Raw genomic sequence first — 57,506 nt, 5'->3', positions numbered from 1 at the left:
ATTTTAGCATATTTGTATTGTTCAACAAAATATTCATATATAGAATTAGCTGCAAAGTCATCGACATATAAATAATCGAATATGAATTCCATTATTTCTTCTTTGCTTCTTCTATATTCGAATCTGCTTTCCATGTGTGACCTGAAGCGTTGAATGTCCATTGCAAGGTCAAAGGATAATGGCAATTGTTGTGAAAACCATGAAGGTATTGTTGGAGGTCCGCTTGCAGGAGTTACGTTAATTGTCATTCCTTTTCCATAGTTGAATCTATAAGTTCGACCTCCCAAAACGAATGTATCTCCTTTTTTTAATTTTTCCATGAAGCTCTCTTCGATTTTTCCAACGGTATTTCCATCACATTTGACTAAAACACTAGAACTATCAGGGATTGTTCCTATATTTGTTGAATAAATCACTCTAGCCATTTTTCCGCGTTTTCCAAAGGTATTTTCTTTATAATCAATCCAAATTTTTGCATAGACATATCTTTCTTCAAGTTCCGGATATTCTCCGGCCATGTAGCTCAACACATCTTCGTAGTCATCTCTTGTTAGGTTTTTATAACAATAACTTTTTTTTATTACTTCATAGGCATAATCGATATCCCAGGGATTTTCGATTGCCATTCCATATATGTGTTGGGCTAAAACATCCAAACAGTTAGTTGGAATGTTAATTTTATCTATTTTTCCTTCCTTTGCATTTTTAAGTAAAACAGAACACTCAACTAGGTCGTCACGATCAGTTACAATGATTCTACCTTTGGATTTTTCATGTAACTTATGTCCACTTCTTCCAATTCTTTGAAGAGCTCTTGCAACGGATTTTGGAGAATTTATTAAAACAACGAGGTCAATGTATCCAATATCTATTCCAAGTTCAAGTGATGTCGAGGATATTACAGCTTTGAGTTTCCCTTCTTTTAATTTATTCTCTGTATCTAGGCGAACTTCTTTTGAAAGTGATGAGTGGTGTGCCATTATGTTTGAATCATTATAATTCATTGGATACATTTTTTTTAAATTGTAGACATAACGTTCTGCTCCACTACGTGTGTTTGTAAAGATTAATGTTGTTTTATTTTCCTGAATTAAATCGTCTAATAAATCATACATTCCAAGACGGGTGTCTTCTTCGTCGGCAAGCACAATATCACTTACAGGACACATCACTTCCATATCCAGTTCTTTTAAATAATCTATATTGACTATTTTACAGTTTCTTTCAACACCATATTCATACCCTACAAGAAATTTCGCAACTTCTTCAATTGGACTTACAGTTGCTGAAAGACCAATTCTTGTATATTGACCAACTAAATGTTGTAATCTTTCCAGAGATAAACTTAAATGGACTCCACGTTTATTTTCAGCAAGGGAATGTATTTCATCAATGATAACATATTTAATGTTACTTAATTTTTCTCTAAACTTAGGGGCGACAAGTAAGATGGATAATGTTTCAGGTGTTGTAATTAAGATATGGGGAGGTTTTTTAAGCATCTTTTGCCTTTGGTATTGTGAAGTGTCTCCTGTTCGCACTGCTTTTCTAATTCCCAAATCTTTTCCAGCTATTTCTTCAATTCCTTTCAACGGATCTTCCAAATTCTTTTCAACATCATTGTCTAGTGCCTTTAATGGTGAGATGTAAATGCAATATACTTTGTCTTCTAGTTGATCCTTTTCAGCAAGTGTTGTTAATTCACTGATTATGGATAAAAATGCAGTTAATGTTTTTCCAGACCCTGTTGGTGATGAAATTAAAATGTTGTTTTGTTTGTGAATATCTATGATTGATTTTTTCTGTGCAGGAGTAAAATCCTCGAATTGTGAGTCAAACCATTTTTGAACCCAAGGATGTAGGATTTTAAAAATTTCTTTTTTAGGGTAACTTTTAGTTTGCTCTTCAATCATTGTTATTATTCCTCATTTTTTATTTTAATATTAATTTTTTTAATTGTATTTTTAAATATTTTTTGTTCAGTTTAATAATAATTCATGAAGTTTTTTATTATACTGAAAACTAATCATGGTGTGTATACTTTATTTTTTTAAAAGATTATATATTCTTAAAAACTAACTTACTATCATGACTAATTTAAGTTTTGATGATGCCATTTCTAACTTATCTAGTGATGATGTTAAAGTTAGAAAAGAGGCTATAGAATCATTAATTGGAATTACTGATGAATCAGCTATTGAACCATTAATTAAAGCTACTACTGATGATAATGCTCAAGTCAGATTTAAGGCAGCTGAAATTTTAGGTAATATGGGTGAATTAGCTGTTGATAAATTAATTGATGAATTTAATAATGCTGAAGGTAAAAATAAAAGATTTTTAGCTTTTGCACTTAAGGAAACTGAGAATGATAAAGTTGTTCCTTATTTTGTAAATGCAATAGATGATGTTGATTTTGGAGTTAGAAAAGTTGCAGTACGTGCTTTAGGTGAACTTCAGGCGGTTAATGAACTTGACAATATTGGAAAATGTCTTGAAGATGAAGATTGGGGTGTTAGATTAGCAGCTATTCAAGCATTAGGGGACATTGCAACAGATGAAGCAGTTAAATTAATTAAAGATGCAAGAAAAGCTGAAAAAGACAAAGATTTCAAAAAATCCTGTAATAAGGCTATTAAAAAAGCAGAAAAAAGACAAAAAGCAAAAACATCTGGTGAAGCAATTGTTAAAGTCATTCCATTAAGTACAATTAAAGAAATGGAAAAAACTAATGTTCAAAAAGCTATTAAAGAATATGAAAGATATGTTGAAGCAAAACAAGCTAAAGATGCTCCATACAAACGCTTGTGTGTTTTATACAGAAAAGCTAATGATTATGATAATGAAGTTAGGGTAATTGAAACTGCAATTGATGTGTTTAAAGACAACGAGAAAAAATTATCTTATTTCGAAAAAAGATTAGCTAAATTAAAATAGCTATTTTTGAATAATTTTGTAGAGATCATCTCTTTTATTTTTTAATAGAGGTAACTCTTCTCTTACTTTTTTTATTTCACTCAAATCGAGTTCTGATAGTATTAAACTTTCTTTTTCACTAGCTTGGGCTATTATTTCTCCCCAAGGATTTGTAATAATTGAATGGCCGTAACTATGATAGTTAGCATTCTTATTTAATGCAGGTGCAACACCAATGCAAAATGCCTGATTATCCATAGCTCTTGAGCGAAATAGTAATTCCCAATGTGCAGGACCTGTTGTCATGTTGAATGCGCCTGGATAAATTAATATTAATGCTCCATTTTCAACCATAATTCGAGCAAGTTCTGGAAATCGAATATCATAGCATATACCAATGCCGATTTTTCCAAATTCAGTATTAACTATTGTAAATTTATTACCTGCAGTTAACACATCGGATTCTTTGAATGATATTTTTCCTTTAACATCAATATCAAAAAGATGTATTTTCCTGTGTTTTGCAATTATATTTCCCTGTTTATCAAATAAATAGCTAGTATTATATAATTTATCATCTTCTATCTCAGGAATTGATCCGGCAAGAATGTATACTTTGTTTATTTTAGCTAATGTTGAAATTTCGGTAAGTGTAGGGCTATTATGTTCTTCTTCACCATATTCAATAAATTTATCATTTGAGTATGGGCAGTTAAACATTTCAGGTAATATTATAAAATCAGCATTTTTAGATACACTTTCTTCAATCATAAAACGAGCTTTTTTGAGATTTTCTTTTTTACTGTCAACAACATTCATTTGACATAAAGCAAATTTGATTTTTGTCATTTTAAACACTTAAAAAAAATAGAAAAAGAGTATGATTTAAATCATACTTAAGCTATATCTGCAGAATTTAACATGCCAGTAATCTCATCAGATGTAATGGAATTGACGGAATCTCCAGAAATTCTAAAGACATATAGTTCGCCATCACTAAACATTGAAACATATCTTGTGTAGTTTCCATCTGCATTTTCTAAAATAATATTTGATGCATTTCTTCCATCTAATGTTATTGTTTCAAGAAGTGTAACGGATGCACCTACACTTTGAGCATGAGATATTCTATTTTGATTTATCTCTTTTAAAGATGATGCACTACTGCTGACATTATAATATTCAACAAGTGTATTATTTGTTGTCTTGTAGAATATAGCTCCAGGATGGTCTGTATCAGTTTCGTTTATTTCCTGCCAATTGCCAGGATATTTAAATGAAAATGATCCTTCGTTATATTCTGCATTACCGTTTTGTATTGGTGAAGAAGTATTAGTTGATCCACCAGTTAAAAAGATTCCACAAATTAAAATTAAAGTTATGATTAATATTATTCCAATAACAAGTTTTTTTTCTTTTAAGATATCAAGGGTACTTTTATCACTGGAAGGTTTTACTTTTTCGTGTTTTTCTTTTTTAAATATGTCTTCTCCTTTTGGTACTGAATTCTTGGGTTTAGGGAATTTGTATCCACAATTTCCACAAATTGGGGCTCCATCATAACTAGGATTTCCACATTCAGGACATTTTTTCACAGTTTAACCTCCATTAAAATTTACATTTATCATTAACAATATTTAATAATAATGTTTTTATTATTATAAAAAGATATTTATATTCGTGATAGAATGGTAAATGAAGAAATGATTAATGTTAATGATATAAATTATGCAATTTATAAAATTGGGCAATGGAAAAATGATTATGAAATTAATCAAATAGGATTATCTAGTGAAATTCCTGTTACTAAAAATACTTTACATCATGTAAAACTTTCTATGGCCGAGATTAGGACTGCTAGGTTCGAATTATCTGATAAAATGGTTAATGGTTTTGTAGCTATTGCAACTCATTTAAATCCTAAATCTCAAGATATGGAATTGGATGCGCTAATCGAGCTTGAAGAAAAAGAATATCAAAATATATTAAAAGAACTTGATAATTTGGAGTTATTAGATGAGGATGAGTCTATTCCTTTAAATGGTGAAGATTATCTTATTTATAAATTGGAAAAGGATTGTCATGTAACTAAATCCATTCCTGCTAATTTATATACTATAAATTATTATAATGATGAATTAAAAAAAATCGAAGATGCATTAAATTAGAATGCATCTAATGTTACTTTTTTATCTCGTTTTAGTTCACGTGGAGGTTTGATAGATACGAATTCAATACCTTCCTCTTTGAGTAATTCTAAGGCATCATCCATAATTGAAGGTGCAACAAGCAGACCTCTAATTTTTTTCTTTTGAGCTTTACAGTCTTTTAAATAATCATTGTCGGTATTTTCTAAATCTTGGAGATATCTTCTAAGTTGTTTTACTGCTGTAATTCCAGCTTTACGTGCCTTTAGTTCGAGAACCATTAAATTATTATCATTATCTTTTCCTAAAATGTCAATGAATCCATGTTCCACACTATATTCACGAGCAGTTGGTGTAAAACCTTCCTCAATCATGTGGGGTTTTTCCATTATCATGTCGCCCATATCTTTTTCATATCCTGCTTGTTCAAGTTCCTCATAGTCCTCAATATTAGCATAATTGATGAATTGGATTTTTTTAATTTCCACGGTTAATAGTTCTTTTGGTGTTCTTCTGTGACTTTCTAAGAACAAATTATCATTTTTGATGTAACTTCTGGTTCTTGATTTTGGTGGTTGCCAATTTACAGGTTCCACTTTTTTATCTTGGTGGATTAAAAAAGCACCATCTGGTTTAATCATAATTATACGTTCTCCCCAGTTGAGTTCACTTAATGCCCGTCCTTCATAGCTGACTCTACAGTAAGCAAAAATTAATATTGTTGATTTTTTACGTAGGGCCTCTTGAACCAATTCATATCCTTCTTCACAAGAAGGGGTTTCTAAAATTTTATATTTCATCATGATAACATTGTTTAGTTTAATTTAAATAATTTGTTTTTTAAAGAATTATTTAATTTAATTTGAAGTGGGGGATTATAATTTACGATGAGGATTATTTTATATCAAAGAATGAATATTTTACATTGGATTCATTTGAATTTGAGAATGGGGATGTCTTAAATGATGTGAGAGTAGAGTATATGTCATTTGGAACTCCTATTTATGATGAAAAAGGAATTATAAAAAATGCTATTGTTTATTGCCATGGATCATTGGGCAGTTATTCTTCAATAAAAAAACTTGCACCTTTACTTGATAAGGGTAATGTTTTTGATGAAAGCAAATATTTTTTCATTTGTATTTCCGCATTAGGTTCTCCAGGTTCTTGCTCACCATCAACTACAAATTTAAAAAATAAATTCCCTAAATATTCCATCAATGATGTTGTAAACTTTCAAAAAAAGTTTTTAGTTGAAAAATTTAATATTTCTCATGTTTTAGGAATGATTGGTAATTCCATGGGAGGTTTTGTTTGCCTAACTTCTGCAATAAATTTTCCAGATTATGCGGATTTTATTATATGTGGTGTTAGTAGTTACAAAGTTGCGGGGCATGATTTTATGTTATCAAAATTTGTAAATGAAATCATTGAATCTGATCCAGATTACAATAGGGGTGATTTGACTTACTCTTTAAATAGAACCTTAAGAATAGCTTGTTTAGCTGAATTTAATTTTGGATTATCAAAAAGAGCATTAAGGGATATGTCTAATATTGAATTAAGTTCCGAATTTGAAAATTTTGGTAACGAAAGTATTGAAACAGATATTTATGACTTAAAATATTGTAATGAATCATGTATGTACTTTGATGTTGAGGATAAATTAGGCAAAATCAAATCAAAAACATTAATAATTGCATGTAATCAAGACCCTCATTTTCCGCCTGAATTAGATGCTATTCCAATGTCTAAAATGATTAAAGGTTCTGAATTAGTAATTATAGATTCAAATTTAGGGCATTTATGTTTCAATGAACTGAGTACAATTTCAAATGAACTAAAAGAATTTATGGGGGATTTTAATGATTGTTAAAATTTTAAATTATGGAGATGAAGATAATCGTAAATTTATTGAATATGGGGTATCTGAATTATCATCTTTGCAAAGGAATTATCTTATTGAAAATTTAGAGGAAGAAACTTCAATTAATGATAATTTACTTGTGATTAAAATGTATTTTGAAGGTAAACTTTATCCCTTTCAAAGTGATGTTGCAAAAGTTAGGTTAGAGGATTATATTGTTCGTGAAGAACTAGAAATGGCAATGTTTTTATCAAGTTTTTTAGAAGATATGGTATAAAATTATTATTGTTAGTAAATGGAGAATGTTGGACGGTTATTTTTAATATTCTTTTTTTTTTAAAGTTATTTTTATTTTTAAATGAATGTGGTGGGATAAAAAGCTAATTAAATTAGCTTTTTTTTTATTTTGATACGTCAAGCATGTGTTGAACAGCTTTTCTGGATTTATCTGCAACATCTTTAGGTAATGTGACTTCTGGAGCTTCATTTATAAGTGCATCTCTGATTTTTTCAAGGGTATGGAATTTCATTGTTTCACAAATTGCTCCTTCAAGTAATGGGTATAATTTTTTACCCGGAACTTCTGCATTAATTCTACTAATCATGTCAATTTCAGTTCCAATTACAAATTCTTCCTTATCACTTGCTGCAATGTGTTTTAGCATTCCACCAGTAGACATTACTTTATCACATGCTTTTTGAACTTTAATATCACATTCTGGGTGACAAATTATTTCTGCATTAGGATATTGTTCTCTTTTAAGTTCAACGTTTTCGACATTGAATAATCTGTGAACATAGCAGTGTCCATCTTGAGGTACTGGAATTATTTCTTTGTCAATTTTATCTGCTACATGGGATCCTAAGTTTTTATCAGGTCCAAATAATATTTTATCATGAGGTAAACTTTGTGCAACTTTCACTGCATTAGCTGAAGTACATAATGTATCTGCATGTTGTTTAGCTTCAGCAATACTGTTTACATAGAGAATAACTCCCGCATCAGGATGTTCTTCTTTTGCTTTTAAGAGAATGTCTTCAGGTAACATGTGTGCCATTGGACATTCAGCTTCTAATGTTGGAATGACAATTTTTTTATCAGGATTTAATATAAATGCGGTTTCAGCCATGAAATCTACACCACAGAATATTACTAAATCTTTATCATCAATTTCAGAAGCTTTAATACATAATTCCAATGAGTCTCCGAGGAAATCTGCAATTTCTTGGACTTCTTTTGGTTGGTAATTATGTGCAAGTATTATTGCATTTTTTTCTTTTTTTAGTTTCAAAATTTCTTCTTGAAGTGAGTTATTCATTTTTTTCACCCATTGTTGTAAATTTTCTTATTTCGTTTGTGATTATTAATTTATATTTACTTTTATTATTAAATTCTTTTACCCAAAATGATACTTTCAGTTGACTTTCCTCATGAGTTATCCCCTTTGAATAGACGTCAGGTTTTGGATTTTGGGATATTCCATCATATTTGGACATCCTTTCTATGATGTATTTCTTAAATTTTTCAATATCCTGATTCAATGGTAATCCTACGGGAATATCTACCCTATATTTTTCAGGAGCTTTAAAATGTAGGTAGGGAAAGTTCGTTAATGTAGAATTTGGGATAATGTCTTTAACACCATTATCGTCAGAAATGATTGTTGATCTGAGAGTAATTCTTTCGACAATTCCTTTTTTGTCTTTTATTTCAATTGTGTCTCCAACTTGGATACTGTTTTCAATGATTAATGATATTCCGGAGAATAAATTTGATATGATGTCTTTAGCTGCAAAACTCACGGCAATACCTGCAATTCCTAAACTCAATAGTGTTCCGGCTAGATTTATTCCAAAGAATTGTAAAATAACCATTAGTGCAATAAAATAAATTATGTAATTTATTATGTCTCTTGTAAGATAAATTGCTGCTTTATTTCCATGAAAACGATTCATTCTCTTCATTAAAAAAGCTATTGTTCTGGTAACAATTGATGTAGCAATAATGACGAGCAGTGTGCAGATTAGAGTTTTTGTTGGATTGTCTATAAGTATTGGAATATCCATAATATCATCTAAATTTCTATTTTCATGAGATCTTTTGCCAGTTGAGTGTTTTCAAATATTTCTTTTGCTTCATTAAGTAAATCATCAAATGTTGTGTATCGTGTACTGAAATGTGTTAAAATCAATTGATTGGAGTTACTTTGCTTGGCTATTCTTGCCGCATCTGAAGATGTTGAATGGAAGTTATCTTCTGCTTTATCTGCATCTTCGTTTTTATATGTTGATTCATGGATTAAAACGGTTGAATCTTTTGCAAATTCAATCATCTCTTCGCATGGAGTGGTATCGCCGGAATAGGTTATCTTATTTCCTTTTCTTGCAGGGCCCAATACTTGTTTTGGTTTGATAATTTTGCCATCAATCTCCACTTCTTCACCATTGTGCAACTTTTTAAAGGCAGGTCCAACGGGAACACCTAGTTCAATTGCTTTTTCACGGAGAAATCTTGGTTTTTTAAGTTCTTCTATGGAATATGCTAAGCACGGGACTTGGTGATTGACATTTTGTGATTTAATAGTGTATTCTTCACAGCTTTCAATAGTTTCTGTTCCAATTTCAATAAATTCGATTGGAAAATCAATTTTACAGTATCCTAAATTAAATATTGTATCTTTTAATGCATTCAGTCCTTTTGGTCCGTATATTGTTAGTTTGGTTTCTCTTCCTCTAAAATTCATTGACTGTAATAGTCCTGGAAGACCTAAAATGTGGTCTCCATGATAATGGCTAATAAAAATCTTAGATATTTTCATGGGACTTACTTTAGCATAAATTAGTTGTTTCTGTGTTCCTTCACCACAATCAAATAACATGACCTCGCCAAATGCTTTTAAAATGATTGCCGGATGATTTCTAGTATATGAATGTACTGCTGAAGATGTTCCTAAAAATATAATTTCCATATAATCACTTATTTTATATTAATAAAAATAGTATATATTAATTATAATAATTAAATTTTGGTGATTTTTTGGATAGAATAATTGAATATATGCTTGAGGAAGATAAGGGATTTGGAGATATCACTTCTGAAGCAGTTGTGGAGAATGATTTGGAAGTTAATGCATATATTATTTCAAAAGATGAAGGTATTTTAGCAGGAATGAGTATTGTCAAAGAATTATTTGAAGAATTTGGTGTTGAAGTTACATATTGCTTAGAAGAGGGAAGTGAAATTTCAAAAAAAGATTTGTTGTTATCTGTTAAAGGTAATGCAAAGACAATTCTACTTCTTGAAAGGACTGTACTCAATTTATCAATGAGAATGAGTGGAGTAGCTAGTGCTGCCAGTCATTATGCTTCTTTAGTCAGAGATTATGATGTAAGAATTGCAGGAACTCGTAAAACTTCACCAGCATTAGCTAAATTTGATAAATACGCACTAAAAGTAGGTGGTGCTGACACTCATCGTTTCAGTCTGGATGATATGGTATTAATTAAAGATAATCACATTGCAGTATGCAAATCTCCTTTAGATGCTCTTTTAAAAGCGAAGGATAATACTAGTTTTTCTAAAAAAATTGAAATTGAAGTTGAAACACTATCTGATGCTGTTGAATGTGTAAAAAACAAGGCAGATATTGTAATGCTTGATAATATGGATGGTAATGAAGTTAAAGAGGTCATTGATGAACTTGAAAAATTGAATATTCGTCAAAATTCTTTAATTGAGGTTTCAGGAGGCATTACTGAAGATAATATCTTAGATTATGTTGAATATGGGGTAGATATTATTTCAATAGGTGCTTTAACACATTCATCTAGAAGTCTGAATTTTAGTTTAAAAATGGAGCAATTATAGTCTTAAGGATAATTTTTCCTTAAGTTCTTCATTGCTCATTTCGGTGATGAATGTTTCATCATTGCTAATGGCTTTTTCAGCTAAATTTAACTTATTTTTACTTATTTCATCAATTACTTCTTCTAATGTTCCTTTTGTTATAAATCTATATACCATGACATCTTTTTCTTGGCCAATACGGTGTACACGATCTGTTGCTTGATTTTCTATTGCTGGATTCCACCATAAGTCATAATGGATAACATTTTGTGCTGCAGTTAAGTTTAATCCAATTCCTCCTGTTTTAAGGGTTGCAACTAGAATTTTATGATTTTCGTCTTCTTGGAATGTTGAAATCACGTTTATTCGTTTTTCTTGTGTAAGTGATCCATGTAAGAATAAAACGTCTGTTTTTAACTTCTTAGAAACTAGTTTTTGTATGATTTGGCCCATTTTAGCATATTGAGTAAATATTATTACTTTTTCATTAACATCTAGAATATTTTCTAAAATTGTAATTAATAACTCCATTTTTCCAGATTCATTAATTTTAGGATTATCTGAATGTAAATACTGTGCAGGGTGATTACAGGCTTGTTTTAATCCAGTTATAATATTTAAAATAATTCCTCTTCTTTCAATACCTGTTTTTCCTTCTAAATCCTCAAAAATTCCTTCCATTATTGCATTATATAGTAATATTTGTTTTTTGGTTAAACTGCAATATATGTCATTAACAATTTTGTCGGGAAGTTCATCCTTGATATTGTCATCAGTTTTAAGGCGCCTTAGCACAAATGGTTTGGTTATTGTTTTGAAGTTTTCTAATGTGGAAGATTCTTCTAATCTTTCAATTCTAAAAACATATTTTGCTTTAAAATTATCTAATGTTGATAGGTATCCTTTATTCACAAAATCGAATATTGACCAATAGTCAGTTAGTTTGTTTTCAATTGGTGTTCCAGTTAAAGCAATTTTATTAAATGCTGGAACACTTTTTATTGCTTTTGTTTGCTGTGTATTTGGGTTTTTAATATTTTGAGCTTCATCAATAACACATATGAACCATTTTTTATCCAAAAACATATCTAAATCAAGTCTAATTACTCCATATGATGTTAATATAATGTCATAGTCATCTAGGGGAAATACTCTATTGGAACCATGATAAATATAATAGGAAAGTGTTGGTGTGAACTTATTAATCTCATTTTCCCAATTGGATAATAATGTAGGGGGCACTATGATTAATGATGGATTATTGTCATGGGGGTTTTGCTCTTTAAAATGGAGAATCGTAGTCAGAACTTGTATTGTTTTCCCAAGCCCCATGTCATCAGCTAATATGCAGCCAAAGTTATGTTTTATGTTTTGAACTAACCAGGAGTAACCTATTTTCTGATAGGGTCTTAAATTACCGGTTAATTCTTTTGGAATGTCATAGACTTTTGTATCATTGACTAATTTTTTGAATTTGGCGTATTCATTACCATTTAAATGTTTTTTAAATAGTTCTTCAGAGTTTTTATCCATATTTTTTCTCTTTAATTTTAATAATCGATATTTCTTTAATAATCGGTTTAATCTTTGAAGTTATTTGATAATTAAATATTCTTTTTTTATCTGATTTATTTTTTAAAAAATCTCATTTTTACCTAAAAAACAAACTTTAATAATATAGTAAAATAATATATATTAAAGATAGAAAATAATTTTATTTTTTTATGATGGTGATTTGATGGTAAAAATAGCTAAATTAGCTTTAGAAGATGGTACTATTTTAAAAGGTGAAGCATTCGGTTATGAAACCACTAAATTGGGAGAACTTGTTTTTTCTACTGGTATGGGTGGTTATACTGAATCTTTAACTGATCCGTCTTTTAAAGGAGAAATTTTAATGTCTACTTACCCATTGGAAGGAAATCATGGTGTAAGTGAGAAGTGGTATCAATCTGATAAAATCCAAGTTGAAGGTTTTGTTTGTCGTGAAGTTTGTCGTGAAGTTTCAAATTTCGGACCTCAAAAAACATTGGATGATTTCTTAAACGAATTTAAAACCCCGGGAATTAGTGGAATTGATACTCGTGATTTAACACTTAAAATACGTGAGAGAGGTTCTCTTAAAGCAGCAATAACAACTGAAGATATTTCTGATGATAAATTGCTTGAGATGGCTCGTTCACAACCAAGTATTGAAGATAAGGATGTTGTTCCATTAGTATCCACAAAAGAAATTAAAGTTTTCAATGAAGATGCGGATAAAAAAGTTGCATTGATTGATTGCGGTGTTAAAAAGAATATTATTAATTCATTTTTAGAAAGGGATATTGGTGTTATTTTATTCCCTTATGATACTGATTATAAAACTGTTTTAGATTATTCTCCTAGTGGTTTAATGATTACTTCTGGACCAGGAAATCCTGATAGAGTATCTGAAACTATTGAAACCATGAAAAAATTATCAAATAGATTACCAATTTTTGGTATCTGTATGGGCCAACAATTAATTGCTAAATCTTTTGGAGCAAAATCATATAAAATGAAATTTGGGCACAGGGGAGAAAACCAACCTGTTAAAGATCTAAATACTGGAAAAGTATTCATTACTTCACAAAACCATGGATTTACCATTGATAAAGAATCATTAAAAGAAACTGATTTAGTTTTAACCCAAATTAACTTAAATGATGGAACTCCAGAAGGTATTTCACATAAGGAATTACCATTACATTGTATACAGTACCATCCAGAAGCAGGACCAGGTCCAAACGATACAAGAAACATTTTCGACGAATTTAATCAGATGATGGAAGATTACTAAAAAAATTTATTGAGGATTATAATATGCCAGTTGATAAAGATATTAAAAAAGTATTAATTATTGGTTCTGGACCTATTCAAATTGGACAAGCAGCTGAATTTGATTATTCAGGATCACAAGCATGTAAATCATTAAGAGAAGAGGGAATAGAAACAGTTCTTGTTAACAGTAATCCAGCTACAATTCAAACAGACATTGACATGGCAGATACTGTTTACACAGAACCATTAACTCCAGAAGTTGTTGCTAAAATTATCAAGGATGAAAACGTAGATTCCATATTACCTACTATGGGTGGACAAACTGGATTAAATATTGCAACAGGTCTCGGAGATTTAGGATTACTTGATGGAATTAAAGTTTTAGGGTCTGATGTTCAAACAATCAAAGATGTAGAAGACCGTGATTTATTCGCAAATCTTATGGATGAAATTGGTGAAGAGATTCCTAAATGTCATGCAGTTGAAAGCGTAGAAGCAGCACTTGAAGCAGTAGAGGATATTGGTTATCCTGTTATTGTAAGACCAGCATTTACCTTGGGAGGTACTGGTGGTGGAATTGCTCACAATGAAGAAGAATTGATTGAAATTGCAACTCATGGATTGGATATGAGTTTCATTAATCAAGTTCTCATCGATGAATCTGTTCTTGGATGGAAAGAAATAGAATTTGAAGTAATGAGGGATAAAGAAGACACTTGTATCATTGTATGTACCATGGAAAATATAGATCCTATGGGTATCCACACAGGAGACAGTGTTGTTGTTGCCCCTATTCAAAACTTATGTGATGAAACTATCCAAAAAATGAGAGATGCATCTATTAAAATCATCAGAGCATTAGGAATTAGAGGTGGATGTAACATTCAATTTGCACTTAATCCTGAAACTGATGAATATAAAGTTATTGAAGTTAATCCTCGTGTATCTAGAAGTAGTGCTCTTGCATCTAAAGCAACAGGTTATCCAATCGCTAAAATTTCATCTAAAATCGCTTTAGGATTAACATTGGATGAAATCAAAAATGATATTACTAAAGAAACACCAGCTTCTTTTGAACCTACTATTGATTATGTTGTTATTAAAATCCCAAGATGGCCATTTGACAAATTTAAAGGTGTAAGTAACGAAGTTGGAGTTCAAATGAAAGCAACTGGTGAAGTAATGGCTATTGGAAGAACTTTCGAAGAAGCATTCCAAAAAGCACTTAGATCACTTGATATGGGATTCGATGGGTTTGAATACATCGATTACACTGAAGAAGATTTAGCTCATCCTACTGATAAAATATATTTCCAAATCTATTCAGCTATTAAAGATGGAATGGATATTGATAAAATTAGAGAACTCACCAGTATCGATAATTTCTTCTTATACAAAATCAGAAACATTGTTAACTTTGAAAATAGTGTAACTGCTGAAAAATTAAAAGATGAAGAGTTCTTAAGAAAAGCTAAACAAATTGGTTGTTCTAATAAAAGATTAGCAGATTTATCTGGTCAAACAGAAGAATATGTTAAAAATTTACTTTCAAGATACAATATTAAACCATCATATAAAATGGTAGATACTTGTGCAGCTGAATTTGAAGCAAAAACTCCATATTACTACAGTAGTTATGATAAAGGAAATGAACTTGTCTCCACTAACAAGAAAAAAGTTGTGATTCTTGGAGCTGGACCAATTAGAATAGGTCAAGGTATTGAATTTGATTACTGTTGTGTACATTCTTCACTAGCTTTAAAAGAAAAAGGAATTGAAACAATTTTAATCAACAACAACCCAGAAACAGTAAGTACTGATTATGATATTTCTGATAAGTTATTCTTCGAACCACTTACATTTGAGGATGTAATGGGAGTTATTGAACAAGAAAAACCGGATGGAGTAATTGTTCAATTTGGTGGTCAAACATCTATTAACTTGTCAGTTCCACTTGCAAATGCAGGTGTTAAAATATTAGGTACTCCTTATGAGAGTATTGATAGGGTTGAAGACAGAGAATTATTTGCTGAGCTTTTAGAAAAATTACACATTCATCAAGCACCATATGGAACAGCAAATTCATTTGAAGAAGCAAAAGAAATTGCAGAAAAAATTACTTTCCCAGTTCTTGTTCGTCCATCATATGTAATTGGTGGAAGAGCTATGGAGATTGTCTATGATAACAATCAACTTGAAGAATATATGGAAGAAGCTGTAAAAGTCTCTCCAGAACACCCAATTTTAGTTGATAAATTCTTAGAAGATGCTATTGAACTTGATGTGGACATCTTATGTGATGGTGAAGATGTATTTATTGCAGGAATCATGGAACATATTGAAGAAGCAGGTGTTCACTCTGGAGATTCAGCATGTGTAATACCTCCTCAAACCATTCCTGAGTATATATTAGATACTATTCGTGAGAATTCAACTAAATTAGCTCTTGAATTGAATGTTAAAGGTTTAATGAATATCCAATATGCAGTAAAACTTGATGAGGAAATGGTTTATATTATTGAAGCTAACCCTCGTGCAAGTAGGACTGTTCCATTTGTAAGTAAAGCAATCGGTGTACCATTAGCAAAAGTAGCAACATGGATTATGCAAGGAGCTAAATTAAAAGACTTTAATTTGACTAAAGAAATTAAATTGGATCATGTTGCAGTAAAAGAATCTGTATTCCCATTCTTAAAACTTCCGGAATCTGATACTGTTCTTGGACCTGAAATGAAATCTACAGGTGAAAGTATTGGTATTGATGAAACTTATGGAATGGCATTCTATAAATCACAGCTTTCAGCAGGTATGGAATTACCTAAAGAAGGTAAAATATTTATAAGTGTTAAAGAAGTAGATAAGAAAAAAATTAGACCTATCGCTGAGACTGCAGCTAATTTAGGTTTTGATTTAATTGCAACTGATGGAACTGCTGATGCTACAGGTATTGATTCTATTGAAAAAATCTTAAAAGTATCTCAAGGTTCTCCGAATATTAGGGATGCTATCTTAAACAAAGAAATTGATTTGATTATTAACACTTCTGAAGGTAAACAATCTGCAAAAGATGGTTATATCATTAGACGTCTTGCTATTGAGCTTGGTATTCCATATGTTACTACATTAGCAGGAGCAAGAGCAGTTTTAAATGCAATCAAAGCTGTTCAAAATAATGAAATCAATGTAAAATCTCTAAATAAATATGTTGATGGAGAATAATTTTTCTCTATCCTTTTTTTAATTATTAAACAAATAGTCCTTGATATTGATACCACATGAAGGACATTCTATTTCATCTATTTTCAATCTATTTTTACATTTAGGACAGAAGTTTAATTGCACTTCATATTCAACTGTTGGATCAATAATAGTATTAACTTCAATTTTTACGGTAATGTTTGTTTTTAAAATAGTTTCATCCCAATCATTGGCCATTAATTGTTTTTTGTAGTAAAAAGCTTCTGTCATTGTATCATATTGGCCGATTGTTTTGTCACCTTTTTTAATGTAAAATTTTTTAAGTTTATGGTTGAAGAGAATTTCTCCTTCTCTTTCTTTTTTATTGACTTTAGTTCCTTTAATTCTTCCTTTTGGTCTTCTTTTTGGAAATGGTGGTAGAATCATATTTTCATACTTGTTTTCAAGGTCACACTCAACAAGCAAATCATAGTCAAAATTACAAAAAAATAGTGCATCTCTTTCGTATAATGCATCAGATAATTTTTTAAACTCGCCATAGTCCTTATTATTGTATTTAATTCGATATACATTACCTGTCTTTATGATATTTCTATAAAAGTATCTTATTTCTTGTGAGTTAATAGTATCACCTGATGCTTTAAAAAACATGTAAACATTTAATTAAATACAACTTCAAAGTGTCATCTGATTATATGTTAATTTTGTTTTTCCGGTTTAATAAAGATAATTATATTAATAAAAAAAGTTAGATTTTCTTTTAATGTTTACTATAGCAAATGGAATCATATTAAAAGGTAGTGATTTAATTCCAACTCGTGAAAATATTGTTGTTGATGATGGAAAAATCCTTGAAATTGGAAAAGAATCATTAGAAGGTAAAATTATTGATGTTGATGGTGCAGTAGTTTGTCCTTCTTTTATAAATGGTCATATGCACATCGGTGATTCTATTATTAAAGATGAAGGTTATGGATTATCCTTAAGTGAGATGGTTAAGCCACCTAATGGTGTTAAACATGTTGCATTAGCTAATGCTAGTGATGATGAATTAATAGAAGCAATGAAATCATCAATGTGGGACATGGTTTATAGTGGAACAACTTATTTCATTGACTATCGTGAAGGTGGATTGAAAGGGGTTAAGCTTTTAAGAAAGGCATCTAAGGGAATTCCGATAAAGCCAATTATCTTAGGTCGTGATGATAGTTTTTATGGTGATGATCCAGATTTAAGTAAGGTAAAAGTAGCTATTCGTAAACTTCTTAAATTTAGTGATGGTATTGCTCCAAGTGGATTTGGGGAAATTACAATGGATGTTGCAGAAATTATTTCAAAGGAATGTGAGAAAGCTGGAAAGATTTCATCCATTCATGTTGCCGAATCGGAGTCTAATCAAATAGATTCTTTGAATAATTATGGATTAAGTGAAATTGAAAAAGGTGTTATTAATGAATTTTCACAATTGGTTCATCTTACTAATCCCAAAAATGATGATTTAACTTCAGTTTTCAATTCAAATCAAAATGTTGTTGTTTGCCCAAGAGCTAATGCAACATTAAACGTTGGTGTGGTTCCCTTGCCTAAAATGCTTGAATTAGGTATAAGACCAATAATTGGAACAGATAATGTGATGCTTAATTCACCAAATATGCTTCGTGAATTAGAATTTACTTTAAAGATCATGTCTGTTTATTATAAGAAGTATATTGATTCATGTGAACTTTTAAAAATGGCAACAACAAATATTTGTGGATTTAATATTAATAATTTAATTCAAAAATCAATAATTATGGAAGGTAATTTTGCTGAATTCAATGTTTTCAATTCTTTTTCTAAAAATCCGTATATGAATATAATAAATCGATGTGAAACGAAAAATATATTATATAGAATTAATAAAAAAATATTTATATAATAAATGAATATGAATCTATTTATTATGGGGGTGTTAATAATGTATAAAAAAATATTAGTCCCAACTGATGGGTCAGAATTTGCAAAAAAAGCTCAAAAACATGCTCTATTTTTAGCAGAGGTGTCTGGAGCTGAAATTTTTGCTATAAGTGTTACTGAAAATAATTTTGTTAACGGACTTCCATTAGATGATGAAGTATACCAGTTAAATCAAATTTTAAAAGAAAGATCTGAAGAAAATCTTGAAGAATTTGATAAATTAAATGAAAATAATTTGAAAGTTACTCATGTAGTTAGAGAAGGGTCACCTGCTAAAGTTATTCTTGAGGTGGCAAAAGAAGAGGATATAGATTTAATAGTAATGGGTAGTTCTGGTAAATCTGGATTTGATAGATTTATTATGGGTAGTGTAGCAGATAAAGTTGTTAATTCAGCTAAATGTGCAGTACTTGTAGTTCATTAAATTTGATTTACCTTTTTATTACATTCTTAATAGGTGTTTTTATGTTAGTTAAGAGAACAATGTCTAAAAATGTAGTTAGTGTTTCTGTTCCAGGTAACAGGGACAAAGTTTTAGACTTGATGAGAAAAGAAAAAAAAGCAGTATTGCCAGTAGTCAAAGGAGACACTGATATTTTAGTAGGAATAGTTACTCGTTCTGATTTAATTAATAATCCTGATGAAGAACAAATTGCAATGTTAATGAGTAGAGAGTTAATTACTGTAAATCCTAATGATGAGGTAATTGTTGCTGCTCGTAAAATGATTGATAATAATGTTAGGAGAGTTCCTGTAGTTGATGATGATGGAAAATTAGTTGGAATTATCACCTCTTTTGATTTAGTATCTAATGCTTTAACTAAAACTGAAATTACTGATGCTGTTGAAAAGTATATGATTACATCAGTTCCAACAACTTGGGAGAAAACTCCATTAAATATCGCATTTGAAACTATGAATCAATTTGGTTTAAAATCTGTTTTAGCACTTGATGATGATGCTAAGTTATCTGGAATTTTAACTGAAACAGATTTCATTTCTGAAATTGAAATTATCTCTGAAAGAAGTGAACATAGTTCTACTGTAGGTACTGAAGGAGATAAATGGTCTTGGGATAGTACTTCTGTATTATATATTGAGAAAAATCATTTAAAATTCACTGACAAGGCTGTTTGTGATGTTGCTGTAGGTAATGTTGAAGTAGCTAATTCTAAAACTAAAGTTTCAGATTGTGCTAAAAAGATGAAAACCTTAAATATTGAACAAATTCCAGTTATTGGTGTTGAAGGTAATTTAGTAGGCCTTGTAAGGGCTAGTGATTTAATCAGAGCATTAGTTCCTCAAGAATAGTGGTATAATGGCTGTTAATCCAGTATTGGTAGTTAAAGTAGTTGATAATACTAGTGTTGGTGTTCGTGCAAGATTATATGATGATTTTTCCGAACATAACATTCTTTTAAATTCTGTTCTTACTTATTGGTGGGCTAATAATATGCCCCCAGCTGTTAAATTTTTAGAGCTTTTTGATTCTGTTATCAAAAGAACTATCAATGAGATTATGCCTCATAAAACATTGAACTTGAAATATGGGGTCAAAGCAGATAATATTCTAGAGAATGCTTCTCAAATAGAAATAAATTTGATTTCTATATCTGCCGATGGAATAGGGTTTAAAATTGATGGTGATTCTGTTTTTCTAAAAGATTTAAGAAAAGTAGAAGATGATTTTGAACCTAAAGAATTTTCAACAACTTTTGATCAATGTATTGAAACTCCAGATATTGTTTTGAAAAAATATAGGGAAATGAAAGGAGATTAAATATTTCTTCTTAATTTAGTTAGAGTTTGCATAAATCTGTTTAATGCATCTTCATAATTTTTAAAATTATTTCCTTTTATTAGTCCTGTATTAAAAATATCAATATTTTCAATTTCTATTTTTTCTTTTGTTTTAGAAATGATTTCATTTTCTAATTGTTTTTCTGTATTTTCCATGTCAATTGTAAATGGGAGATTATATGAAAATGAACCCTTTGAGTAGTTAAGAATAATTTCATTATTATTTTTGATTTCAGATAAATTTAATGATACTTTTTCATAACCTTGTCTTTTTAATTCAGCATCAATGTGTTTAAATTTATTCTTATTAATAATTTCATTAATTTTGTCAACTTCACATATACTAAGATTTTCAAAATCTCTAACTTTAACAATTTTACATTTTGTATTTGATAAAATATAATCTTCACAATAATCAATCCTATCAATTTTTTCTTTGGTTATAGGAGTGTTTGTTTTAATTCTAGTTGCAAGACAAGTAGTGGATTTTGAATAAGGAATATTATTTGCGTTTAAATATTCATGAATTTCTTTTGAAGTCAATCTTGCTTCGATTAATGGTGTTTCAAATTTATTAGAATATGTAATTAAAATTCCTGGTCGATCATCAACTAAATCGCTGATGTTATTGCCATCACAGATATAATCAAAGCCATTTTCATTTGCAACTTTTTTAATTTCATTATACATTAAGTTACGACAAGTATGGCATCGTTTGGTGGTGTTTTTTAAAAAATCAGGGTCACTATAAAAATCAAGGTCAATAATTTCATGCTTAATGCCAAGATGGGAGGTAACCTTTTTAGTATGTTCGATAAAACCAGTTGGCATCAAATGATTATTAATTGTCACGGCCAGTGTATCTTTTGCAAACAGGGATGCTAAATAAATAATTAATGTAGAATCGCTTCCTCCTGAAAAACCAATAGCAACATTCTTATCTTTTAAAATATTCTTAACAGTGTTGATTTTATCTTCTAATTTCATCCAATCACAGATTTAATGTGGTTTAATAATGTTTTAGCATCTTCTTTTTTGATGTCTTTTGAGTTTTGAATAAAATTAATTAGTTTTCCTTTTTTATTTTCATCTAAGCTAGACTGGGATAAAGTTTGAGCATAATTTCTTCGAGGATAATAAGTTTCTTTAGTAATTTTTACTAATTCCTCTTTTTCTTTTTGTGTTATGATGTTTTCTTTTACTGCATTAGTAAAAACATAATCCATACTAATTAATGGAATTGAAAGTGGTTCTAGAGTATCTGAATCAAGCATTACTGCAACATCATCATCTGATGTAATGTTTCCACTCGCATATTCGTTATAACAATATCCAATACCTTCCATTCCTAGTACATCAAGTTCTGATGCTCTAAGAGCCCCCATACTTGAAGAACCATAAACTTTAACTCCTTTTTTTATTACATTAATGATTTCTCTATGTCCTACTGCAGAACTTTGGTGGAATACTCCATCAATTATAGCTATTATATCAGGGTTTTCTTTCATATCCTGGTTCAAATCCCCTCTTTTTATGGGTTTTTTATAGATTACTTCAATATCGTCATGTGAATCTAAAATTTGCATTGCTTCATCAAAAGGAATGGAGAGTCCAGTATAAATTATGATTTTTACCATATTATCATACTCTTAAAAATCTGTATCCTGCACGGGACGGATCAAGGGAATATACTTCCATTTCTGGAATTATCACTCTTACAACACTGACATCAAGTTCAGGTCTTGTTAAGTCAGTGTATAAAATTTGTTTAATATCATTAGCTACCAATTCATCTTTTACAATATCTAAATCTTCACTAATGGATGTTGTGGATTTATTTTCAATATCTTGGAGATTAATTTGTTCGTTTTCTTCTCTAAAATAGTACTTATTAATCCTTTTCATTCTTTCATAGCCTGCTTCACGTGCAAAATCCGCTCTTACGGTATCTTCACGAGCACCATTAATCTGGGTTGCCCTGCTTTGTGCAACTTCTGTTAGGGCTCTCAAAATTGCAATTTCTGGATCTAAGTGTGTTCCCATACCTAATGTTAATAATCCTGCATCTTTTGTAATAGTATCATCTGCTGAGGCAGCTATTGTTGGAATTTTAATGTCTGCTGTAAAATCCATTAGCTTAATCTTAATTCCATTAGATTCAAATTTTTCAAGTATTTTATTGATAAGTTCACTTTTAATGCTATCTAAATTAATTTGTGAATAATTTTTATGTGTTAATTCGAAAATACTCCATGCATCACGTTCAATAACTTCAAATATTCCATGTAAAATCGCTTCATCTAAAATATTTCCTGAAGCAAGGCCGTTAGTATTTGATTTAAATAAGCTGTTTAGATTATTTTCCTGATTATATGGATGGAAAACTGCATTTGAAGGAACATAATATTTGTTTCCAGTTACTAAATCATTAGCTAAACTCCATTCTAGGGGTATTGAACTAATATCTTCTTTTTCATATTTTTGAGGTAAATTTAAAAGTTTAGGGTCAATATATGCTTCTTTTTGACTTATTTCATTGAGTGTTGCTATAATTGTTTCATCGTTTTCCTGTTTTTCTGCGGAATATCTTTCAAAACCTTCCATCATTGCTGAGGCTTTTGCATGATCTTTTGAAATTCCTTTTCCACCGTAAATACTAATTGCACCATCTTCTGCAGTAGGTCTAATAGCTGTAAAGACAGGCATTCCGATTCTATCTAGGTCAGTAATGTCTGCAATACGTGTAATTCCTGCAGTTATTAACTTGTCTTCGTTATTTTCAATTGTTTTTTTCGGAGCAATAATTCTGTGTGTTCCTTCGAAGTATGTGAGTCTATTGGTCATACTAATATCCTAAAATAATTCTTACAATATTTTCAACACCTATTGTCATGGACATTAATGTCATTATACCTGCAATTGCAATTGTAACTATCCAAATTCCAAAATTCCAGGTTAATACTTTTGATCCATCCAAGTTTCCAATTGGTAGTAAGTTAAATGCTGCTAGGAAACTGTTGATTGAATATCCAATAGAACAGACAATAAATATCAATAATGAAGTTTCAGAGTAAAATGCAGATGGGTATATTGCTACAGATATTGCTAAAAATATCACTGCTAAGAGGATATTGACAATAGGTCCTGCAATTGATATTTTACCGTTAACTTCGTCAGTCATGTAATTTGCGTAAGTGTAAACTGCACCTGGAGCTGCAAATACGAATCCAAAAAATGATGTGATGAGTGCAAATATCAATCCTTGTGGCCATAACTTAAATTCTGCCCAATATCCATATTTCATTGAGACAAGTTTATGTCCGAGTTCGTGTAGGATAAAACCTGCTCCAACGCCAACCATAACAATTGGTAGTATGTTAAGTATTGCATTGGTGTCTCTACCACCATTCACTATTGCAAAACTGAGAGAAATAAAGACAAATGCAATAAACAAATCTCTTATTTCGCTAGCTGTAAATTTAAACATAATCTTAAAATATCTAATTTAAGTTTAATAAAATTATCCATTTTTAAATTAATTTCCGTGCTTTTTTTATAATACATTTTCTAAATGATTAAACATGGAGCAACATATAGACAATATTTTAAGAGACTTAGAAAAAGATGATATTCAAGGTTATTTGCTCACACAATTTACAAATGTTGAGTATATTTCAGGATATAAACCAACTAGTTTTGCTTTTTGCATTATTAAAGAAAATCCTGTTATTTATGCTTCAGGTATGGATATGGAATTAGCAAATCGTGATTCAACAATTGAAGTTAAGAAATATGAATCTTATGAGATTATGATACAGGAATTAAAAAAAGAAGACATTAAAAACCTTGCAATTGAACCAACATTGCCTTACAGCACTTATGTTAAATTTAGGGATGATTTTGAGATATCTTCACGAACATACATTGATAAGCAGCGTATGATTAAAAGTGATTTAGAAATTGAAAAAATCGCAAAGGCAACAGAGATTGCTCAAAAATCCTTTTTGCAACTGGATATTTTAAACAATAAAAGTACTGAAAAGGAAGTAGCTTTTGATCTTGCAAGGTACATGATTGAAAATGGGGCTTCAGGAGAGTCTTTTGATACAATTGTGACAAGTGGTTCTAATTCTAGTCTTCCACATGCAATTCCTGAGGGTAAAATATTGGAACAACCAATTTTAATTGATTGGGGAGCTGTTTATAATGGGTATTGTTCGGATAATACTCGTACAATGGTTTACTCAGAAACTCAACAGGAAATTTGGGATATTGTAGCTGAAGCTCATGATAAAGCAATAAAAATGATTAAACCAGGTATTAAATGTTGTGAAGTTGATAAAGTAGCTCGTGATATTATTGCTGAATATGGTTATGAAAGCAATTTTATTCATTCTACTGGACATAGTCTTGGTTTGGATATTCATGAAACTCCGGGATTTTCTACTCGTGATGATACAATAATTGAAGAGGGAATGGTCATAACAGTTGAGCCAGGAATATATCTAGAAGGGCAATTCGGGGTTCGTCTAGAGGATACTGTTTCAATTTCAAAAAGAGCTAATGTAATTGGTGATTTGCCATTGAGAATTGATTAATTCTAGGTGCATTCACTAAATTTTACTTTTTTTATATTAAGTGTGTTATAAATAATTATTTATCATCTACTCTTTTTTTTTTAAAATTGTAAAATTGATTTTAAAAACAACCAATATTTTATATTGTCTTAGAGTCAAGTAATGTTCATGAAATTTAAAATAATTAATGATTTGACAATATTTTTAGACAATAATGTTCCTGAAAGATATTTATCCCAATTTCAGGAATTTTTATTAAGTGGATCTATTTTTACGGATGCTTCAACAATATTAGCAGTTTTGATTATGTTTATGATAATCTCGGAAATTGTGTTATTGGTGATATTGACATTTTTTAGTTTACCAGTTTCGATATTAATTTTACCGTTTTTCATTATTCCTGTCTTTTTTTCGTATGTTGTTGTTTGTCAAGAGAAAAGGGCACAAAAAATTGAGAGTTCATCTCCTGATTTTTTAAGACAGCTTTCTAACATGTTACAGGTTGGATTAAGTTTTGAAAATTCAATGGAAGATATGTCACAGTATAGTGAAGGGCCATTATATGATGAAGTGAGAAGGTCAATTGTTGAAATTAGGATGGGTCGCAATTTTGATGAAGCTTGGAGAGCAATGAGCAAACGTTTAAAATCAAAAGAATTAGAGAGAATATTCGGAATCATTCTTGATGGGAGGAAAGGAGGATCTAGTATCTCTGCTGTATTGTTTGATGTTTCTAATGATTTAAGGGATTTAATGGCTCTTAAACGTGAGAGAAAGTCTTCAGTTATGATGTCAGTCATGTTTTTGTTAATTTCAGCTATTGTAGCAACACCATTTGCAATGGGTATGGTTAGTATTTATTCTGGTTTCATGCAAAGCTATGGGATGGAATCTGAAATTATCTTATCAGCTCCTATTGCAGGTGAGATATATTTGATAATTCACTCCATTTTGGTAGGTTTTATTATTAGCATTATAATGTATGGTGAGGTTAAAAAGGGAATCAAATTTGCCGTACCTCTTGTAGGAGTATCTTTTGGAATATTTTATTTAATGTCTACATTTGGGGCAACATTATTAGTTGGGGGATTTTAATGGATAATCGTGCTCAAACATCTGCAGAATTTATTTTATTATTCGGAGGAATATTTGTTGTAGTTTTATTAGTTATTTATATGTATAATAATTATTTGAATGATTTAGGAGGTCAAGTCCAATCAAAAGAAGTCACAGAATTTAATAATCAATTAAAAACACTTAATAAATATTTTAGATAGTGGGATAAATTTATTTAATTTAAACAGGAATATATTATAAATATTATGAAAAGGATTTTTAAATTTATAGAAAAATATTATTGCATTATCATTTTACTTTTTGTTTTCATTGCTTTAAGTTATCCAAGCTCATTTAATTGGGTTGTGAGTGATTATGCTGATATCAATATTTTAAATTTACTTTTAAGTATTGTTCTTTTCACTATGGGAACTACTCTTAAAGTAGATAACTTTATACGCATATTTAAAAATCCTAAAGAAATAACTATCGGAATTTTAGCACAGTATTTTATAATGCCTATTTTAGCATTTATTCTTGCAAGTATATTCTCATTAGATGCAGCATTGACTGTGGGTGTTATTTTGGTTGGTACTGTTCCTGGAGGTACTGCATCTGATGTAATGACATTTCTTGCAAAGGGAGATGTGGCATTATCAGTATCTTTAACTGCGGTTTCCACTTTACTTTCACCAATTTTAACTCCAATATTGACTTTAATTTTGGTTGGAAATCAAATTTCTTTTAGTCCGATTGATATGTTTTTATCAATTGTCCAAATAGTAATTATCCCAATATTGCTAGGTTTAATGCTTAATTATAAGTTCCCTGAATTTTGCATGAGATTAAGGGAGTATCTACCAGCTATTTCTGCAATTGTTATTTGTGTGATTGTTGCAGGAGTAATGGGTGCAAATAAACAAGCTATTTTAACTTCATCTATCGTGATAATGGTAGTTATAATTATTCAATATTTCTTAGCAATGGCTTTAGGATTTATTATTGGTTATTTGTCTGGTATGGATCGTAAAAGTATTATTACTATAGCTATTGAACTTTCTTTTCAAAATTCAGGTTTGTCAACTGGACTTGCTAAAACCCACTTTCCAAATTTAACTGCTGCAACAGTTCCTGGAGCATTATATTCTATATGGCAAAACTTCGCTGGTTCAATCATGGCTTATGTATTGAATAGACATTTCGATGATTCTGATTAGATTTGATATTCTAAAGTATTTTTAAGAAAGATTACTTTTTAAGAGGGCAGTAGTAAGTTTATTTTTAATTTCTAAGCAGTTTTACATTTTTTCTAGAATAAATTTTTTTTCTAATAATAACTGTTTTTTCTATTATTTTCGTTAATTGTATTTGGTTGGGTTTTATTTTCAAATTTTATTTGATTCTTTGCATAGAACTTGAATTTGAAGTCATCTTTATCATTTATTGTAAAAAATGTAGTGGATAGTAACTCAGGATTTTTACCGGATTTTTACATTTGAAGATGTTATTCAATTATTTTTGTAGTATAATGGATATTAGTTTAAAATATACTAAATAAAAACATGCTTGCAGTATATTTTGAATATGTCATTTTTATTTTAACGGGATTGAATTTTTGGCATAATCCAAACTCCAAAAATTGAAATAAAACAACAGGCTATAATGGCTGGGGGATAAATAAAGTATCCAATAATCATTCCAATTAAAACTAGGACTATAGTTACATATAATGAGTAATGTTTGTCTAATACAACATTTAGTGTAATATTTGCAGGATCTGTTTCTTTTAAGAGTTTACTATTTATAGCTAACATAATTGCAATTGTAAGGAAGTACAATCCATACATGAATTGTGGGAAGAATAAGAAGAAATGCTCACCGGCAAATAATGTAATGTATGGAAGGAATGAAAACACAAATAAGGTTATTCCCATGCTCCAAACTACTTTTGAATCTATTTTATTGACTATACTGAATAAGTTGTTGTTGTAGTTCCAAAAATTAAAGCAAACAATGAAACTCATAGCATAAAACAAAAAGTCATATCTTAATTCATAAAGTGCACCCCAGGTTCCAGTACTTGCGAGTGGTATTTCTAAAACAAGAATTGTAATAATGATGGCTAAAATAGCATCAATTAATGCTTCAAATCTATCAGTTTCCATTATAATTCCACCTTTATTAATCGTTCAATGATAATCCATAAAATAACTGTTATCAAACAACAGAAATAAATTCCCGGAGTATATATTGTGTAAGTCAATATGAATCCAATAATTAAAAAGATTACCGGAAAATGTTCATATTTTGATCTAAGATTCAATTCACGCAATTTCGGGTTATTAGGATTGGATTTATAAATATTTCTTGTAGCCAATGAAATTAAGATATGTGTGATTATGAATATTAATCCAAACATTGTCTCAGCAGGTATTGAATAAATGTTAGATGCAATCCATTTTGTAAAGTAGGGTAATAATGTAATAACAAAAGTCATAGTCCCATAAATCCAAAGTGTAGTATTGTCAATTATATCTATTTCATGTAATAACTTATGATTATAATGCCAAATGTTGAATAATGTTAAGAAACTAATCAGATAAGCAATATAATTAGTATGTAATGAAAATATTGCTTCTGGAGTAGGTGATGATGGTTGTGGAATTTTTAAAACTAAAATTGTTAGAATAATTGCTAAAATTGCATCAAAAAATGTTTCAAATCTGGTAGTGTCCATAGGAGAATATTTAATATTTCTTATATAAAATATTAATCAAGGTGATATGATGGATATGTTAATTGGTGGTAAACACATTTCAAGTGACGATGTAGAAGATGTAATCAATCCATATAATGGTGAGGTAATTGATACTATTCCAATAGCTCATAGGCAAACTGCAGAACTGGCAATTGTTGAAGCAAACAATGCTAAAAAGGAATTATGTGAAATGTCAGCATTTAAAATTTCAAATAAATTATTTAATGTTGTTGATAAATTAAAAGAAAAACGTGATGAGTTTGCAAAATCATTAACTTTAGAGGTTGGAAAACCAATTAATGAATCTTTAGTTGAAGTTGATAGATCTATTGAAACATTAAAACTAGCGGCTGAAGAGGCGAAAAGAATTTATGGTGAAAGTGTACCTCTTGATGCAGGTCTTAACGGTAAAGGATTTTTTGCTTTCACACAACGCTTACCGTTAGGTGTTGTTGCAGCAATTACTCCTTTTAATTATCCGCTTAATCTAACAATCCATAAAATAGCACCAGCTATTGCTTGTAAAAACACAACAATAATAAAGCCACCGACTGAAGCTCCATTAACCGTAATGAAATTTGCTGAATTATTAAATGAGGAATTTCCAGATGGTGTTGTAAATACAGTAACAGGATATGGTTCTGAGGTTGGAGATTACTTAGTTACCTCCCCTGATGTTGATAAAATTTCATTCACTGGAAGTGTGACAACGGGATTAATGATTTCTCAAAAAGCAGGAATGAAAAAAGTTACTTTGGAACTCGGTGGAAATGATCCTATGATTGTTTTAAATGATGCAGATATTGATAAAGCTGTAAAAGGTGTTATTAATGGAGCATTTTTAAATGCTGGTCAAGTTTGTATGGGTGTAAAAAGAATAATAATCGAGGATAGTATTGCTTGTGAATTTTGTGAAAAATTAGTTAGTGAAACTGAAAAATTAATAATGGGAAATCCACTAGATTCTAAAACAACACTAGGAACTTTGATATCCAAAAAAGCAGCAATACAAGTGGAAGAAGTAGTTAATAATGCTGTTAGTATGGGAGCAAATGTATTAACCGGAGGGACTAGGGATGGTTCATTTTACGAAGCTACTGTAATTGATAATGTTACACCTGACATGGATTTAGTTTTAAATGAAACATTTGGTCCAGTAGCACCTATTATTCGTGTTAAAAATTTAGATGAAGCTATTGAGGTTGCTAATGATACGGATTATGGTCTTCAAGCAGGTGTGTTTACTAGGGATTATGTATCTGCAATGAGATGTGTAAATGAAATAGAAGCTGGAACTGTTTTTGTTAATAAACAATCAACATTCAGAACAGATAACATGCCATTTGGTGGATTTAAAAATAGTGGTATTGGAAAAGAAGGCATTAAATATGCTGTTGAAGAAATGACAAAAATAAAATTAATTGGATTAAATTTAAGATAAAAAAATAAGTAATTAAACTTATTTTAAATAGTTTTCAACAAGGTTACGTGTTTCATTAAGGGATTCCATTGGAATTCCTTTTGGCATTTGACCAAGTTCTCCTTCAACATCTTTAAGGATATTTCCGTTCATTCCAAGAAACATTCCTTCACTTACAATATTGCTAAAGGATTGTGGTGGAAGTAATGATACACCAACTTTGTTATTATCTTTAACATTTAAATCGTTAGTAAGGACAGTAATTGCACGTTTACCAAGATTTACATTACAAATCAATAATTTTTCATTTTTATGATGTTTTGTAACACTCATTACTTCTCCAACTTTAATATCAACTCCAATAATCGGATCGTTAATTGGGCCAAGGGCAAGTCTGTCTTTTAGGCCAATGACGGTGTCTAAGAAAAATCTTACCTTTGCAATGTTTTCTTGGGTTTTTTCTCTGTCTTCTTTAGGGGCATTATTTAAGAATTTTTTATTCCATTCTTGCCCTCCTAAATATTCGATAATTTTCTCTCCTTTTTCTTTTAATGATGCAACATCTGGGGAGTTTATTAATTCATCTCCTTCCAAGTAAGAATAAATCAATGATTGGAAATCACTATTCATTTCTTTTCCAACGTCAATAGCTTGTTTTTTATTCCAACTTCCTCTAAAAGATGCTGTTGGAATGAGATTTAGATAATTCTCTCTTGCTTTACTTGCTACTAAAATTCTATAATCTTTTGTTGTATCCCACATTTCAAGTCTCCTTTTAATCTGAATTATACTTTAAATTTATAATTTAATAAATTTTTTTGTAAAATAGGTTTATTTAAGTAAATAAAAAACTATTTATATTAACAATAAAATAAACTTATACATATTTAATTCAAAATTATTGTGGTGTAAAAATGGTAGAAGTTTCAAAATTACGCAGTTTAGATATTTATACTAACACAGGACATTATGTTGGTCGTGTTGAAGATGTTATTCTCAATATTAGATTAGGAACTATTTCAAAATTACAAGTTAGAGCTATTGAACATGAGAGAAAACCTGCTGGAGTCCTCAATTCCTTTTTAGGAACTATTCGTGGAGAAATTCCAGAGGAAAATGGCATGAAATCTTTTCAAGATGATTTATTAACCGTTGATTTTGATAAAGTCCAAGCTATTGGAGATATTATGTTAATTAACCCAAGGGACATTAAAAAAGTAAATACTAATCCACAAGTTCCTGATGCTGTAGTTCCTAAACAAGCTGAAACTCAACCACAAGAAACACAAATTCAATTTGACAATGAAAGAGCATAAATGTCTTTCATCTATTTTTTTAATTTTTTTTAAATGGTGTTGTTCATGAAAGTTGGCATTATAGGCTGTGGGGCTATTGCTAATATTATTACTAACAGTATTGCTCCTGAAGATAATGGAATCGAAATTGCATACTTTTTTGATAAAGATATTGAAAGAGCAGAGAATTTAGCAAGTTTAGCTGGTGGTGTAGCAGTACTTGATTTCAATGATATGTTAAACAATGTGGATTTAGTTTTAGAATGTGCTTCACCTGATTCAGTTAAAGAATATGCACCGATTGTTCTTAAAAAAGGAGTTGACATGATTATCATGAGTATTGGTGCATTTATGGATTTAGATTTTCATAATACTGTTTCAAAAATTGCCAAAGAAAACAATGCTAAAGTACATTTGCCTTCCGGAGCAGTTGTTGGTTTAGATGGAATTAAAGCAGTAGCTAAATTCGGTCTTAAAGAAATTAGTCTTGTAACTCGCAAGTCCCCAAGATCACTTGGAAAAGATATTGATACTGAAGAAGTGTTATTTGAAGGGAAAGCTTCTGAAGCAGTTAAACAATTCCCATTAAACATTAATGTTGCAGCAACAATCAGTATGGCATGTAATAGGGACATTGATGTAAAAATCATTGTTGATCCTAAAGTGGATAGGAATGTTCATGAAATCACTGCTAAAGGAGACTTTGGTGAATTTAAAACAACTACTATGAACTTCCCTTGTGAAGCTAATCCTAAAACAAGTATGCTTGCAGCGCTTTCAGCAATTAGATTACTTAAAAGTTTCAATGAAACAATTAGTGTGGGTATGTAATGAAGGAATATGAAGTTTATTCTTCACTAAAAGTTCCAAAAAACTCTAAAATTATTGTTCGTTTGGATGGTAGGAATTTTCATCAATTAGCTCGTGATTTAGATTTAATTAAACCATATGATGATAATTTCTATAATATTTTCTCTTGTGTTTGCGAAGACTTATTTAAAGAGTTTTCACCTATTTTTGTTTATGCTTTCTCAGATGAAATAAGCATGCTTTTTGATAATGTTCCATTTAATGGTAGAATTGAAAAAATTGATTCTGTAATGGCTAGTTTTGCATCTAGTTCCTTTGCTATTAACTATAACACAAAATTTAAAAAACCTCCAGCTTTTGACTCACGTGTTATTCCAATTTCAGATGATGATATTTTAGAATATTTCAAATGGAGACAAGATGAATCCTGGAGAAATTGTGTCAATTCTCATGGTATATGTTACTTAAAGTCTAAGTATTCAAATAATGTATCAAATGATAAAATAAATGGGATGAATTTGAGTGATATACATGAATTATTGTTTAAAAATGGAATTAATTTAAACGATATTGATACTTATAAAAAAAGAGGAATAGCAGTATATAGGAAAAATAAAAAAGTAGTAGGGTTTAATAAAAAAGAGAATAAAGAACAAATATCTTATAGAAGTTATGTATTTACTGATTGGAACCTTGAAAAGTTTAGCAAAGATTTCTTTAGGAGAATAGGTGTTTTAAAATGAGTTTTATTTCAAAATTATTTGGAAATAATGATGAGGAGTTCCATGAAATTAGGGTTGATAAGGAAGTCTTAAACTCTGCAATCTATTATTCAAAGCAGGCTTATCCAAATGAATTTCTAGCATTTTTTGATGGTAAAATAAATAATAAAATATTATACATTACTGGTTTAATATTTGTTCCAGGTGAAACCTGCGAAACTGGAGCAGTAGTTCACACTGAAATGGTTCCGATTAATACCAAATACTTTGGATCAGTTCACTCACATCCAGGACCAAGTGCAAGTCCATCCGGTGATGATTTAATGACCTTTTCTAAAAATGGATATTTTCACATGATTGTATGCTTACCGTATTCCTATGAAACATTCAGAGCATATGATAGACATGGGAATCCTGTTGAATACACTGTTGGAGATTATAGTTATTTGATTGATGATGATTTAGATGAATTTTTTGATGAGGATGATGTATTAACTGATGACGATGAGTTTAATCCAGGATTTTTTGATGAAGAGGATGATAAATTTTTCAAAGAGCTTGATGAAGAGAAAGTTAATCATTATGATGAATTTGAAAAAGGAAATGATAACCTGCAAAAGAATATAATAAGAATAGAATTAAATGTTGATGGTAGTGTCAAAAAAATTTCAAGAGATTCTAAAGACTAATTTTTTAAAAAATAGCAGGTTTTTTATATTTATAGAAATTTTAATTATAAAAAATTAAAAAACAAGAATAAGTCTATAAAATTCTATAGACTCAAAAAAATAAAAAACAATTATGGTGAAAATTGTTTTTTATAATTCAATTCCAGTAGCTTCGTAGATATTTTCTAAAGCTTGGAGTTCACTAATTACTTCTTTTGGAACTTCTTTGTCTAAAGTTAGAACCATGATAGCTTTTCCACCTTGTTCATCCCTTCCAACTTGCATGATTCCAATGTTTATATCATGTTCCCCTAATTTGGTGCCAATTTTACCAATGCTTCCAGGAATATCTTCATATTTAGCAATGAACATGTGTCCTTTAGGAATAACGTCAACCCAATAATCATTTACTTTTAAAATTCTGGATTCGTGTAATTGAGTTCCTTCAGCAGTGAAAGTTTCATTTTCACTTTTAGCAATGACTTTGATTAAGGATTCGTAGCCTTTGGAGTTATTTTTCTTACCTTCAGTAATGGTAATTCCTCTGTCTTTAGCAACTAATGCAGCATTAACTGCATTTACTGGGGAGCTTAAGAATGGATTTACAACACCTTGAATAACAGTTCTGGATAATATTTCGAGGTTATCAATTTCAGAAAGTTCTCCGCTGTAAATAATTTCGATTTCTTTAACTTTTCCGTTAATTCCTTGAGATACGAAACTACCTAATTTTTCACATAATTCCATGTATGGAGCTAATTCATTGTAGGTATTTTTATCGATACGAGGAAGGTTTAATACATTTTTAGGAGTGTTTCCTTTTATTAAATCAATAATTTCATCAGCTACAATAATAGCTGCATCTCTTTGAGCTTCTTTAGTTGAAGCTGCAATGTGTGGAGTTAATACAATGTTGTCGAGTTCAAATAATTTTGAATCTTCAGCAGGTGGTTCTTCTTCGTATACATCAAGAGCTGCTCCACCGATTTTATTATTAACTAATGCATCGTATAAAGCTTCTTCATCAATGATTCCACCACGAGCACAATTTACGATAAATGCACCATCTTTCATTATTTCAAATTGTTCTTTGGAAATTGAGTGTTTGGTTTCAGGTGTAAGTGGCACGTGAATTGTAATGAAGTCTGCATTTTTGAGAACGGTTTCTAAATCAGTTAAGTTTACACCCATTTGTTTTGCAACTTCTTCTGGTAAATAGGGATCGTATGCCATTGCATCCATTCCAAATGCTTTACATCTGTTTACTACTTGAGATCCAATTCTTCCCATTCCTATTACACCGAGGGTTTTGTTTCTAAGTTCAACACCCATAAATTTTTTCTTCTCCCATTTTCCTTCTTTAACAGATTTATCTGCGATGGAGATTTTACGTGCCATACTTAAAATTAATCCCATAGTATGTTCAGCTACAGTAACTGAGGTTGATTCTGGGGAATTCACAACCATAATACCTTTTTCAGTTGCAGCATTAAGGTCTATGTTGTCTACTCCAACACCTGCTCTTGCGATAATTTGTAAATTGTCTGCTTTTTCGATAATATCAGCAGTTAATTTTGTCCGACTTCTTACTACAATTCCATTGTATTCATGAATGGTATTTGCTAATTCTTCAGGAGTAATACTGGTGTCAACGACAACATCAGCAACTTCTTTCAAATTTTCAATACCCTTTTCGTTAATAGCATCAGCGATAAGTACTTTCATTTTTTCACCATAATTTAATGAATATTCAGTATATAAATATATATTTTATATTATTTAAAAGGTTTCAATTTTTCAACAGATAATCTATTATTTTTTCAAAAATAAATCTTTTTTAATTAAAAAATTATATATGTATTTGCTGAGTAACATTATTAATGTGATATTATGGTAAAAATAGAAGATTTCCCAATGTCAAGTGCAAATTTCATTTCAGGTTATAAAATTGTTGAATCTAAAGGATTTGTGTATGGATTAACAGTACGTGCAAGAGGTCTCGGTGGAGATATAGGTGCTGGTATCAAAGGACTTCTTGGTGGAGAAGTTACACAATATGTTAAAATGATGGAAGAGTCAAGAGAAGAATCAATCAATAGATGCATTGAACATGCAAAAGAATTAGGAGCAAATGCTATTATTTCTGTTAGAATGAATTCAGATAGTGTTTCTCAAAACATGCAAGAAGTTTTAACATATGGGACTGCTGTTGTAATTGAAAAAGAATAGGATTTTCAATGTTTTTCGATGAATTAGATTATAAAGAAAAAATAATCCCAAAAACAATTCTTGGTTACTCACCATTTGTAGCCGAACCATTTTTGGGACATAGATCAATGTTATATCAAAGGGATTTATATGATAATCCTCAAGCTATTGCTGATGTTATTGTGGAATCATATAATCAGGGAGTTAGAGCTATTAATCTTTTCAATGATGCTCAATTGCTAAAAGCTTATGATATTGCATGTGATCAAGGTTGCGAGATGAAAGTAATAGCTACTATAGGTAAAAGTGATATTGATTATTTAAATCCAAATTATGAAATTGCAAAAGAAGCAGATTGGGAAGAAGATATCGAGTTATTCAGTGGTTATGATTGTCCATTAATGTTAGTTGATGAATTTATCGTTGATGCATATGATTGGAGATTGACTTCAAAGATTTTGGCAGCTATTAATGACACATATTCTCTTTCAGGATTAATAACTTCTTTTCCACTTAGAACAACAGAGTTAATTTCTGAGAATTTAGATATGGATTTATTTGATTTTTATATGGTTCCTTTTAATGCTATTTCTTATATGATGGATATAACTGCATTTAATGGAGTTCAAAGAGAGGAATTTAAACAGAAATTAACTAGCTTAAATAAAAAAGTAATTGCTTCTAGGATTTTAGCGTGTGGTGTTTTAAAACCTAAAGAAGCATTTGAATTCTATAAAAAAATAGATTATATTGATTTAATTTCAATTGGTGTGGCTAAGGTTGAAGAAGCTCGTGAAGATTTCAAGCTTCTAAAAGAATACTAGAATTTAACAATTTCGTATTCCTCAAAAGGAACGAGGCCTTCTTCTTCAAGTGATTTATTTAAATCAGCCAAACCGTTGATTAATTCTTTTATATTTTTATTAGATGGTTTTTTGCCTGTGATTTGTAAGTATTGTCTTGGTGAAATTTCACAGAGTTCACATTCAAAATTACAGCACCTTTCTTTTTCTTCACAACCATATCCTTCTTGTGTTTCATCAGTTCCAATTACAATATCGTCTAGTATTTTTGAAACCCTATCATCTGATGCAAACATAGCTATTTTTTGAGTTTTACCACAAATTCCAATAGCTGTTTGTCCTTTAAAGTTACATACCCATTTTATTGGATGATTTTCCATATCAGTAATTTGTAAATTTTCCATATAATCACGCTAATCTTCTTTTCTTTCTCTAATCATTTTTAATAAATCTTTTGGATTTTCAAATTCTTTTAATTCCCATGATTTGATAACAGGGATTGTACCGATAGATTCTTTAATTTTATCGTTATTTATATGAGAACAGGTTCTGATGTTGTAACCATCGATAAATCTTTTAGAGGAATTGCCATTCTTTTCAATGTTTTTTCAGTTCTATTTTTTTCAACATTTGCCATTAACGGTGAATGCTTATCTGAGGTTTTCATTTTTGCAACAGCATCAAATGGACTTTTATTAGTTGATAAAACACCATAGCCTAATTTTGATAAGTCATTAACATCATCACTATATTCAACATTGTCTTTTTGTGGTTGTTTTAACAAATCAATATCTAGAGTGACTTTTGTATTTAATATCTCTTCTAGAATCATCGCAGTTTCAGTATTTGCACGAACAATACCATTTTCATATTTGTACATTGTTGCTCGAGATACATGTGCAAGACTTGCTAAATCTTTAAGGGACATAGAATATTCTTCACGATATTGTTTTATAACATTCCCATCAATTTTAACAAAATAACCACCACGGTCTGCTAGAATTTCAGGATATTCATTGTATAAAATCATATTTTTAAAAGTATCAAATCCTATTGTTGGAATATCATATCTTTCATAGATTACTCCTTCTTCAAGAATACCATTTCTTGATTTTTCTCCAATAATTATTGGAGAAGCAAGGAATATATTTGCTAATTGTTTCATCTCATGAGCGTTCTGTTCGTTAATACTATCAATATTTAAGAATGTTTTTAAAAGCAAAATTAACAAGTTTTTTCTTGCTACAAGATCAAATGATCCCTGTTCATAGATATCTGAAGTTTTAAAACCCTGTGATTTTAATAATTTTTCAGTTTGTTGTAACAAGTTGCCCCTAGTTAACATATTCATTCCTCTGTTTAAACTATATATTGTTTTAACTCTAATATATTTGTATATTTAAGGTGATTATAATTAATATTTTACATATTGGAATAGATGATACGGACTCTCCTGATGGGATGTGTACTACATACTTAGCAAGTCAAATTATTAATAAATTTGAAGAAAATGGAATTGAACTGGTTGATTATCCACGTTTAATAAGGTTAAATCCTTTTGCTCGTTTTAAAACTCGTGGAAATGGTGGAGTTAGTTTAAGGATTCCAAATGATAATAATGTTGATTTAGCTAAAAAAATTGTGTTAGATGAAGTTGAAAAATTGTCCATGTTTGATTGTGATAATACAAATCCAGGGGTAATTTTCTATGATGGGGAAATTACAAAGGAAATGGAGGATTATGCATTTAAGGCAATTTATGAATTCATTACAATTGAAGAAGCTGAGGAGTTTGGTCGTTCTATTGGATGTGAAATTCATAAATTCAAAAAAGGAAGGGGAATTATTGGATCCATTGCAGCTATTAGTTTGCCTCTGGAAGATTATACTTTTGAATTATTGGCTTATCGTGCATCTGAGAATTATGGAACCAAAAGACAAATTGATTATGAATCTGTTTATGAAATGGATAATGAAACATTTCCAGATACTTTTGAAAATATTGACTATTCAGAGAACTATATTGCAATTGAACCTAAAACACCTTGTCCGGTATTGTATGGTATTAGATCAAATACTGTTGAATCACTTATGAAGGCAAAAAAGATAGTTAAGGTTTCAGAACATATTGTGGATTGGTGTATTTTCAAAACAAATCAACATACTGATATGCATATTCAAAAAGTCAATGATATTTCATCTATGAAACAATTTGGATGTTATGAATTCATTGGGGAAGTTAAAAACAAACCAACAATAATTGATGGGGGACATATGTTCTTTTATCTCTTCGATGAGACGGGTGAGATTGAATGTGGTGCTTATGAACCTACTAAAAATTTTAGAAAGGTAGTTTCTGATTTACGCCCTGGTGATGTTATAAAAGTTTATGGTGGAATTGGAAAACAGAATACATTTAATATTGAGAAGTTTCAAGTTATCAAATTAAATGATATTGAATATAGAAATCCAATTTGTGAATGTGGTAAAAGAATGACTTCTGCTGGTAAAAATAAGGGATTTAAATGTAAAAAATGTGGTAATAAAATCCAGTCAAATGAAAAAGTTCCTATTAGTGTAACTCGTTTTTTAAAAAATTCTCAATTTTATGAAACACCAGTTTCAGCAAGGAGACATCTTTCAAAACCACTTTGTAGGATGAATTATAACTAAATAAGAGATATGGTTTGTTGTAATCTTTATTAAAGGATTATACTATTTTTTACTAAGTTCACTTTTAGTGAAATAATTAAGTATTTTTCATTATTTTTATTCTATTTTTTAGAACTTTTAAAAAATATTTCCTATTAATTTATATATGATAATTTTAAGAGTATAATTTAGTTTGGAATTATACTTTTTTAGGGGTTGACGATAATATCAAAGGAAAATAGTGACACGGAAGATATTAAACATATTTATCGTGATAAAACTGATAGACGTATTTTAAAGAAGAATCCATGGAAGGATTATGGATTGCACATCAGTGTGTTATTTTTAGTTGTTATTGCTGAATTTATTGGACCAATGAAGATTCATATAACTGAGGGTGTCTCAGTTTCAATAATGCCTTTGTTATATACAATGATTTTAGGTTTGATCTTTTATTTAGCAAAGCCTATTTTTTGGATTAAAAGGAAACAATCTAGAGTTGCTGAAGGGGCAATGATGCTATTCATTGGAGTTTTAATTGCAAAATTAGCGGTTTCCAGTGGTCAATCTATCCATTTGATTTTTGAAATGGGGCCTGCTTTAATGTTACAAGAATTAGGGCATTTAGCTACAATTTTAGTTGCACTTCCTATTGCATTATTACTTGGATTTAAAAGGGAATCTATTGGTATGACTTCATCTATTGGTCGTGAACCGGAAGTTGCAGTTATTGTTGATAAATATGGATTTAATTCACCGGAATCAAGAGGTATTTTTGCACTCTTTATTGTTGGAACAATTATTGGAACAGTATTCATTAGTTTCTTAACTAGTATCTGTGTTTCAATTCTACCGTTACATCCATATGCATTTGCGATGGCTTGTGGTGTAGGTAGTGCAAGTATGAATGCTGCTTCATTAGCTCCGACTATTGCAGCATTCCCACAATTAGCAACACAAATTGAAGCATTTGCAGGATTTAGTAATTTGCTTTCCTTCTCTGTAGGTATTTATATTGTAATGTTTGTTGCTATTCCGTTAACAGAAAAATTATATGATATTTTAGAACCTAAGATTGGAAGAAACCGTAATGTAGAAGAGGGAGATGACTAGATGGTTGACATTATTGATGAATCAGAGAATGTGTCCGTTCATGGTATTTTGAACTGGATTTTACTTTTGACTATATTTTCAATTATCACTGTTATTGGGAATTATATTGGATATCATCATCCTATTGGTGATTCATTAATTGGTATGTTTATATTATCAGTAATTACTCTCATTGGTGTTTGGATGGAGAGATATTTGCCGTTAGATATTTCCTCAATTATTTATATTAGTATAATAGGTATTGTTCTCGCATTCCCAGGAATGCCTACATCTGAAATTCTACTTTATTATGTTTCTAAAGTTGAATTAATATCAATCGTTACTGTATTTTTAGCATATGTGGGTATTGGTATGGGTAAAAGCTGGGATGAATTTAAAGCATTGGGTCCAAGAGCGGTTATTATTACAATTCTTGTTATTGCATCTACCTATTTAGGTTCAGCATTTGTAGCACAGATTATATTAATGTTAACAGGTGTCCAGATTTAAACTCTTTTTTTTATTTTAATTATATTACTTGCTTTTTGCAAATCTCCCATTTGGTTTAAGATAATACTCCATTATTTAAAGATATTTTGCTGTCATGGAAGTTATATGTGTAAGTTATTTTTTCATGTTAAAATCATAACTCATCTATTTTAATACTACTTTTTACATATATTTATGATAGGTGTTTTATGTTTTTACGAAATATTTCTAAATTTATATCAAATTATCGCTATGAACAAGCAACTGTGGAGTCATTAACTACAGTAAAAGCTGCTTTTTTAGATTTTTTTGGAGTAACCTATAGAGGAATGGGTGAAGAAGCACCAATCATTGCTTTAAATACTATTGAAGAGATATTTCAAGCAAAATTTGATTCAAATTTAACTGCATCTATCATTGGTAAAGAATTTAAAACAGATGTTTTAAGTGCTGCTTTTGTAAATGGTGTTGCTGCACATGTATTGGAGCTGGATGATGGTCATAGGGGTGCTCAAATTCATTTAGGTGCAGTAATATTTCCAACGGCTCTTGCAATTTCGGAAGCTTATGATTTGACTGGTAAGGAATTTTTGGAAGCAGTTATTGTAGGTTATGAAGTTGGAATTTTACTTGGTCAGCTTGTAAATCCTAAACATAGAAATAATGGATTTCACACAACAGGAACAATCGGAACATTTATTTCTGGAGTGGTTGCTTCTAAACTGTTAAAACTGGATGAAGATCAAATTCTAAATGCATTAGGCCTATGTGGAACTCAAGCAGCAGGTCTTTTAGAATCTGATCATGGTGGATCTATGGGTAAGGTTCTTCATGTTGGTAAAGCAGCATATAATGGTATTTTATCAGCATATCTTGCAAGGAATGGTTTTACTGGTAGTGGAACTATTTTTGAAGGGGATGAAGGTTTTTTAAAAACAATGGTTTTAAATGGTGATGATTTGGATATGGATGAATTTTCATTTGAAGATGCATTAAAAGACATTGGGAAAGTAAGGGTTAGGGATATTTACTTTAAAAAATATCCATTCTGTAGGCATTTACATTCATCAATAGATACTGCGTTGAAGCTTAAGGCAAGTATTGGGGATGAATATAATCATATTCAGAATGTTGCAGTCAAGACATATGAAATTGCAGCTGAACACAATAATTACTGCCCTAAAAATATTGAGGAGTTAAAACAAAGTCTCCCATATGCAATTGCGATTTCTCTTGTTGTCGGTGAGGTTAGTGTTGATAAGATTAATCAATTAATAGAATTTGGACTTTTAGAAAATTATTCTACTGTTGATGATGTAAATGCTATTAAGAACATAGTAAACGGAATGATTATTTTATCTGACGATAAATTAAATGAGTTATATCCTGCTAAACGACCTTCAAATGTTATTATTAAGTTAGATGATGTTTTCAGAAATGGAATTTTTCAAAATATCACATTCCTTCCAAAAGGGGATTTTGAAAATCCTTTACAGTTAAGGGAACTAATTGACAAATTCAAAGGGTTAAATCCACATTATGATGTTAAAAAATTAACTGTTATTGATTCTATTGAAGATTATAATATGAAATATGTTGTTCGTAAATTGAATGGGTAGGTAATATGGAAAATACTAAAGAATTCCTTAAAAAAATTGGTATAAATGAAGTTTTTGATGATTTTAAATCTGATAAGCGTTTTGATGATGGTGGACAATATCGCTTTGAAGTTCCAGGAATCCAATCTCCAAAGACAATGAAAGCCCTTTTAGCGGAATCCGTTAAACAGAACATTTTTATCCATAGAATAACTCAAACAAAAGGAATAATGATGTTGGCTGATGAAGAGATTAAGGAAATGGTTGATTTGGCTATTAACTATGGATGTGAATTGTTTTTGGCAGTAGGTCCAAGAGCAACATATGATACTTCTGCAACGGTTCACACTAAAGAGGGAAGCAGAATTGGGTATCGTCTTAGAGGTTATGATAATTTAGTCTATGCAGTTGAAGATGTGAAAAGAGCTTGTAGATTAGGTGTTCGTGGAATATTATTATATGATGAAGGATTGTTGTGGGTATTAAATCAGATGAGAAGAGATGGTGAAATACCAGAAAATGTTCATTTTAAATTATCAGCTCATGCAGGTCATTCTAATCCTGCTTCTGCGAAATTACTCGAATCTCAAGGACTTAATTCATTTAATCCTGTAAGAGATTTACAAATTCCAATGATTGCAGCTATTAGAGATTCATGTGATATGGCAATTGATTTACATACTGAAAATCCTAAATCTACTGGTGGGTTTATTAGACATTATGAAGTTCCAAAATTTATTAAGGTTGCATCTCCGGTTTATTTAAAAACTGGTGGTTCAGTTGCTGCAAATCATAATTGGGATACAACAGAAAAAGAAGCAATAGCACGCATCAAACAAGTTGCACTTGTAAAAAGAATAATTAATGAATATTGTCTAGATGCAGTTGTATCTCCTGTGAAATCTGATGACTTATCCACTCCAGAGTGATTATATGGGTATTTTAGAAGATATTTCAAAAACAATAGTTGATGCTTCAACTACTCTTTCTCAGGATAAATTTCATGCATTAAAAAGAGCTATTCATATGGAAGATAATGAAAATGCTAAATGGACATTAAAGCAAATCTTAAAAAACTATGAAGTAGCTCAAGATATTAAATTCCCCTTATGTGATGATACAGGCATTCCCCATGTGATTATTGAGATTGGTGAAGACAGAGAAATTTCAGGAAAATTAATAAATCTGATTCATGAAGGAATAGAATTGGGCTTAAATAATCTTCCAGCAAGGCCAATGGCAGTTATTGGAGATGAAGTTCAAAGAATTGAGCAAAGTGAAGGTTTATTTGAGAGGCCAGGAATGCTTCGCCCAGCATCTATATTAATAGATAATGTAAATGATGAGTCAACATATAAAAGGGATATCTCTTCTGATACATTGAATATTCATTTCTTACTTGAAGGGGGAGGTCCGGAAATCAGAGCAAAAACACTTAGTGTTTATCATAAGAGATCTTTTGATAATGTAATAAACACTGCATGTGAATGGCTTGAAGAATCCCTAAAAATGTTAGGTTGCACTCCTTCAATTCCATCAATTGGTATAGGTAGAACACATTATGAAGCAACTTCTCTTCTGTTAAAGTCAATTGCTTATGGAAATTTAGATAATCAAAATGAGCATGAACAAAAGATAACTCAAAGATTGAATAAAACAGGTATTGGACCTATGGGATTCGGTGGAAAAACTACAGTTTTAGGTACTTACTTGAATATTGGAAATCAAAGAGCAAGTGGTGTTAGAATAGTTTCAATAAGACCCTCTTGTTTTGTTGAGCCAAGAGTAGCAACATTAAAATTGTAAATATTTATATATAATTTAAGATTACTTTTAATATAATTGATAAAATAGGTAACGTAAAATGCAAGAAAATAATTTTAAGATTGATAGGCATTCTTTGAAAACAGCGATTTCACGTGTTGAAACAGATAAAATCGTAACAAGAGGTTATAATCAAAAGGATTTAATTGAAAAAATAAGATATAGTGATATGATTTTCTTACTTTTAAAAGGACAGTTACCCTCTATTATGGAAGGAAAAATTTTTAATCATGTTCTTGTTTCATTTTGTGATCATGGTGTAACTCCTCCAAGTACTCAAACAGCACGTATTGTTACTTCTTCAGGCTCACCAGTTAATTCAGCAGTGGCTGGAGCATTATTATCATTTGGACATAAGCATGCAGGAGCTATTGAAAAAACAATGGAATTATATCAATCAAAAATAAGTTCTTTATATTTGACTGATGATGCTGAAATTGACAATAAGCAAATTGCTAGTTTAGCTATTGAAATTTATCAAGAATATATTCTTAAAGATAAAAAGGTACCAGGTTTTGGCCATAGGTATCATAATGTTGATCCAAGAGCGGATAAACTAATGGAAATAGTTATTAAAGAAGGTTTTATTGGACCTCATATAAAATTAGCATTAGCTCTTGAGGATTTAATATATCAGAAAAAACATATTAGACTTAATGTAGATGGTGCAAATGCTGCTATTTTATCAGATTTGGGATTCACTCCAGACTTAGGATTAGGTGTGTTTATAATTGGTAGAATTCCAGGTATTATTGCACATATTCACGAAGAAAAAATGGATGAAGATGAATTTAGAAGATTTTGCGATCTTGATGATGTAATATATCAACAATGAGGAAGATAACATGGAATTCATAGATGTAATTAATGAAAGATATAGTGTAAGAGGATATTTAGATAAAGAAGTAGAGCAAGAAAAACTTGAATATGTTTTAAAAGCAGCAACTATAGCTCCAACAGGAGTTAATAATCAACCGTTTAAAGTTTATGTAATTAATGCTAAAAAATATAAAGATGAATTATCTAAAATTTACAGTGCAGAATGGTTTGTAGAGGCACCATATGTATTGGCTGTTGTTGCATTAAGAAATGAATCATGGGTAAGGCCATGGGATTCTAAAAATATTTCAGATATTGATGCTACTATTGTAATGGATCATATTATTCTTGCAGCTACTGATGTAGGACTTGGAACTTGTTATATTGGTGCATTTAAGAAATACAGAGCACATCAATTTTTAGAATTAGATGAAAATGAAGAAGTAGTGTTATTTACTCCTCTTGGTTATGCTAATGCTGAACCTCGTGAAACTCCAAGAAAAGAGTTAGATGAATTTGTAGTGTATAAAGATTAAAATGAAATTGTTTATATTGCCTGCAGATGATTCAAAGGATATGGAAAAAATCTCTCAAGAATTGTCCTTGAAAAAATTTAAAGTTGCTCAAAATGGCAGTAATTTTATTTTAATGCACAAAAGAAGATATGGTAATGTTTTGATTCATGCAATTTGCTTAATAATTGCTCTTTTTTATATTTCGCCAATTTTAATAATAAATGTTGCATATTTCACTTATTCATATCTATGGGCTTCCCCAAATGTATTAATTACTACTGAAAGGGTAGATGATGAAGGCAATCCATTGGAATTTAGTAATGAAGAGGAAATATTAAAAAAAGCTAATGCTATTCTATAATTTCATCTACAGTATATTCCTCTATTTTTCTTATAACTAAAGGTTCTTTAGAATTAACATATTCAGATTCTTCACCTAATTTTGCATCGATAAATACTGTATCAACGCTTGGTTCAGTAAATAGTGTCATAATGTCGGATATAAAAATATCATAGTCTTTTTGAACTTGTTTATCCTCAAAACTTAATTGTGGAACTTCTGATGTCCATAAATCGCTTCCAGGTGAGAATCTTTTATCTACTATTTTTCCGTTTTTTATTTCACTGTCCAATGTTAGTGAAAAATTATTGTTTAAGATTATCCAAACTGCTCGTTCCATATGTTAATATTATATGACATGATATAAATATTATGAAAGTAAAATAAGAATTAGTGTTATTATGGCAAATATTAAAATGTTTAAACTACTTGGAGTATTAGTGGCTTTATTGTTAATCATATGGGGAATTTTACCATTCTTGAGACATCAACCAATAACAAATGATGTTATCGCTACTGCAATTATATTGATTATGATTGCTGTTGCCTACATGATTATCATGTTTAACCCTGGTTGGACAAAAGCAGTTTTCTTTTTTGAAGGTATTATTATTGCTGTTGCAGGATACATGTTGCTTGGATTCCCATATAACTTAGAGTTTGTTATAGTGGGCGTAATTATAATTATAATTGCTATTCTTGCTTATTTGCAAAAACTACCTCCTAAAATGTTAAGATGGTTTTATAGATAAATAATTTATCTTTTATTCTTTTTTTATCACTTTTTTACACATGAGATTTTTACTTTGAATATTTTTTTTTAATTATTTCCAATTCTAATTATTTTTTTTAATTTTAGATAGTAAAAGATATATATATTACACAACAAAAATAATTACACCATGGTGATTAATTATGGCAGAGATATCAGACGCAATCGCAATGATAAAAAAAGCAGAATCTGATGCTGAACAACTTATTGCGGATTCAAAAGACCAATCAAAAGATATGGTCGCTGATGCTAAATTAAAAGCTGAAGAATCCATTTTAGAAGTTAAAATTGCAGCAGAAGAGGAAGCTCAAAAAACTGTTTTTGATGCAGAAGATAAAGCTAAAAAAGAAGCACAGTCTATTGCTGAACAGTCCAAAGCTGAAGTTAAAGTTTTAAAAGAAAAAGCTATGGGCAATGTTGATGAGGCTGCTTCTATTATTGTCAAAAATATATTGTAGTGTGAGTTTATATGTTCAAGACAGCTAGAATGCGTAAAATTAGAATTGTTACACTTGATAAGTATGTAGCACCTACAGTGGACACTCTCCACGAATCAGGGCTTATACAAGTCAGTGATATTTCTGAAAGCATTCAGCAAGATCCTGAATTAGCAGAATTAGTAACTCCTTCAAAAGCTACACCATATACAGGTAAATTATCTTCACTTCTTATGAAAACAAATGGTATATCTGAACTATTAGGAAATTCTATATCAGAAGGCCATGGGTTAAAGGACACTTTAATGTCTTTGATTAGTCCTGATATGCCGGTTCAAAAAGAAGTAGAAAGATTAGATACTCCAGCTTTCATTGAAAAAGCTGAAGAAACTTTAGCTAAGGTGGAAAGTAAAACAAGCGTTATTGAAGGCAAACTTGCTGCACTCGACTCAGAAACAAGTGAACTACAGTCTAATAAAAGTTTAGCTAAACGTTTATCTAATTTTGACATGGATTTAGCGCTTTTAAAAGATTCAAAGTACACTTCTACTACTGTTGGAAGGATTAATGCTGAATCTACTTCAGAAATCAAAAATGAATTAAGTAACTTGACTGATGAATTAGAATTATTTACTGTTTCTATGGATGGAGATGATGGTGAAATCATCGCTGTAGTGACATTAAAAGAATTTAGTGATGATGTTTATTCAACACTTCGTAAATTCGACTTTGAGAAAATTGAAATAGGTAATGTTGAAGGTACTCCTCAGCATATCATTTCAAGTGCTGATGCTCGTTTATTAACTATTGAATCAGAACGTGCTGCTGTTAAAACTGAATTAAGAGCAGTTGCTGAGCAATGGGATGATGAAATTTTAGCTCTCAAAGAGCAATTAGAAAATGAAAAAGATAAGAACGAAATTCTCTCTTCTTTTGTTCAAACTAAAGATGCTTATGTTCTTGAAGCATGGGTGCCTGTAAAAGACACTGAAAAAGTTGAACAATTAGTTGAAGAAAGTTCTGAGGGACACTGTGCCTTTGAAACTATTGAAGTTGAAGGTACTGATGATGAAAATGTTCCTGTTTTACAACAAAATGGATGGTATTCAAAACCTTTCGAATTCCTCGTAGATATGTACTCTCCAGTACGTTACAATGAAATCGATCCAACACTCTTTGTTGCAATTACATTCCCATTATTCTTCGGTTTCTGTTTAACCGATGCAGTTTATGGATTAGTTGTATCTTTAATCGGTGTTGTATTACTTAAAGGTTTAGGTAAAACAAAAGACTCTATGCGTTCATTTGGTTGGATCTTGATATGGTCTGGTCTGTGGGCGATTGTTTTAGGTTTGATAACTAATGGTTTCATTGGGGATTTCCCAGAAAGAATTTTAGGATTCCGTTTACCAACCGTATTTGCTCCTGTTGAAGCATTCAAACACCCTGATACTATTTTAATAATAGCTATTGGACTTGGTCTTCTTTACACCAACATTGGTTTCATTATTGGTGCTATCGACAACTTAAGATACGGTAAAGTGAAAGAAGCTATCGGATCTCAAATTTGTTGGTTTGTTTTCGAAGCTGGTATTGTTCTCCTTGCTTTAGGTTTCATGATGCCTGCAGTAGGCATGATTGGTATGGTCTTAGGAGGAATTTTAATCATTGCAACTATTGGAATGTTAATATGGGCTAATGGTGCATATGGTGTAATGGATATCTTCGGTTACATGGGTGATGTTTTATCCTACGCACGTCTTTTAGCATTATGTTTAGCTACTGGTGGTATTGCTATGACAGTAAACATCTTAGCAGTAATGTTAAATAACATGGTCCCAGTTGTAGGTATTGTAGTTGCGATATTGGTCTTTATATTCGGACATATTGCAAACTTCGCTTTCCAAGTATTAGGTGCATTTATTAACGCTTTACGTCTTAACTATGTAGAGTTCTTTTCACAATTCTTCATGAGTGGTAAAGGAAAATTCGAAGCTTTCAAAGCAAATAGGATATTTACAAAACTTAAATAAATTAAAAATTTTTCATTTATATTAAATTAAATTATAAAATCAATATTATTTCAAAGGTGAATTAAATATGGTAGAAATTGCTTTAGGTACTGCTTTAGCAGCTATTGGTGCTGGAGTAGCAATTGGATTTGCCGGTTTAGGTTCCGGTTTAGGGCAAGGTATGGCAGCTGCTGGTTCTGTAGGAGCAGTAGCAGAAGACAATGACATGTTTGCAAGAGGTATTATTTTCTCTGCATTACCAGAAACTCAGGCTATTTACGGTTTCTTGGTTGCAATCTTATTATTAGTATTTTCAGGATTATTAGGTGGAGGCCAAGGATTACCTACTGAAGCTGGTATTGTATCTATCGGTGTAGGTGCAGCTATTGGTTTTGCTGGTTTAGGTTCCGGTATGGGACAAGGTATGGCAGCAGCATCCTCCGTTGGTGCTATTGTAGAAGACAATGATATGTTTGCTCGTGGTATTATTTTCTCTGCATTACCAGAGACACAAGCTATTTACGGTTTCTTGATTGCTATTTTACTTATGGTATTCGGTGGAATCTTAGGTTAAGGGGGCATTTTATATGAGCTCAGGCACAGATAAAATTGTTTCAAGCATTATGTCTGAAGCCCAAGAGAACGCTGATGTAATCATTCAAGAGGTTACTGCAGAAGTTTCAGCTATTAAAGCAAAAGCTGATAAAACTGCTGAAGTTGAAAAAACAAGAATCTTAGAAAATGGTAAAAAACAATCTGATATGAGATATCAGCAAATTATCTCTGAAGCTAAGATGAATGCTCGTAGAGCAAAATTAGGCGCTAAAGAAGAAGTAATTGAAGCAGCTTTCAGTCAAGCTGTCGGTGAATTAAAAGAAAAAGCTTCCTCAAAAAGTGCAGATTATGAAGATTCATTAGTTAAAATGATTAAAGAAGCTGCTGATGAAATCGGTACTGATGATTTAATTATTCAATTAAATGAAGCTGACACAAATCAATTTAAAAGTGAATTATCTTCAGGTAATACTTTCGAAATTGAAGGAATCAAATTCGAATTAGGTGAACCTATCAATGTTATTGGTGGAGCAATCTTAAAAACCAGTAATGGAGATATTGAAGTAAATAACACTATTGAAGCAAGATTAGAAAGATTTAAAAGTATCTTACGTAGTGAAGTTGCTAATGTATTATTTAAATAAATTAGGAGGATAAATTATGGCAGATCAAATTGCTACTTTAATAAGTTCTGCAGGACTTACACATGAAACATTTTTAGCATTATGTGTAATTGCATTACTTGTTGTTGGTGCAGTAGTAGTAATCATTACATCTAGACCAATTCTGGACATTTATCCTTATCTTAATCCAAGTGCAAGAGTAAGAGCTAGAAAAGGAAGATTATTTGATGAAAAGCAACTTTCTGAAATTGTTGAATCTAACAATGTTGAAGAAGTTGAAAACTATCTCAGAGGTGTTCCTGAATATGCTGATGTTCTAGATGAATATCCACTTGATAAAGCATTAGATGTTGAACGTGCTAATACTTACGAATTTATTGCAAGATTAGCTCCTAAAGATATCAAAGATTCTTTTGCAGTAATGTCTAAAAAAGCAGACATTGACAATATCAAAAGTATTTTAACTGCAAAAGAAGTTGGATATGATGCTGATGAAACCAAAGAATTATTAATTCCTTGTGGTGCTTTATACAATGACTTAGTATCTTTAGCTGATGCTGATAATGTAACTGATGTCATTACAAGTTTGGATAATACTGAATATGCAACAGTTTTAGAAGATGCTCTTCCACAATATGAAAACACTAACATGATTCTTCCATTAGAATCTGCTTTAGACAAATATTACTTGGGCAAATTATTACGTTCTACTGATGTTCCTTCCGATGAAAACAAACAAATTTTATACTCATATGTTGGAACTAAAGTGGATGTAGCTAATCTTAAACTAATTATAAGGGCTAAAGAAGATGGTCTTGATTATGATGCAATCTCTCCTTATATATTAGATGAAGGATACCAATTACGTGAATGGAAACTTAAAGATTTAATGGAATCTCCTGATGTTACAAATGTAGTATCTGGGTTAGAAGGTACTAAATATTCTAGTGCATTAACAGATGTAATGCCAATTTACAATGAAACTGGTTCAGTTGCAGTATTTGAGAAAGCATTAGATGTTTACGCTTCCGAATATTCAAAATCTTTATCAGTTAAAAAACCATTAGGTATTGGTCCAATTATTGGTTATTTAAGTCAAAAAGAAAGTGAAATTAAAAATTTAAAAATTATTGCAAGAGCAAAAAGAGAAGCAGACTTCCCTAATGATAAAATCATGGAGATGTTAATATGAGTTCAGTAGCAGTTATTGGTGATATTGACACTGTTTCTGGTTTTAGACTTGGTGGTGTCAAACAATCAGTTGTTGTAAAAACTTCTGAAGAGGCTATTGCAGCTTTTGATAAATTTTTAGAAGACGAAATTTCAATTATTATCATTACTCAATTAATGGCGAATGAAATAAGAGAACATATTAATAGGAAAATTGGTTCAAGTGTTTTACCAATGATAATTGAAATACCTGATAAAGATGGGTCCTCTGAGGGATCATCTGATCAAATGAATGACCTTATTAAAAGAGTTATCGGGGTAGAGATGGTTAAATGATTATTGAAGGAAATATTATTAAGATTGCTGGGCCTGTTATTGTAGCAGATGGTATGAGAGGGGCTCAGATGCTTGAGATGGTTAGGGTCGGTAACGAAAAGCTTATTGGAGAGATTATTGAGCTTGAAGGTGACACCGCAACTATCCAAGTATATGAAGAAACAGCAGGTATCCAACCTGGTGAAGTAGTTGAATGTACTGGTGGAGCATTATCCGTAGAACTCGGTCCTGGTGTAATGAGTTCCATTTTTGATGGTATTCAAAGACCTTTAAGAATCATCAGAGATGCTTCTGGTGATTTCATTGCTAGAGGTATTGATGTAGATTCCATTGACAAAGAGAAAAAATGGGAATTCAAACCTGTTGCTAAAGTTGGAGATGTTTTAAAAGCTGGAGATGTACTTGGTGAAGTACAAGAAACCTCTGCAGTATTACACAAAATTATGGTTCCTCCTGCACTTGAAGGTGAAGTTACTGAAATTGCAGCTGAAGGAGAATACACTATTTTAGAAGATATTGCTGAAGTTGGTGGACAAAAAGTACAAATGCTCCAAAAATGGCCTGTTAAAAAAAGCCGTCCTTATGTAAGGAAATTAGATCCAGATGTACCTTTAGTAACTGGTCAAAGAGCACAGGATACTTTCTTCTCTGTAGCTAAAGGTGGGGCAGCAGCTATTCCTGGTCCTTTCGGATCCGGTAAAACTGTTACACAACAACAATTAGCTAAATGGGCAGATGCAGATATCGTTGTATACATTGGATGTGGAGAACGTGGTAACGAAATGACTGAAGTACTTACTGAATTCCCATTCCTTGACGACCCTAAAACTGGTAACCCATTAATGGACAGAACTGTTCTTATTGCAAACACTTCTAACATGCCGGTAGCAGCTCGTGAAGCATGTGTATACACTGGTATTACTATTGCTGAATACTACCGTGACCAAGGTTACGATGTAGCACTTATGGCTGATTCAACCTCTAGATGGGCTGAAGCTATGAGGGAGATTTCTGGAAGATTAGAAGAAATGCCTGGGGAAGAAGGTTACCCTGCATACTTAGCATCCAGATTAGCTCAATTCTACGAAAGAGCAGGAAGAGTAGAAACTATTGGTTCAGAACCTCATGTAGCATCTATTTCTGTAGTTGGTGCAGTATCTCCTCCTGGTGGGGACTTATCCGAACCTGTTACTCAAAACACCTTACGTATCTGTAAAGTGTTCTGGGCATTAGACGCATCTCTTGCGGATAAACGTCACTTCCCTTCAATTGACTGGTTACAAAGTTATTCTTTATATGTAGACAGTATTGAAGGTTGGTGGGCTGAAAATGTAGCTGCAGATTGGAGAGCAACTCGTGACCAAGCTATGGGTTTATTACAAAAAGAATCCGAGTTACAAGAAATTGTACAATTAGTTGGTCCTGATGCTTTACCTGAAGCTGACCAAGCTACTTTAGAAACTACTCGTATGTTAAGAGAAGATTTCTTACAACAAAATGCATTTGATGATGTAGACACTTACTGTGCTCCTTCCAAACAATATCAAATGTTAAAAACCATTCTCTTATTCTACAAAGAATCTCTTGCAGCTGTTAACAGAGGAGCTCCAATTGCAACTATTGCAGCTTTACCTGTTAAAGAAGAAATTGGTAAAATGAAATACATACCACAAGATGAATTTGATGCAAAAATTGCAGATATTCAAGCTGCAGTTGTAAAACAATGCAGTGAGGCTTAAACATGAATACAAATATTAAAACTAGAGAATATACTACTGTATCCGAAGTCTCAGGTCCTTTAATGGTTGTTGAAGGAGTAGAAGGCGTTGGTTACAATGAAATTGTAGATATTGAAACACCTACTGGTGAAAAAAGAAGTGGACAAGTTCTTGAAGTAACTAAAGACGTTGCAGTTATTCAAGTATTCGAAGGAACCACAGACTTAAACACTAAAGATACTAAAACCAGATTCACTGGTCAAACCGCAAAAATCGGTGTATCCAGAGATATGATGGGACGTATCTTTAACGGTATTGGTAAACCTATTGACGGCGGACCAGAAATTATCCCTGATGAAGAATTAGATATTAACGGGGCACCTATGAACCCTGCTTCTCGTGAATTCCCTGAAGAATTTATTCAAACTGGTATCTCTACCATTGACGGAATGAACACATTAGTAAGAGGACAAAAACTTCCTATTTTCTCAGGATCTGGTTTACCTCACAACGATTTAGCTGTACAAATTGCTAGACAAGCTAAAGTATTAGGAGCAGATGATGAATTTGCAGTAATCTTTGCAGCTATGGGTATTACTAACGAAGAAGCAAACTTCTTTATGAGAGATTTCGAACGTACTGGAGCTTTAGAAAAATTAACAGTATTCATGAACTTAGCAGACGACCCAGCTATTGAAAGAATTTTAACTCCTAAAATGGCTTTAACTACTGCTGAATACTATGCATTTACCTTAGGTATGCAAGTATTAGTTATCTTAACTGATATGACTAACTACTGTGAAGCTTTAAGGGAAATTTCTGCAGCAAGAGAAGAAGTACCTGGAAGAAGAGGTTACCCTGGTTACATGTACACTGACCTCGCAGGTATCTATGAAAGAGCAGGACGTATTGATGGTAAAGAAGGTTCAATTACTCAAATGCCTATCTTAGTTATGCCTCAAGACGATATTACTCATCCAATTCCTGATTTAACCGGTTATATTACTGAAGGACAAATTGTATTAAGTAGGGAACTCTCAAGGAAAGGTATTTACCCTCCTGTAGATGTACTTCCTTCACTTTCTCGTTTGATGAGTGGTGGTATTGGTGGAGAAAAAACTAGGGATGACCACAGTGGTGTATCTGACCAACTCTATTCTGCATATGCAGAAGGTCGTGAATTAAGAGATTTAGTTGCGGTTGTAGGGGAAGAAGCACTTACTGAAAGAGATCAAAAATTCTTAGAATTTGCTCAAGCATTTGAAGACCAATTCATTACCCAAAGTAAAGATGAAGATAGATCTATCTTTGAATCTTTAGATCTTGGTTGGAGTTTACTTAAAATCTTACCTAAATCCGAACTCAAAAGGGTTAAAGAAGAATTTATTGAACAATACCTTCCTAAAGATGAATAATCTCATTACAGTAATGTAGGTGATTAAATGGCACAAGATATTATAGATGGAATTAATCCAACTCGTATGGAATTATTATCCCTTAAAAACAGGACTAAACTTGCTGTTAAAGGGCATGGTTTACTCAAGGAAAAAAGGGATGCTTTAATTAAAGAGTTTTTTGATATCTTGGATCGTGTCAAAGGTATTCGTGAAAACGCAGAAAGAAGTCTTAAAGAAGCAAATGATGCTTTAGTTGAAGCTCAAATTGCTATGGGTGATTTAGCTGTTAGAAAAGCTGCATTATCTGTTAAAGAATCTATTGATGTGGAAATTACATCAAGAAGTGTTATGGGTGTTTCTGTACCTGTAACCAATGTTAAAATGGAAGAAAGATCCATTATTGACAGAGGGTATGGATTTTCTGATACTACTATCCAATTAGACGAAGCTGCTAAGAAATTCGAGGAATCATTAAAGTTTTTAATTGAACTTGGTGAAGTGGAAAAAACTATTTTCTTACTTGCTGAGGAAATCGAAGCTACCAAACGTAGGGTAAATGCTTTAGAACATATTATGATTCCTAGATTCCAAAATACTGAAAAGTATATTGATATGAGACTCCAAGAAATGGAAAGGGAAAACTTCGTAAGATTGAAAATGATTAGATCTACTATTGAGAAAAATGAAAAAGCTGCTGCTGAAGCAGCTGTTGCAGAAAATGCAAAATAATTTTCTCATTCTTTTCATTTTCTTCTATTTTTATTATTTTTTTAATTAAAGTTTAGAATATTGTTTATTTTTAAAATAAGTTATTGTAATTTAGTTACTATAAATAATTTTTTTTACTAGAAATTTTTTAAAAAACGGTGTAAACATGAAAAGAAATCCAATCGACCAATTTATGAAAGATCCAGACAATAAAGCAAAGGTATTTGTTTGGATGACACGTGCGATGATTATAACTACTTTTATGATTACAATTGGGCTTATATTATTTATTTTATATCTAGTTGGTGTATTTTAGCTTTCCTATTTATTATTTCACTAGCTAATTCTACTTTTTCAAATAATTTTTTATAATCCTCATCACTATCGATTATGGTGAGTAAAGGTTCTGATTTTTCAGTTATTGATCCAATGTGAGGCAGGTCATAAATGTTGTCTAAATCTATTTTTTCATATTGCATCCTTGTTGGTGAGTAGATAATTTTTTTATAGGTATAACATTTTGGTTTTGGAATATCAATGATTTCACCTTGGCATGATTTAATGTGGGCATCAAGCATATTTATTCCAAGAGTTTTTTCTACACATTCAAAAGTACCTTGGAGTCTTGGGTTAATTTCAATAACATATAATCCATTTTCATTAAGGATATAATCAACACCGTTTGAACCAAGGAGATTGAACTTAACTGCTAAATTCTCTGAAGTTTCATTCATATTTTTAACTATATTATCTATTCCTTTGATATCTGACATTATTGACTTATCTGTTAATGGTAAGATATTTCCAACATATATGAAATTGTCTTTTTTTCCAAAATCATTCATAGTAAGTAATCTTGAGTTTATTATTGTTTTTGCAGCATTTCCTGTGGATAATAATGATGAACTCACATTAATCCCAGTAACATATTCTTGCATCATGAACTCTCCCCTATTAAATTGCAAATCACTTGCATTATCTAATAGAGTTATGTTATATCCTCCACTTCCTTTAACAGGTTTTAAAATAAATTGATTATTAGGATAATTTTTATTAATTTCAATAGCTTCATCTATATCAGATAATCTAAAAGTCATAGGAGTTAAGAATTCATTTTTTATTTTTTTAAAGAATTTAAATTTGTCTTCAATATCTGAAACATCTGTGGTTCCTAAGATTTTCTTTTGATATTTTTTAGGAAAATCATTTGGTGATACACCAGAAATAGGAATGATATAATCAACTTCATCAATATAATCTTTTGAGAATTCTAAAATATTCATTTCATTGAATTGATCTTCAAAAACACCACAACTCTCTCCAGACTGTTCATTTAAAATAATCTTTTGATTTTTAATGGTTGGAGTATCTGATGTTGAAAAATAACTAGTGGAAAATAGTTCAAAATTAAGTTGGAGTGCACTATTAATCATACTTCTTGTATCAATTCCAATAAGTAATAATTTTTCCATAAAATATCAAGTAAAAAAAAGTTTTTTTAAGAGTAATAGTCCCGAGCGGAGTCGAACCGCCGTCTCCGGGTCCAAAGCCTAGAAGGATTACCACTACCCTACGGGACTATATTGTAGTATATACAAC

62 protein-coding genes, 1 tRNA gene and 1 pseudogene (1 of these 64 running past the window's edge) are annotated in these 57,506 nt (G+C 30.8%); 42 read left to right on the top strand and 22 right to left on the bottom strand.

Annotated elements, in window-relative coordinates:
* Positions 1–1,913, bottom strand: the 5' portion of a protein-coding gene (locus ACR0P1_RS00720; protein ID WP_432644496.1) for an ATP-dependent helicase. The gene continues 685 nt to the left of window position 1, outside the view; 1,913 of the gene's 2,598 nt are visible here — the first part of the coding sequence; the start codon lies at positions 1,911–1,913; its stop codon lies beyond the left edge, outside the window.
* 175 nt (positions 1,914–2,088) lie between these two features.
* Between ACR0P1_RS00720 and ACR0P1_RS00715 the strand changes: the two genes are divergently transcribed.
* Positions 2,089–2,937, top strand: a complete 849-nt coding sequence (locus ACR0P1_RS00715; protein ID WP_432644495.1) for a HEAT repeat domain-containing protein — start codon at positions 2,089–2,091, stop codon at positions 2,935–2,937.
* Here the strand turns inward: ACR0P1_RS00715 and ACR0P1_RS00710 are convergent, their stop codons facing one another.
* Positions 2,938–3,765, bottom strand: a complete 828-nt coding sequence (locus ACR0P1_RS00710; protein ID WP_432644494.1) for a carbon-nitrogen hydrolase family protein — start codon at positions 3,763–3,765, stop codon at positions 2,938–2,940. It abuts the gene before it with no gap.
* A 47-nt stretch (positions 3,766–3,812) separates the two neighbouring features.
* On the bottom strand, positions 3,813–4,511 hold the full coding sequence (locus tag ACR0P1_RS00705) for a zinc ribbon domain-containing protein (RefSeq protein ID WP_432644493.1): 699 nt from the start codon (positions 4,509–4,511) through the stop codon (positions 3,813–3,815).
* 93 nt (positions 4,512–4,604) lie between these two features.
* On the opposite strand from ACR0P1_RS00705, the gene ACR0P1_RS00700 reads away from it, so the two are divergent.
* Positions 4,605–5,084: a hypothetical protein gene (locus tag ACR0P1_RS00700; protein ID WP_432644492.1), complete on the top strand. Its 480-nt coding sequence runs from the start codon at positions 4,605–4,607 to the stop codon at positions 5,082–5,084.
* On the opposite strand, the gene nucS is transcribed toward ACR0P1_RS00700, so the two are convergent.
* Positions 5,081–5,863 (bottom strand): endonuclease NucS, encoded by a 783-nt coding sequence (gene nucS / locus ACR0P1_RS00695; RefSeq protein WP_432644491.1) that lies wholly within the window; start codon positions 5,861–5,863, stop codon positions 5,081–5,083. The genes ACR0P1_RS00700 and nucS overlap by 4 nt on opposite strands.
* A gap of 125 nt (positions 5,864–5,988) precedes the next feature.
* Here nucS and ACR0P1_RS00690 point away from each other — a divergent pair, with 125 nt between their 5' ends.
* Together ACR0P1_RS00690 and ACR0P1_RS00685 are read left to right on the top strand one after the other, a co-directional pair.
* Positions 5,989–6,939 carry an alpha/beta fold hydrolase gene (locus ACR0P1_RS00690; RefSeq protein ID WP_432644490.1) on the top strand — a complete coding sequence of 317 codons (951 nt, stop codon included), beginning with the start codon at positions 5,989–5,991 and terminating at the stop codon, positions 6,937–6,939.
* Positions 6,929–7,207 carry a DUF5750 family protein gene (locus tag ACR0P1_RS00685; RefSeq protein ID WP_432644489.1) on the top strand — a complete coding sequence of 93 codons (279 nt, stop codon included), beginning with the start codon at positions 6,929–6,931 and terminating at the stop codon, positions 7,205–7,207. Before ACR0P1_RS00690 ends, ACR0P1_RS00685 begins: the two co-directional genes overlap by 11 nt.
* A 124-nt stretch (positions 7,208–7,331) precedes the next feature.
* Here ACR0P1_RS00685 and nadA read toward each other — a convergent pair whose 3' ends face one another.
* The 3 genes from nadA to rnz are packed head-to-tail and all read right to left on the bottom strand — an operon-like array spanning position 7,332 to position 9,899.
* Complete coding sequence (gene nadA, locus ACR0P1_RS00680; RefSeq protein WP_432644488.1) at positions 7,332–8,249, bottom strand: quinolinate synthase NadA; 918 nt, start codon at positions 8,247–8,249, stop codon at positions 7,332–7,334.
* The gene (locus ACR0P1_RS00675) at positions 8,242–8,997 is read right to left on the bottom strand and encodes a mechanosensitive ion channel family protein (protein WP_432644487.1); all 756 of its coding nucleotides are present in this window, start codon (positions 8,995–8,997) and stop codon (positions 8,242–8,244) included. Before ACR0P1_RS00675 ends, nadA begins: the two co-directional genes overlap by 8 nt.
* 8 nt (positions 8,998–9,005) lie before the next feature.
* Positions 9,006–9,899 (bottom strand): ribonuclease Z, encoded by an 894-nt coding sequence (gene rnz / locus ACR0P1_RS00670; RefSeq protein ID WP_432644486.1) that lies wholly within the window; start codon positions 9,897–9,899, stop codon positions 9,006–9,008.
* A gap of 68 nt (positions 9,900–9,967) precedes the next feature.
* On the opposite strand from rnz, the gene nadC reads away from it, so the two are divergent.
* Entirely contained in the window at positions 9,968–10,798 is an 831-nt protein-coding gene (gene nadC, locus ACR0P1_RS00665; RefSeq protein ID WP_432644485.1) for a carboxylating nicotinate-nucleotide diphosphorylase, read from the top strand.
* On the opposite strand, the gene ACR0P1_RS00660 is transcribed toward nadC, so the two are convergent.
* Positions 10,793–12,310 (bottom strand): DEAD/DEAH box helicase, encoded by a 1,518-nt coding sequence (locus ACR0P1_RS00660; RefSeq protein ID WP_432644484.1) that lies wholly within the window; start codon positions 12,308–12,310, stop codon positions 10,793–10,795. The two genes, nadC and ACR0P1_RS00660, sit on opposite strands and share 6 nt — an antisense overlap.
* A 205-nt stretch (positions 12,311–12,515) precedes the next feature.
* Between ACR0P1_RS00660 and carA the strand changes: the two genes are divergently transcribed.
* Entirely contained in the window at positions 12,516–13,598 is a 1,083-nt protein-coding gene (gene carA, locus ACR0P1_RS00655; RefSeq protein WP_432644483.1) for a glutamine-hydrolyzing carbamoyl-phosphate synthase small subunit, read from the top strand.
* Positions 13,599–13,621: 23 nt separating this feature from the next.
* The gene (gene carB, locus ACR0P1_RS00650) at positions 13,622–16,798 is read left to right on the top strand and encodes a carbamoyl-phosphate synthase large subunit (RefSeq protein WP_432644482.1); all 3,177 of its coding nucleotides are present in this window, start codon (positions 13,622–13,624) and stop codon (positions 16,796–16,798) included.
* 18 nt (positions 16,799–16,816) lie between these two features.
* On the opposite strand, the gene ACR0P1_RS00645 is transcribed toward carB, so the two are convergent.
* Positions 16,817–17,428 (bottom strand): zinc ribbon domain-containing protein, encoded by a 612-nt coding sequence (locus tag ACR0P1_RS00645; RefSeq protein WP_432644481.1) that lies wholly within the window; start codon positions 17,426–17,428, stop codon positions 16,817–16,819.
* Between the two features lie 112 nt (positions 17,429–17,540).
* Between ACR0P1_RS00645 and ACR0P1_RS00640 the strand changes: the two genes are divergently transcribed.
* The 4 genes from ACR0P1_RS00640 to ACR0P1_RS00625 are packed head-to-tail and all read left to right on the top strand — an operon-like array spanning position 17,541 to position 20,513.
* Complete coding sequence (locus tag ACR0P1_RS00640; RefSeq protein ID WP_432644480.1) at positions 17,541–18,695, top strand: amidohydrolase family protein; 1,155 nt, start codon at positions 17,541–17,543, stop codon at positions 18,693–18,695.
* A gap of 39 nt (positions 18,696–18,734) precedes the next feature.
* Positions 18,735–19,157 carry a universal stress protein gene (locus tag ACR0P1_RS00635; RefSeq protein ID WP_432644479.1) on the top strand — a complete coding sequence of 141 codons (423 nt, stop codon included), beginning with the start codon at positions 18,735–18,737 and terminating at the stop codon, positions 19,155–19,157.
* Between the two features lie 41 nt (positions 19,158–19,198).
* On the top strand, positions 19,199–20,044 hold the full coding sequence (locus ACR0P1_RS00630) for a CBS domain-containing protein (RefSeq protein ID WP_432644478.1): 846 nt from the start codon (positions 19,199–19,201) through the stop codon (positions 20,042–20,044).
* Positions 20,045–20,051: 7 nt separating this feature from the next.
* Positions 20,052–20,513, top strand: coding sequence for a hypothetical protein (locus tag ACR0P1_RS00625; protein ID WP_432644477.1), 462 nt, complete (start codon positions 20,052–20,054; stop codon positions 20,511–20,513).
* On the opposite strand, the gene ACR0P1_RS00620 is transcribed toward ACR0P1_RS00625, so the two are convergent.
* The 4 genes from ACR0P1_RS00620 to ACR0P1_RS00605 are packed head-to-tail and all read right to left on the bottom strand — an operon-like array spanning position 20,510 to position 24,020.
* Complete coding sequence (locus ACR0P1_RS00620; protein WP_432644476.1) at positions 20,510–21,520, bottom strand: 7-cyano-7-deazaguanine synthase; 1,011 nt, start codon at positions 21,518–21,520, stop codon at positions 20,510–20,512. The two genes, ACR0P1_RS00625 and ACR0P1_RS00620, sit on opposite strands and share 4 nt — an antisense overlap.
* On the bottom strand, positions 21,517–22,170 hold the full coding sequence (locus tag ACR0P1_RS00615) for a TfuA-related McrA-glycine thioamidation protein (protein WP_432644475.1): 654 nt from the start codon (positions 22,168–22,170) through the stop codon (positions 21,517–21,519). Before ACR0P1_RS00615 ends, ACR0P1_RS00620 begins: the two co-directional genes overlap by 4 nt.
* A gap of 4 nt (positions 22,171–22,174) precedes the next feature.
* On the bottom strand, positions 22,175–23,377 hold the full coding sequence (locus tag ACR0P1_RS00610) for a YcaO-related McrA-glycine thioamidation protein (RefSeq protein WP_432644474.1): 1,203 nt from the start codon (positions 23,375–23,377) through the stop codon (positions 22,175–22,177).
* Between the two features lies 1 nt (position 23,378).
* Positions 23,379–24,020: a site-2 protease family protein gene (locus ACR0P1_RS00605; protein WP_432644473.1), complete on the bottom strand. Its 642-nt coding sequence runs from the start codon at positions 24,018–24,020 to the stop codon at positions 23,379–23,381.
* Positions 24,021–24,114: 94 nt separating this feature from the next.
* Here ACR0P1_RS00605 and ACR0P1_RS00600 point away from each other — a divergent pair, with 94 nt between their 5' ends.
* The 4 genes from ACR0P1_RS00600 (at position 24,115) to ACR0P1_RS00585 (ending at position 27,383) form a co-directional block, all read left to right on the top strand.
* Positions 24,115–25,131, top strand: a complete 1,017-nt coding sequence (locus ACR0P1_RS00600; protein ID WP_432644472.1) for a M24 family metallopeptidase — start codon at positions 24,115–24,117, stop codon at positions 25,129–25,131.
* Between the two features lie 147 nt (positions 25,132–25,278).
* Positions 25,279–26,205, top strand: coding sequence for a type II secretion system F family protein (locus tag ACR0P1_RS00595; RefSeq protein ID WP_432644471.1), 927 nt, complete (start codon positions 25,279–25,281; stop codon positions 26,203–26,205).
* Positions 26,205–26,387 (top strand): class III signal peptide-containing protein, encoded by a 183-nt coding sequence (locus ACR0P1_RS00590; protein WP_432644470.1) that lies wholly within the window; start codon positions 26,205–26,207, stop codon positions 26,385–26,387. The genes ACR0P1_RS00595 and ACR0P1_RS00590 overlap by 1 nt, the downstream gene beginning before the upstream one ends.
* 45 nt (positions 26,388–26,432) lie before the next feature.
* Positions 26,433–27,383 carry a bile acid:sodium symporter family protein gene (locus ACR0P1_RS00585; protein ID WP_432644469.1) on the top strand — a complete coding sequence of 317 codons (951 nt, stop codon included), beginning with the start codon at positions 26,433–26,435 and terminating at the stop codon, positions 27,381–27,383.
* A gap of 381 nt (positions 27,384–27,764) precedes the next feature.
* On the opposite strand, the gene ACR0P1_RS00580 is transcribed toward ACR0P1_RS00585, so the two are convergent.
* Both ACR0P1_RS00580 and ACR0P1_RS00575 read right to left on the bottom strand, forming a co-directional pair.
* Positions 27,765–28,331: a TMEM175 family protein gene (locus ACR0P1_RS00580; protein WP_432644468.1), complete on the bottom strand. Its 567-nt coding sequence runs from the start codon at positions 28,329–28,331 to the stop codon at positions 27,765–27,767.
* Positions 28,331–28,903, bottom strand: a complete 573-nt coding sequence (locus ACR0P1_RS00575; RefSeq protein WP_432644467.1) for a TMEM175 family protein — start codon at positions 28,901–28,903, stop codon at positions 28,331–28,333. Before ACR0P1_RS00575 ends, ACR0P1_RS00580 begins: the two co-directional genes overlap by 1 nt.
* Before the next feature lie 49 nt (positions 28,904–28,952).
* Between ACR0P1_RS00575 and ACR0P1_RS00570 the strand changes: the two genes are divergently transcribed.
* Entirely contained in the window at positions 28,953–30,365 is a 1,413-nt protein-coding gene (locus ACR0P1_RS00570; protein WP_432644466.1) for a lactaldehyde dehydrogenase, read from the top strand.
* 18 nt (positions 30,366–30,383) lie between these two features.
* Here ACR0P1_RS00570 and ACR0P1_RS00565 read toward each other — a convergent pair whose 3' ends face one another.
* The gene (locus ACR0P1_RS00565; RefSeq protein WP_432644465.1) at positions 30,384–31,106 is read right to left on the bottom strand and encodes a tRNA-binding protein; all 723 of its coding nucleotides are present in this window, start codon (positions 31,104–31,106) and stop codon (positions 30,384–30,386) included.
* Between the two features lie 152 nt (positions 31,107–31,258).
* Between ACR0P1_RS00565 and ACR0P1_RS00560 the strand changes: the two genes are divergently transcribed.
* The 4 genes from ACR0P1_RS00560 to ACR0P1_RS00545 are packed head-to-tail and all read left to right on the top strand — an operon-like array spanning position 31,259 to position 33,860.
* A complete protein-coding gene (locus tag ACR0P1_RS00560; protein WP_432644464.1) occupies positions 31,259–31,660 on the top strand; it encodes a PRC-barrel domain-containing protein in 402 nt (133 codons plus the stop codon).
* 45 nt (positions 31,661–31,705) lie between these two features.
* Positions 31,706–32,470 carry an aspartate dehydrogenase gene (locus ACR0P1_RS00555; protein ID WP_432644463.1) on the top strand — a complete coding sequence of 255 codons (765 nt, stop codon included), beginning with the start codon at positions 31,706–31,708 and terminating at the stop codon, positions 32,468–32,470.
* Positions 32,470–33,192, top strand: a complete 723-nt coding sequence (locus ACR0P1_RS00550) for a tRNA(His) guanylyltransferase Thg1 family protein (protein ID WP_432644462.1) — start codon at positions 32,470–32,472, stop codon at positions 33,190–33,192. Before ACR0P1_RS00555 ends, ACR0P1_RS00550 begins: the two co-directional genes overlap by 1 nt.
* Positions 33,189–33,860: a Mov34/MPN/PAD-1 family protein gene (locus ACR0P1_RS00545; protein WP_432644461.1), complete on the top strand. Its 672-nt coding sequence runs from the start codon at positions 33,189–33,191 to the stop codon at positions 33,858–33,860. The genes ACR0P1_RS00550 and ACR0P1_RS00545 overlap by 4 nt, the downstream gene beginning before the upstream one ends.
* A 129-nt stretch (positions 33,861–33,989) precedes the next feature.
* On the opposite strand, the gene serA is transcribed toward ACR0P1_RS00545, so the two are convergent.
* A complete protein-coding gene (serA, locus tag ACR0P1_RS00540) occupies positions 33,990–35,564 on the bottom strand; it encodes a phosphoglycerate dehydrogenase (RefSeq protein WP_432644460.1) in 1,575 nt (524 codons plus the stop codon).
* Between the two features lie 165 nt (positions 35,565–35,729).
* On the opposite strand from serA, the gene ACR0P1_RS00535 reads away from it, so the two are divergent.
* Together ACR0P1_RS00535 and ACR0P1_RS00530 are read left to right on the top strand one after the other, a co-directional pair.
* Positions 35,730–36,068 carry a heavy metal-binding domain-containing protein gene (locus tag ACR0P1_RS00535; protein WP_432644459.1) on the top strand — a complete coding sequence of 113 codons (339 nt, stop codon included), beginning with the start codon at positions 35,730–35,732 and terminating at the stop codon, positions 36,066–36,068.
* An 8-nt stretch (positions 36,069–36,076) separates the two neighbouring features.
* Complete coding sequence (locus ACR0P1_RS00530) at positions 36,077–36,871, top strand: hypothetical protein (RefSeq protein ID WP_432644458.1); 795 nt, start codon at positions 36,077–36,079, stop codon at positions 36,869–36,871.
* On the opposite strand, the gene ACR0P1_RS00525 is transcribed toward ACR0P1_RS00530, so the two are convergent.
* Complete coding sequence (locus ACR0P1_RS00525) at positions 36,868–37,254, bottom strand: hypothetical protein (RefSeq protein ID WP_432644457.1); 387 nt, start codon at positions 37,252–37,254, stop codon at positions 36,868–36,870. The genes ACR0P1_RS00530 and ACR0P1_RS00525 overlap by 4 nt on opposite strands.
* A 9-nt stretch (positions 37,255–37,263) precedes the next feature.
* Positions 37,264–38,195, bottom strand: a pseudogene (locus tag ACR0P1_RS00520) (transcriptional regulator).
* A gap of 59 nt (positions 38,196–38,254) precedes the next feature.
* Between ACR0P1_RS00520 and ACR0P1_RS00515 the strand changes: the two are divergent.
* The 9 genes from ACR0P1_RS00515 to ACR0P1_RS00475 all read left to right on the top strand — a co-directional run bounded on the left by ACR0P1_RS00515 (position 38,255) and on the right by ACR0P1_RS00475 (position 46,200).
* Positions 38,255–39,523, top strand: a complete 1,269-nt coding sequence (locus ACR0P1_RS00515; RefSeq protein ID WP_432644456.1) for a TiaS agmantine-binding domain-containing protein — start codon at positions 38,255–38,257, stop codon at positions 39,521–39,523.
* Positions 39,524–39,718: 195 nt separating this feature from the next.
* On the top strand, positions 39,719–40,615 hold the full coding sequence (locus tag ACR0P1_RS00510) for a DUF3100 domain-containing protein (RefSeq protein ID WP_432644455.1): 897 nt from the start codon (positions 39,719–39,721) through the stop codon (positions 40,613–40,615).
* Positions 40,616–41,104, top strand: coding sequence for a hypothetical protein (locus tag ACR0P1_RS00505; protein WP_432644454.1), 489 nt, complete (start codon positions 40,616–40,618; stop codon positions 41,102–41,104).
* Between the two features lie 188 nt (positions 41,105–41,292).
* A complete protein-coding gene (locus tag ACR0P1_RS00500) occupies positions 41,293–42,702 on the top strand; it encodes an MmgE/PrpD family protein (RefSeq protein WP_432644453.1) in 1,410 nt (469 codons plus the stop codon).
* Between the two features lie 5 nt (positions 42,703–42,707).
* Positions 42,708–43,610, top strand: a complete 903-nt coding sequence (locus ACR0P1_RS00495; RefSeq protein ID WP_432644452.1) for a peptidase — start codon at positions 42,708–42,710, stop codon at positions 43,608–43,610.
* Between the two features lie 4 nt (positions 43,611–43,614).
* Positions 43,615–44,487 (top strand): fumarate hydratase, encoded by an 873-nt coding sequence (locus ACR0P1_RS00490; protein ID WP_432644451.1) that lies wholly within the window; start codon positions 43,615–43,617, stop codon positions 44,485–44,487.
* Positions 44,488–44,545: 58 nt separating this feature from the next.
* A complete protein-coding gene (locus tag ACR0P1_RS00485; protein ID WP_432644450.1) occupies positions 44,546–45,340 on the top strand; it encodes a citryl-CoA lyase in 795 nt (264 codons plus the stop codon).
* A gap of 10 nt (positions 45,341–45,350) precedes the next feature.
* Positions 45,351–45,860, top strand: a complete 510-nt coding sequence (locus tag ACR0P1_RS00480; RefSeq protein WP_432644449.1) for a nitroreductase family protein — start codon at positions 45,351–45,353, stop codon at positions 45,858–45,860.
* Between the two features lies 1 nt (position 45,861).
* A complete protein-coding gene (locus ACR0P1_RS00475; protein ID WP_432644448.1) occupies positions 45,862–46,200 on the top strand; it encodes a hypothetical protein in 339 nt (112 codons plus the stop codon).
* Here the strand turns inward: ACR0P1_RS00475 and ACR0P1_RS00470 are convergent.
* Positions 46,190–46,519, bottom strand: coding sequence for a hypothetical protein (locus ACR0P1_RS00470; RefSeq protein WP_432644447.1), 330 nt, complete (start codon positions 46,517–46,519; stop codon positions 46,190–46,192). The two genes, ACR0P1_RS00475 and ACR0P1_RS00470, sit on opposite strands and share 11 nt — an antisense overlap.
* A 61-nt stretch (positions 46,520–46,580) precedes the next feature.
* Between ACR0P1_RS00470 and ACR0P1_RS00465 the strand changes: the two genes are divergently transcribed.
* The 11 genes from ACR0P1_RS00465 to ACR0P1_RS00415 all read left to right on the top strand — a co-directional run bounded on the left by ACR0P1_RS00465 (position 46,581) and on the right by ACR0P1_RS00415 (position 56,223).
* Entirely contained in the window at positions 46,581–46,931 is a 351-nt protein-coding gene (locus ACR0P1_RS00465) for a hypothetical protein (protein ID WP_432644446.1), read from the top strand.
* 163 nt (positions 46,932–47,094) lie between these two features.
* Positions 47,095–47,409 carry a V-type ATP synthase subunit H gene (locus ACR0P1_RS00460; protein WP_432644445.1) on the top strand — a complete coding sequence of 105 codons (315 nt, stop codon included), beginning with the start codon at positions 47,095–47,097 and terminating at the stop codon, positions 47,407–47,409.
* Between the two features lie 11 nt (positions 47,410–47,420).
* On the top strand, positions 47,421–49,421 hold the full coding sequence (locus ACR0P1_RS00455; RefSeq protein WP_432644444.1) for a V-type ATP synthase subunit I: 2,001 nt from the start codon (positions 47,421–47,423) through the stop codon (positions 49,419–49,421).
* 67 nt (positions 49,422–49,488) lie between these two features.
* Positions 49,489–49,974 carry a V-type ATP synthase subunit K gene (locus ACR0P1_RS00450; protein ID WP_432644443.1) on the top strand — a complete coding sequence of 162 codons (486 nt, stop codon included), beginning with the start codon at positions 49,489–49,491 and terminating at the stop codon, positions 49,972–49,974.
* A gap of 13 nt (positions 49,975–49,987) precedes the next feature.
* Positions 49,988–50,599 carry a V-type ATP synthase subunit E gene (locus ACR0P1_RS00445; RefSeq protein ID WP_432644442.1) on the top strand — a complete coding sequence of 204 codons (612 nt, stop codon included), beginning with the start codon at positions 49,988–49,990 and terminating at the stop codon, positions 50,597–50,599.
* A 16-nt stretch (positions 50,600–50,615) separates the two neighbouring features.
* A complete protein-coding gene (locus ACR0P1_RS00440) occupies positions 50,616–51,770 on the top strand; it encodes a V-type ATP synthase subunit C (protein ID WP_432644441.1) in 1,155 nt (384 codons plus the stop codon).
* Positions 51,767–52,084, top strand: a complete 318-nt coding sequence (locus ACR0P1_RS00435) for a V-type ATP synthase subunit F (protein ID WP_432644440.1) — start codon at positions 51,767–51,769, stop codon at positions 52,082–52,084. Before ACR0P1_RS00440 ends, ACR0P1_RS00435 begins: the two co-directional genes overlap by 4 nt.
* A complete protein-coding gene (locus ACR0P1_RS00430; protein WP_432644439.1) occupies positions 52,081–53,823 on the top strand; it encodes an ATP synthase subunit A in 1,743 nt (580 codons plus the stop codon). The genes ACR0P1_RS00435 and ACR0P1_RS00430 overlap by 4 nt, the downstream gene beginning before the upstream one ends.
* A 2-nt stretch (positions 53,824–53,825) precedes the next feature.
* A complete protein-coding gene (locus tag ACR0P1_RS00425) occupies positions 53,826–55,217 on the top strand; it encodes a V-type ATP synthase subunit B (RefSeq protein ID WP_432644438.1) in 1,392 nt (463 codons plus the stop codon).
* A 27-nt stretch (positions 55,218–55,244) separates the two neighbouring features.
* On the top strand, positions 55,245–55,928 hold the full coding sequence (locus ACR0P1_RS00420; RefSeq protein WP_432644437.1) for a V-type ATP synthase subunit D: 684 nt from the start codon (positions 55,245–55,247) through the stop codon (positions 55,926–55,928).
* A 145-nt stretch (positions 55,929–56,073) separates the two neighbouring features.
* Positions 56,074–56,223: a hypothetical protein gene (locus ACR0P1_RS00415; RefSeq protein ID WP_432644436.1), complete on the top strand. Its 150-nt coding sequence runs from the start codon at positions 56,074–56,076 to the stop codon at positions 56,221–56,223.
* On the opposite strand, the gene ACR0P1_RS00410 is transcribed toward ACR0P1_RS00415, so the two are convergent.
* Positions 56,195–57,379 (bottom strand): ATP-grasp domain-containing protein, encoded by a 1,185-nt coding sequence (locus tag ACR0P1_RS00410; protein ID WP_432644435.1) that lies wholly within the window; start codon positions 57,377–57,379, stop codon positions 56,195–56,197. The genes ACR0P1_RS00415 and ACR0P1_RS00410 overlap by 29 nt on opposite strands.
* A 36-nt stretch (positions 57,380–57,415) precedes the next feature.
* Positions 57,416–57,487 (bottom strand) — tRNA-Gln (locus tag ACR0P1_RS00405).
* Positions 57,488–57,506: the final 19 nt, after the last annotated feature.

It is taken from the genome of Methanobrevibacter sp. (genome assembly GCF_050872065.1).
Lineage (GTDB): Archaea > Methanobacteriota > Methanobacteria > Methanobacteriales > Methanobacteriaceae > Methanocatella.
This window is presented reverse-complemented; position numbering and strand designations above follow the sequence as displayed.

Coding starts and splice junctions, on each gene's coding strand:
- ACR0P1_RS00715 (WP_432644495.1), top strand. CDS start 2,089: ATGACTAATTTAAGTTTTGATGATGCCATTTCTAACTTATCTAGTGAT.
- ACR0P1_RS00710 (WP_432644494.1), bottom strand. CDS start 3,765: ATGACAAAAATCAAATTTGCTTTATGTCAAATGAATGTTGTTGACAGT.
- ACR0P1_RS00700 (WP_432644492.1), top strand. CDS start 4,605: ATGGTAAATGAAGAAATGATTAATGTTAATGATATAAATTATGCAATT.
- nucS (WP_432644491.1), bottom strand. CDS start 5,863: ATGAAATATAAAATTTTAGAAACCCCTTCTTGTGAAGAAGGATATGAA.
- ACR0P1_RS00685 (WP_432644489.1), top strand. CDS start 6,929: ATGATTGTTAAAATTTTAAATTATGGAGATGAAGATAATCGTAAATTT.
- nadA (WP_432644488.1), bottom strand. CDS start 8,249: ATGAATAACTCACTTCAAGAAGAAATTTTGAAACTAAAAAAAGAAAAA.
- ACR0P1_RS00675 (WP_432644487.1), bottom strand. CDS start 8,997: ATGGATATTCCAATACTTATAGACAATCCAACAAAAACTCTAATCTGC.
- rnz (WP_432644486.1), bottom strand. CDS start 9,899: ATGGAAATTATATTTTTAGGAACATCTTCAGCAGTACATTCATATACT.
- ACR0P1_RS00660 (WP_432644484.1), bottom strand. CDS start 12,310: ATGGATAAAAACTCTGAAGAACTATTTAAAAAACATTTAAATGGTAAT.
- carA (WP_432644483.1), top strand. CDS start 12,516: ATGGTAAAAATAGCTAAATTAGCTTTAGAAGATGGTACTATTTTAAAA.
- carB (WP_432644482.1), top strand. CDS start 13,622: ATGCCAGTTGATAAAGATATTAAAAAAGTATTAATTATTGGTTCTGGA.
- ACR0P1_RS00645 (WP_432644481.1), bottom strand. CDS start 17,428: ATGTTTTTTAAAGCATCAGGTGATACTATTAACTCACAAGAAATAAGA.
- ACR0P1_RS00640 (WP_432644480.1), top strand. CDS start 17,541: ATGTTTACTATAGCAAATGGAATCATATTAAAAGGTAGTGATTTAATT.
- ACR0P1_RS00635 (WP_432644479.1), top strand. CDS start 18,735: ATGTATAAAAAAATATTAGTCCCAACTGATGGGTCAGAATTTGCAAAA.
- ACR0P1_RS00630 (WP_432644478.1), top strand. CDS start 19,199: ATGTTAGTTAAGAGAACAATGTCTAAAAATGTAGTTAGTGTTTCTGTT.
- ACR0P1_RS00625 (WP_432644477.1), top strand. CDS start 20,052: ATGGCTGTTAATCCAGTATTGGTAGTTAAAGTAGTTGATAATACTAGT.
- ACR0P1_RS00620 (WP_432644476.1), bottom strand. CDS start 21,520: ATGAAATTAGAAGATAAAATCAACACTGTTAAGAATATTTTAAAAGAT.
- ACR0P1_RS00615 (WP_432644475.1), bottom strand. CDS start 22,170: ATGGTAAAAATCATAATTTATACTGGACTCTCCATTCCTTTTGATGAA.
- ACR0P1_RS00610 (WP_432644474.1), bottom strand. CDS start 23,377: ATGACCAATAGACTCACATACTTCGAAGGAACACACAGAATTATTGCT.
- ACR0P1_RS00605 (WP_432644473.1), bottom strand. CDS start 24,020: ATGTTTAAATTTACAGCTAGCGAAATAAGAGATTTGTTTATTGCATTT.
- ACR0P1_RS00600 (WP_432644472.1), top strand. CDS start 24,115: ATGGAGCAACATATAGACAATATTTTAAGAGACTTAGAAAAAGATGAT.
- ACR0P1_RS00595 (WP_432644471.1), top strand. CDS start 25,279: ATGAAATTTAAAATAATTAATGATTTGACAATATTTTTAGACAATAAT.
- ACR0P1_RS00590 (WP_432644470.1), top strand. CDS start 26,205: ATGGATAATCGTGCTCAAACATCTGCAGAATTTATTTTATTATTCGGA.
- ACR0P1_RS00585 (WP_432644469.1), top strand. CDS start 26,433: ATGAAAAGGATTTTTAAATTTATAGAAAAATATTATTGCATTATCATT.
- ACR0P1_RS00580 (WP_432644468.1), bottom strand. CDS start 28,331: ATGGAAACTGATAGATTTGAAGCATTAATTGATGCTATTTTAGCCATC.
- ACR0P1_RS00575 (WP_432644467.1), bottom strand. CDS start 28,903: ATGGACACTACCAGATTTGAAACATTTTTTGATGCAATTTTAGCAATT.
- ACR0P1_RS00570 (WP_432644466.1), top strand. CDS start 28,953: ATGGATATGTTAATTGGTGGTAAACACATTTCAAGTGACGATGTAGAA.
- ACR0P1_RS00565 (WP_432644465.1), bottom strand. CDS start 31,106: ATGTGGGATACAACAAAAGATTATAGAATTTTAGTAGCAAGTAAAGCA.
- ACR0P1_RS00560 (WP_432644464.1), top strand. CDS start 31,259: ATGGTAGAAGTTTCAAAATTACGCAGTTTAGATATTTATACTAACACA.
- ACR0P1_RS00555 (WP_432644463.1), top strand. CDS start 31,706: ATGAAAGTTGGCATTATAGGCTGTGGGGCTATTGCTAATATTATTACT.
- ACR0P1_RS00550 (WP_432644462.1), top strand. CDS start 32,470: ATGAAGGAATATGAAGTTTATTCTTCACTAAAAGTTCCAAAAAACTCT.
- ACR0P1_RS00545 (WP_432644461.1), top strand. CDS start 33,189: ATGAGTTTTATTTCAAAATTATTTGGAAATAATGATGAGGAGTTCCAT.
- serA (WP_432644460.1), bottom strand. CDS start 35,564: ATGAAAGTACTTATCGCTGATGCTATTAACGAAAAGGGTATTGAAAAT.
- ACR0P1_RS00535 (WP_432644459.1), top strand. CDS start 35,730: ATGGTAAAAATAGAAGATTTCCCAATGTCAAGTGCAAATTTCATTTCA.
- ACR0P1_RS00530 (WP_432644458.1), top strand. CDS start 36,077: ATGTTTTTCGATGAATTAGATTATAAAGAAAAAATAATCCCAAAAACA.
- ACR0P1_RS00525 (WP_432644457.1), bottom strand. CDS start 37,254: ATGGAAAATTTACAAATTACTGATATGGAAAATCATCCAATAAAATGG.
- ACR0P1_RS00505 (WP_432644454.1), top strand. CDS start 40,616: ATGGTTGACATTATTGATGAATCAGAGAATGTGTCCGTTCATGGTATT.
- ACR0P1_RS00500 (WP_432644453.1), top strand. CDS start 41,293: ATGTTTTTACGAAATATTTCTAAATTTATATCAAATTATCGCTATGAA.
- ACR0P1_RS00495 (WP_432644452.1), top strand. CDS start 42,708: ATGGAAAATACTAAAGAATTCCTTAAAAAAATTGGTATAAATGAAGTT.
- ACR0P1_RS00490 (WP_432644451.1), top strand. CDS start 43,615: ATGGGTATTTTAGAAGATATTTCAAAAACAATAGTTGATGCTTCAACT.
- ACR0P1_RS00485 (WP_432644450.1), top strand. CDS start 44,546: ATGCAAGAAAATAATTTTAAGATTGATAGGCATTCTTTGAAAACAGCG.
- ACR0P1_RS00480 (WP_432644449.1), top strand. CDS start 45,351: ATGGAATTCATAGATGTAATTAATGAAAGATATAGTGTAAGAGGATAT.
- ACR0P1_RS00475 (WP_432644448.1), top strand. CDS start 45,862: ATGAAATTGTTTATATTGCCTGCAGATGATTCAAAGGATATGGAAAAA.
- ACR0P1_RS00470 (WP_432644447.1), bottom strand. CDS start 46,519: ATGGAACGAGCAGTTTGGATAATCTTAAACAATAATTTTTCACTAACA.
- ACR0P1_RS00465 (WP_432644446.1), top strand. CDS start 46,581: ATGGCAAATATTAAAATGTTTAAACTACTTGGAGTATTAGTGGCTTTA.
- ACR0P1_RS00460 (WP_432644445.1), top strand. CDS start 47,095: ATGGCAGAGATATCAGACGCAATCGCAATGATAAAAAAAGCAGAATCT.
- ACR0P1_RS00455 (WP_432644444.1), top strand. CDS start 47,421: ATGTTCAAGACAGCTAGAATGCGTAAAATTAGAATTGTTACACTTGAT.
- ACR0P1_RS00450 (WP_432644443.1), top strand. CDS start 49,489: ATGGTAGAAATTGCTTTAGGTACTGCTTTAGCAGCTATTGGTGCTGGA.
- ACR0P1_RS00445 (WP_432644442.1), top strand. CDS start 49,988: ATGAGCTCAGGCACAGATAAAATTGTTTCAAGCATTATGTCTGAAGCC.
- ACR0P1_RS00440 (WP_432644441.1), top strand. CDS start 50,616: ATGGCAGATCAAATTGCTACTTTAATAAGTTCTGCAGGACTTACACAT.
- ACR0P1_RS00435 (WP_432644440.1), top strand. CDS start 51,767: ATGAGTTCAGTAGCAGTTATTGGTGATATTGACACTGTTTCTGGTTTT.
- ACR0P1_RS00430 (WP_432644439.1), top strand. CDS start 52,081: ATGATTATTGAAGGAAATATTATTAAGATTGCTGGGCCTGTTATTGTA.
- ACR0P1_RS00425 (WP_432644438.1), top strand. CDS start 53,826: ATGAATACAAATATTAAAACTAGAGAATATACTACTGTATCCGAAGTC.
- ACR0P1_RS00420 (WP_432644437.1), top strand. CDS start 55,245: ATGGCACAAGATATTATAGATGGAATTAATCCAACTCGTATGGAATTA.
- ACR0P1_RS00415 (WP_432644436.1), top strand. CDS start 56,074: ATGAAAAGAAATCCAATCGACCAATTTATGAAAGATCCAGACAATAAA.
- ACR0P1_RS00410 (WP_432644435.1), bottom strand. CDS start 57,379: ATGGAAAAATTATTACTTATTGGAATTGATACAAGAAGTATGATTAAT.